50 protein-coding genes, 1 tRNA gene and 1 pseudogene (1 of these 52 running past the window's edge) are annotated in these 56,054 nt (G+C 65.4%); 30 read left to right on the top strand and 22 right to left on the bottom strand.

Features of this window, described 5'->3' with window-relative positions:
• Window positions 1-1,776 carry the 5' portion of an AsmA family protein gene (locus tag EV665_RS24190; RefSeq protein WP_133036010.1) on the bottom strand. The gene continues 66 nt to the left of window position 1, outside the view, so the window shows 1,776 of its 1,842 coding nt (coding positions 1-1,776); it begins with the start codon at window positions 1,774-1,776; its stop codon lies off the left edge, out of view.
• Window positions 1,777-1,958: 182 nt separating this feature from the next.
• On the opposite strand from EV665_RS24190, the gene EV665_RS24185 reads away from it, so the two are divergent.
• A complete protein-coding gene (locus tag EV665_RS24185; RefSeq protein WP_133036009.1) occupies window positions 1,959-3,911 on the top strand; it encodes an acetoacetate--CoA ligase in 1,953 nt (650 codons plus the stop codon).
• Window positions 3,912-4,157: 246 nt separating this feature from the next.
• On the opposite strand, the gene EV665_RS24180 is transcribed toward EV665_RS24185, so the two are convergent.
• A complete protein-coding gene (locus EV665_RS24180; protein ID WP_133036008.1) occupies window positions 4,158-5,795 on the bottom strand; it encodes an ABC transporter permease in 1,638 nt (545 codons plus the stop codon).
• Between the two features lie 214 nt (window positions 5,796-6,009).
• Window positions 6,010-9,699, bottom strand: a complete 3,690-nt coding sequence (locus tag EV665_RS24175) for a PAS domain-containing sensor histidine kinase (protein WP_133036007.1) — start codon at window positions 9,697-9,699, stop codon at window positions 6,010-6,012.
• A 241-nt stretch (window positions 9,700-9,940) separates the two neighbouring features.
• On the opposite strand from EV665_RS24175, the gene EV665_RS24170 reads away from it, so the two are divergent.
• The 8 genes from EV665_RS24170 (at window position 9,941) to bcsN (ending at window position 19,925) form a co-directional block, all read left to right on the top strand.
• Window positions 9,941-10,390, top strand: a complete 450-nt coding sequence (locus EV665_RS24170) for a phasin (RefSeq protein ID WP_064328932.1) — start codon at window positions 9,941-9,943, stop codon at window positions 10,388-10,390.
• Window positions 10,391-10,534: 144 nt separating this feature from the next.
• Window positions 10,535-10,611 (top strand) — tRNA-His (locus tag EV665_RS24165).
• Window positions 10,612-10,744: 133 nt separating this feature from the next.
• Complete coding sequence (locus EV665_RS24160) at window positions 10,745-11,320, top strand: TetR/AcrR family transcriptional regulator (RefSeq protein ID WP_133036006.1); 576 nt, start codon at window positions 10,745-10,747, stop codon at window positions 11,318-11,320.
• Window positions 11,317-12,246 (top strand): DMT family transporter, encoded by a 930-nt coding sequence (locus EV665_RS24155; protein ID WP_133036005.1) that lies wholly within the window; start codon window positions 11,317-11,319, stop codon window positions 12,244-12,246. Before EV665_RS24160 ends, EV665_RS24155 begins: the two co-directional genes overlap by 4 nt.
• A gap of 156 nt (window positions 12,247-12,402) precedes the next feature.
• Window positions 12,403-14,664 (top strand): UDP-forming cellulose synthase catalytic subunit, encoded by a 2,262-nt coding sequence (gene bcsA / locus EV665_RS24150; RefSeq protein WP_245507812.1) that lies wholly within the window; start codon window positions 12,403-12,405, stop codon window positions 14,662-14,664.
• A complete protein-coding gene (locus EV665_RS24145) occupies window positions 14,657-17,011 on the top strand; it encodes a cellulose biosynthesis cyclic di-GMP-binding regulatory protein BcsB (protein ID WP_162853149.1) in 2,355 nt (784 codons plus the stop codon). Before bcsA ends, EV665_RS24145 begins: the two co-directional genes overlap by 8 nt.
• Window positions 17,008-18,966: a hypothetical protein gene (locus EV665_RS24140; RefSeq protein WP_133036003.1), complete on the top strand. Its 1,959-nt coding sequence runs from the start codon at window positions 17,008-17,010 to the stop codon at window positions 18,964-18,966. The genes EV665_RS24145 and EV665_RS24140 overlap by 4 nt, the downstream gene beginning before the upstream one ends.
• Window positions 18,967-18,974: 8 nt before the next feature.
• A complete protein-coding gene (bcsN, locus tag EV665_RS24135) occupies window positions 18,975-19,925 on the top strand; it encodes a cellulose biosynthesis protein BcsN (protein WP_133036002.1) in 951 nt (316 codons plus the stop codon).
• A gap of 3 nt (window positions 19,926-19,928) precedes the next feature.
• On the opposite strand, the gene EV665_RS24130 is transcribed toward bcsN, so the two are convergent.
• Window positions 19,929-20,810 carry a LysR family transcriptional regulator gene (locus EV665_RS24130; RefSeq protein WP_133036001.1) on the bottom strand — a complete coding sequence of 294 codons (882 nt, stop codon included), beginning with the start codon at window positions 20,808-20,810 and terminating at the stop codon, window positions 19,929-19,931.
• Between the two features lie 105 nt (window positions 20,811-20,915).
• Here EV665_RS24130 and EV665_RS24125 point away from each other — a divergent pair, with 105 nt between their 5' ends.
• The 3 genes from EV665_RS24125 (at window position 20,916) to EV665_RS24115 (ending at window position 24,710) form a co-directional block, all read left to right on the top strand.
• Window positions 20,916-22,412: a CoA-acylating methylmalonate-semialdehyde dehydrogenase gene (locus tag EV665_RS24125; protein WP_133036000.1), complete on the top strand. Its 1,497-nt coding sequence runs from the start codon at window positions 20,916-20,918 to the stop codon at window positions 22,410-22,412.
• Between the two features lie 140 nt (window positions 22,413-22,552).
• Window positions 22,553-23,644, top strand: a complete 1,092-nt coding sequence (locus EV665_RS24120; protein WP_064328940.1) for a YjgN family protein — start codon at window positions 22,553-22,555, stop codon at window positions 23,642-23,644.
• A complete protein-coding gene (locus tag EV665_RS24115) occupies window positions 23,634-24,710 on the top strand; it encodes a M48 family metallopeptidase (protein ID WP_064328941.1) in 1,077 nt (358 codons plus the stop codon). The genes EV665_RS24120 and EV665_RS24115 overlap by 11 nt, the downstream gene beginning before the upstream one ends.
• A gap of 55 nt (window positions 24,711-24,765) precedes the next feature.
• Here EV665_RS24115 and EV665_RS24110 read toward each other — a convergent pair whose 3' ends face one another.
• On the bottom strand, window positions 24,766-25,809 hold the full coding sequence (locus EV665_RS24110; protein ID WP_064328942.1) for a Fe(3+) ABC transporter substrate-binding protein: 1,044 nt from the start codon (window positions 25,807-25,809) through the stop codon (window positions 24,766-24,768).
• 180 nt (window positions 25,810-25,989) lie between these two features.
• Here EV665_RS24110 and rirA point away from each other — a divergent pair, with 180 nt between their 5' ends.
• Entirely contained in the window at window positions 25,990-26,451 is a 462-nt protein-coding gene (gene rirA, locus EV665_RS24105; protein WP_064328943.1) for an iron-responsive transcriptional regulator RirA, read from the top strand.
• Window positions 26,452-26,567: 116 nt separating this feature from the next.
• On the opposite strand, the gene EV665_RS24100 is transcribed toward rirA, so the two are convergent.
• Window positions 26,568-26,975 (bottom strand): response regulator, encoded by a 408-nt coding sequence (locus EV665_RS24100; protein WP_064328944.1) that lies wholly within the window; start codon window positions 26,973-26,975, stop codon window positions 26,568-26,570.
• A 125-nt stretch (window positions 26,976-27,100) separates the two neighbouring features.
• Window positions 27,101-27,820, bottom strand: coding sequence for a helix-turn-helix transcriptional regulator (locus EV665_RS24095; protein WP_064328945.1), 720 nt, complete (start codon window positions 27,818-27,820; stop codon window positions 27,101-27,103).
• Window positions 27,821-28,310: 490 nt separating this feature from the next.
• Between EV665_RS24095 and EV665_RS24090 the strand changes: the two genes are divergently transcribed.
• The 7 genes and pseudogenes from EV665_RS24090 to EV665_RS24060 all read left to right on the top strand — a co-directional run bounded on the left by EV665_RS24090 (window position 28,311) and on the right by EV665_RS24060 (window position 34,244).
• Window positions 28,311-29,906, top strand: coding sequence for an ABC transporter substrate-binding protein (locus EV665_RS24090; protein ID WP_064328946.1), 1,596 nt, complete (start codon window positions 28,311-28,313; stop codon window positions 29,904-29,906).
• 102 nt (window positions 29,907-30,008) lie between these two features.
• Entirely contained in the window at window positions 30,009-31,013 is a 1,005-nt protein-coding gene (locus tag EV665_RS24085; RefSeq protein ID WP_133035999.1) for an ABC transporter permease subunit, read from the top strand.
• Between the two features lie 10 nt (window positions 31,014-31,023).
• Entirely contained in the window at window positions 31,024-31,932 is a 909-nt protein-coding gene (locus tag EV665_RS24080) for an ABC transporter permease subunit (protein WP_133035998.1), read from the top strand.
• Complete coding sequence (locus EV665_RS24075; RefSeq protein WP_133035997.1) at window positions 31,932-32,786, top strand: ABC transporter ATP-binding protein; 855 nt, start codon at window positions 31,932-31,934, stop codon at window positions 32,784-32,786. Before EV665_RS24080 ends, EV665_RS24075 begins: the two co-directional genes overlap by 1 nt.
• Complete coding sequence (locus EV665_RS24070) at window positions 32,783-33,613, top strand: dipeptide ABC transporter ATP-binding protein (RefSeq protein ID WP_064328949.1); 831 nt, start codon at window positions 32,783-32,785, stop codon at window positions 33,611-33,613. The genes EV665_RS24075 and EV665_RS24070 overlap by 4 nt, the downstream gene beginning before the upstream one ends.
• 13 nt (window positions 33,614-33,626) lie before the next feature.
• Window positions 33,627-33,740, top strand: a pseudogene (locus EV665_RS24065) (gluconokinase); the annotation flags it as partial.
• Between the two features lie 159 nt (window positions 33,741-33,899).
• On the top strand, window positions 33,900-34,244 hold the full coding sequence (locus EV665_RS24060; RefSeq protein WP_133035996.1) for a RidA family protein: 345 nt from the start codon (window positions 33,900-33,902) through the stop codon (window positions 34,242-34,244).
• Window positions 34,245-34,310: 66 nt separating this feature from the next.
• Here EV665_RS24060 and EV665_RS24055 read toward each other — a convergent pair whose 3' ends face one another.
• From EV665_RS24055 to EV665_RS24010, 10 genes are all read right to left on the bottom strand, one after another.
• Window positions 34,311-35,021 carry a ParA family protein gene (locus tag EV665_RS24055; protein ID WP_133035995.1) on the bottom strand — a complete coding sequence of 237 codons (711 nt, stop codon included), beginning with the start codon at window positions 35,019-35,021 and terminating at the stop codon, window positions 34,311-34,313.
• A gap of 120 nt (window positions 35,022-35,141) precedes the next feature.
• Window positions 35,142-36,230 (bottom strand): protein-glutamate methylesterase/protein-glutamine glutaminase, encoded by a 1,089-nt coding sequence (locus EV665_RS24050; RefSeq protein WP_064328952.1) that lies wholly within the window; start codon window positions 36,228-36,230, stop codon window positions 35,142-35,144.
• Window positions 36,230-37,063, bottom strand: coding sequence for a CheR family methyltransferase (locus EV665_RS24045; RefSeq protein ID WP_133036041.1), 834 nt, complete (start codon window positions 37,061-37,063; stop codon window positions 36,230-36,232). The genes EV665_RS24050 and EV665_RS24045 overlap by 1 nt, the downstream gene beginning before the upstream one ends.
• A gap of 34 nt (window positions 37,064-37,097) precedes the next feature.
• Entirely contained in the window at window positions 37,098-37,592 is a 495-nt protein-coding gene (locus EV665_RS24040) for a chemotaxis protein CheW (RefSeq protein ID WP_064328954.1), read from the bottom strand.
• Window positions 37,593-37,594: 2 nt separating this feature from the next.
• Complete coding sequence (locus EV665_RS24035; protein ID WP_133035994.1) at window positions 37,595-39,400, bottom strand: methyl-accepting chemotaxis protein; 1,806 nt, start codon at window positions 39,398-39,400, stop codon at window positions 37,595-37,597.
• Between the two features lie 180 nt (window positions 39,401-39,580).
• Window positions 39,581-41,284: a methyl-accepting chemotaxis protein gene (locus tag EV665_RS24030; RefSeq protein WP_133035993.1), complete on the bottom strand. Its 1,704-nt coding sequence runs from the start codon at window positions 41,282-41,284 to the stop codon at window positions 39,581-39,583.
• Window positions 41,285-41,301: 17 nt separating this feature from the next.
• Window positions 41,302-41,814: a chemotaxis protein CheW gene (locus EV665_RS24025; protein WP_133035992.1), complete on the bottom strand. Its 513-nt coding sequence runs from the start codon at window positions 41,812-41,814 to the stop codon at window positions 41,302-41,304.
• Window positions 41,811-43,811: a chemotaxis protein CheA gene (locus EV665_RS24020; protein WP_133035991.1), complete on the bottom strand. Its 2,001-nt coding sequence runs from the start codon at window positions 43,809-43,811 to the stop codon at window positions 41,811-41,813. The genes EV665_RS24025 and EV665_RS24020 overlap by 4 nt, the downstream gene beginning before the upstream one ends.
• Window positions 43,808-44,176 carry a response regulator gene (locus EV665_RS24015; RefSeq protein ID WP_064328959.1) on the bottom strand — a complete coding sequence of 123 codons (369 nt, stop codon included), beginning with the start codon at window positions 44,174-44,176 and terminating at the stop codon, window positions 43,808-43,810. Before EV665_RS24015 ends, EV665_RS24020 begins: the two co-directional genes overlap by 4 nt.
• Window positions 44,176-44,502, bottom strand: a complete 327-nt coding sequence (locus tag EV665_RS24010; protein ID WP_133035990.1) for an STAS domain-containing protein — start codon at window positions 44,500-44,502, stop codon at window positions 44,176-44,178. Before EV665_RS24010 ends, EV665_RS24015 begins: the two co-directional genes overlap by 1 nt.
• 386 nt (window positions 44,503-44,888) lie before the next feature.
• Between EV665_RS24010 and EV665_RS24005 the strand changes: the two genes are divergently transcribed.
• The 4 genes from EV665_RS24005 to modC all read left to right on the top strand — a co-directional run bounded on the left by EV665_RS24005 (window position 44,889) and on the right by modC (window position 49,682).
• Entirely contained in the window at window positions 44,889-46,592 is a 1,704-nt protein-coding gene (locus tag EV665_RS24005) for a type VII secretion target (protein ID WP_162853148.1), read from the top strand.
• A gap of 269 nt (window positions 46,593-46,861) precedes the next feature.
• Window positions 46,862-47,635 (top strand): molybdate ABC transporter substrate-binding protein, encoded by a 774-nt coding sequence (gene modA / locus EV665_RS24000; protein ID WP_133035988.1) that lies wholly within the window; start codon window positions 46,862-46,864, stop codon window positions 47,633-47,635.
• A gap of 275 nt (window positions 47,636-47,910) precedes the next feature.
• Window positions 47,911-48,612 carry a molybdate ABC transporter permease subunit gene (gene modB, locus EV665_RS23995; protein WP_064328963.1) on the top strand — a complete coding sequence of 234 codons (702 nt, stop codon included), beginning with the start codon at window positions 47,911-47,913 and terminating at the stop codon, window positions 48,610-48,612.
• A complete protein-coding gene (gene modC, locus EV665_RS23990; protein WP_133035987.1) occupies window positions 48,609-49,682 on the top strand; it encodes a molybdenum ABC transporter ATP-binding protein in 1,074 nt (357 codons plus the stop codon). The genes modB and modC overlap by 4 nt, the downstream gene beginning before the upstream one ends.
• A gap of 3 nt (window positions 49,683-49,685) precedes the next feature.
• Here the strand turns inward: modC and EV665_RS23985 are convergent, their stop codons facing one another.
• Both EV665_RS23985 and aptA read right to left on the bottom strand, forming a co-directional pair.
• The gene (locus EV665_RS23985; RefSeq protein WP_064328965.1) at window positions 49,686-50,045 is read right to left on the bottom strand and encodes a winged helix-turn-helix domain-containing protein; all 360 of its coding nucleotides are present in this window, start codon (window positions 50,043-50,045) and stop codon (window positions 49,686-49,688) included.
• 86 nt (window positions 50,046-50,131) lie between these two features.
• Entirely contained in the window at window positions 50,132-51,469 is a 1,338-nt protein-coding gene (aptA, locus tag EV665_RS23980; RefSeq protein ID WP_133035986.1) for an omega-aminotransferase AptA, read from the bottom strand.
• Window positions 51,470-51,614: 145 nt separating this feature from the next.
• Between aptA and EV665_RS23975 the strand changes: the two genes are divergently transcribed.
• Complete coding sequence (locus EV665_RS23975; RefSeq protein WP_064328967.1) at window positions 51,615-52,163, top strand: cupin domain-containing protein; 549 nt, start codon at window positions 51,615-51,617, stop codon at window positions 52,161-52,163.
• A gap of 60 nt (window positions 52,164-52,223) precedes the next feature.
• Here EV665_RS23975 and EV665_RS23970 read toward each other — a convergent pair whose 3' ends face one another.
• Window positions 52,224-53,024, bottom strand: a complete 801-nt coding sequence (locus EV665_RS23970; protein ID WP_064328968.1) for a response regulator — start codon at window positions 53,022-53,024, stop codon at window positions 52,224-52,226.
• A 125-nt stretch (window positions 53,025-53,149) separates the two neighbouring features.
• Between EV665_RS23970 and EV665_RS23965 the strand changes: the two genes are divergently transcribed.
• Window positions 53,150-53,371 (top strand): NepR family anti-sigma factor, encoded by a 222-nt coding sequence (locus EV665_RS23965; RefSeq protein WP_245337351.1) that lies wholly within the window; start codon window positions 53,150-53,152, stop codon window positions 53,369-53,371.
• A gap of 78 nt (window positions 53,372-53,449) precedes the next feature.
• On the opposite strand, the gene EV665_RS23960 is transcribed toward EV665_RS23965, so the two are convergent.
• Together EV665_RS23960 and EV665_RS23955 are read right to left on the bottom strand one after the other, a co-directional pair.
• A complete protein-coding gene (locus tag EV665_RS23960) occupies window positions 53,450-53,710 on the bottom strand; it encodes a YMGG-like glycine zipper-containing protein (protein WP_064328969.1) in 261 nt (86 codons plus the stop codon).
• Between the two features lie 27 nt (window positions 53,711-53,737).
• Window positions 53,738-53,893, bottom strand: a complete 156-nt coding sequence (locus EV665_RS23955; RefSeq protein WP_023514830.1) for a DUF3309 family protein — start codon at window positions 53,891-53,893, stop codon at window positions 53,738-53,740.
• Window positions 53,894-54,057: 164 nt separating this feature from the next.
• On the opposite strand from EV665_RS23955, the gene EV665_RS23950 reads away from it, so the two are divergent.
• The 4 genes from EV665_RS23950 to EV665_RS23935 all read left to right on the top strand — a co-directional run bounded on the left by EV665_RS23950 (window position 54,058) and on the right by EV665_RS23935 (window position 55,636).
• Window positions 54,058-54,396 (top strand): hypothetical protein, encoded by a 339-nt coding sequence (locus EV665_RS23950; protein WP_064328970.1) that lies wholly within the window; start codon window positions 54,058-54,060, stop codon window positions 54,394-54,396.
• A 79-nt stretch (window positions 54,397-54,475) separates the two neighbouring features.
• Complete coding sequence (locus EV665_RS23945; RefSeq protein ID WP_064332396.1) at window positions 54,476-54,673, top strand: CsbD family protein; 198 nt, start codon at window positions 54,476-54,478, stop codon at window positions 54,671-54,673.
• 167 nt (window positions 54,674-54,840) lie between these two features.
• Window positions 54,841-55,005, top strand: coding sequence for a DUF1328 domain-containing protein (locus EV665_RS23940; protein ID WP_023514833.1), 165 nt, complete (start codon window positions 54,841-54,843; stop codon window positions 55,003-55,005).
• Between the two features lie 130 nt (window positions 55,006-55,135).
• Window positions 55,136-55,636 carry a TIGR00645 family protein gene (locus tag EV665_RS23935; protein ID WP_064328971.1) on the top strand — a complete coding sequence of 167 codons (501 nt, stop codon included), beginning with the start codon at window positions 55,136-55,138 and terminating at the stop codon, window positions 55,634-55,636.
• The last annotated feature ends 418 nt before the right edge of the window (window positions 55,637-56,054 follow it).

Raw genomic sequence — 56,054 nt, 5'->3', positions numbered from 1 at the left:
GCCGACGAAGAAGCTGATCGCCGGCGTGACGACAGCGGCGGCATCGGCCTGCGGCCGGTCGGCGAGCGTGCCGGCCAGCGCCACGCTGCCGCTGCGGTAGGGGATCATGCCCGACAGCGTCAGCAGCTTCTCGTTGCCCTCGACCTGCGCCTTCGTCAGTTCGGCAAGGCCCCGGTCGAGCTTGGCCTCCACATCGGCCCGCACGAAATCGAACGATCCGTCCGACGCCTCGGAAAAGTTGAAGAAGGCGTTTTTCCCCGCCCGCTCCTCGAAGGCCTGGCGGTTGAAATGGGTGAGCGTGCCCGGCCCCATGGCCAGCCGGAACTGGCCGGACATGTCCGAGGCCGTGGTCGCCCAGAGCGGCCGGTCCGTCGACAGCTCGAAATCCGCCGAGCCGCGCCCCGCCGGCAGCGGCCCGGGCAGGGCGAGCGTGTTGACGATCGCGCCGATATCCACATTGCTCAGCGACATCTGCAGCCGCCCGCCGCCGCGAAAGCCCTGTTCGGTGAGTGCGATGCGCCCTGTCATGCGGCCATCCATAAACTGGCTGTCGCCGATGTCGAAGGACGCGCGGCCGTTCTCGATGCGTATGCCGGCGGCAAGGTCCTGCAGGGAAAAGGGCGCAAAATCCGCGCTCTTGGCAGAAAGCCTGAGGTCCATGCCGAACTGGTGGATGAAGGCGGTGTCGATTCCGCCCGCCGCCTGGTCGGCGCCGGGAAGCGGCGAGAAGGCGGACAGGAAGGCGCGAAGGTCGATCCGGTCGAAGGCTAGCGTGCCGCCCACCTGCGGCAGACCGTCCGGCGGCATGTTGACATCGAGCACGCCGGTCGCCTGCGCATTGTCGAGGGTCAGCTTCAGGTTTTCCAGCTTGGCCGTATAGCCGGCCGTCGTCACCTTCGCCTCGGCATTGATGTGGCCGAGATTGCCGACGGAGGGGATGTCCTTGCCCTGCCAGGCGAGGAGATGGCCGAGCGAGGGCGTCGACAGCGTCATGTTGCCGGCGACGAAGGCGTTGGCCGAAAGATTGGCGATGCCCTCGAAGTTCACCGTCGTCGGATCGGCGGCAAGGTTGGTGCGCACGGTGGCATTGTGCCCGGCCAGGAGGGCGAGCGGCTGGTTGCAGTCGAAGGTCCAGCGGCTCATTTCGCCATTGACGATGCCGGAGAGCGTGAGGTCGAGCGGCCGCCGCAGGGCGGGCCAGTCGATGTTGCCGTTGATGTCCGAAATGCGGAAGGGCGCCGCCCCGTCGTCCTGTGCGACCTCGATGACGCCGTCGACCATGTTGATCGTGCCGATGCGCTCCTCCGGCAGTTCCGGTATCGCCTGGCCCTCGGGGGCCGACTTGGTTGCGTCGATCGCCTGCATGAGCCAGCCGCTGTGGCGCCAGTTGAAGACGCCGTCGGCATCCCAGCCGACGCGGATCGTCGGCCGCATGAGATCGAAATCGCTGAAGACCGGCTTGCCGCGCACCGCGCCGAAGAGGTCGAAGCTGGCCGAGATGGCCTCGATATGCGCAAGCTCGCTCCTGTCGGTCAGTGTGACGATCCGGACATTGCCGAGCGTCACCTGCGGATAGGGCCAGAAGGCGAACTCCGCCGCCTGGCCGATCTCGACATCAGCGCCGGTCCAGGCCTCGAGCGTCCTTTCGATTTCCCGGCCCACCGTCTCGGTCTGGATGAGGAAGGGAAAGCCGATGCGCACGGCGGCAAACAGCACCAGAACGACAAGGATTCCCCGCACGAGATGCCGCGACTGGATGAAACGGGAAAGGGTCATTCGGGTGCGGGTCCTCTACCGGCAGCGTGCACATCATTTCAAGCGAACGGGGATAGGCGCTTGGGCAGAAGAAATCAAATGTCGCCATGGCGGAATTGCGTTCGGCGACGGCGCGAACGGGCATTCGCCACTTTATACTGCGGCGCAACATGCTATACGAAGGCCATGGAGTGGAGGAAAGCATGACGTCAGAAATGCCCTTGTGGAAACCTTCGGCGGATATCCTGGCAAACAGCCCGATGGCCCTGTTCATGAAGGCCGGCAGCCGCATCGCCGGGCGTGACCTGAAATCCTACGATGATCTGCATGCCTGGTCGGTGGAAGACCGCGCGGCGTTCTGGACCGCGGTCTGGGACGATGGCGAGGTCATCGGCGAAAAGGGCGGCGTGGCGCTCGAAAACGGCGAGCGCATGCTGGAAGCCCGCTTCTTCCCCGAGGGCCGGCTGAACTTTGCGGAAAACCTCCTGAAGAAGACCGGCCCGGACGATGCCATCGTCTTCCGCGGCGAGGACAAGGTATCCTACCGCTGGTCCTGGGATGCGCTTGGCGACCGCGTCTCGAAGCTCCAGCAGGCCTTTGCCGCCATGGGCATCGGCGAGGGCGACCGCGTCGCCGCCATGATGCCGAACATGCCGGAAACCGTCGCCTGCATGCTCGCCGCCGCCTCGCTCGGCGCCATCTGGTCCTCCTGTTCGCCCGATTTCGGTGAACAGGGCGTGCTCGACCGCTTCGGCCAGATCGAGCCGAAACTGTTCATCGCCTGCGATGCCTACTGGTATGCGGGCAAGCTGCAGGACGTCTCCGCCAAGGTGAAGGCCGTCGCCGAAAAGCTGGGTGCCCCCGTCGTGGTGGTGCATTATGCCGGCGATGCCGAGGCGCTCGCCAGCGCCCTGCCGGATGGCCGCACGCTCGATGCGCTGATGGCATCTTATGCGGTCAAGCCCCTCACCTTCGCGCAACTGCCGTTCCGCCATCCCCTCTATATCCTCTTTTCGTCGGGCACGACGGGGGTGCCGAAGTGCATCGTGCATTCGGCCGGCGGCACGCTGCTGCAGCACCTGAAAGAGCATCGCCTGCATTGCGGCCTCGTCGAAGGCGAGCGGCTGTTCTACTTCACCACCTGCGGCTGGATGATGTGGAATTGGCTGGTCTCCGGCCTTGCGGTCGGCACGACGCTCTGCCTGTTCGACGGCTCGCCCTTCCATCCCGACGGCAACGTGCTGTTCGACTATGCGCAAGCCGAGAAATTCGCCGTCTTCGGCACGTCGGCCAAATATATCGACGCCGTGCGCAAGGGCGGCTTCACACCGCGGACGACGCATGATCTCTCCAGCCTCCGCCTCCTGACCTCCACCGGCTCGCCGCTCTCGCCCGAAGGTTTCTCCTTCGTCTATGAGGGCATCAAGCCGGACGTGCAGCTTGCCTCCATTTCCGGCGGCACGGATATCGTCTCCTGCTTCGTGCTCGGCATTCCGCTGCGACCCGTCTGGCGCGGCGAGATCCAGGGCCCGGGCCTCGGCCTTGCCATGGACGTCTGGGACGAGGACGGCCATCCGGTGCGCGGCGAAAAGGGCGAGCTGGTCTGTACCAGGGCCTTCCCCTCCATGCCGGTCATGTTCTGGAACGACCCGGACGGCGCAAAGTATCGCGCCGCCTATTTCGAGCGCTTCGACAACATCTGGTGCCATGGCGACTTTGCCGAGTGGACCAGCCATGACGGCATCATCATCCACGGCCGCTCGGATGCGACGCTGAACCCCGGCGGCGTGCGCATCGGCACGGCGGAGATCTACAACCAGGTCGAGCAGCTGGAAGAGGTCGTCGAGGCTCTCTGCATCGGTCAGGACTGGGACGACGACGTGCGTGTCGTGCTCTTCGTGCGCCTCGCCCCTGGCAAGGTGCTGGACGAGGCGCTGGAAAAGACGATCCGCACGAAGATCCGCACCGGCGCTTCGCCGCGCCATGTGCCGGCGAAGATCATCGAGGTCGCCGACATCCCGCGCACCAAGTCGGGCAAGATCGTCGAGCTTGCCGTGCGTGAGGTGGTGCACGGACGACCCGTCAAGAACAAGGAAGCACTCGCCAATCCGGAAGCGTTGGAGCTCTTCGCCGGCCTGGAGGCGCTGAAATCGTAAGCGCTGCCGGCGTTAACGATCCCCGACGTCGGCATTAACCAAGTTTTCGAAGTTGTGAACGAAAGGTTTGTGCCGGAACCGGTCAGGTAAGGATTTGTTAAGCCGGAATGGCGCAAGGTCGTGCCAACTTGAGCGCGCCCGATGACGGGCGTTCCGGTCGCACCCGACCCCGATGGCATGAAGCCGTTCACCACGCTTTTGTTGGACAGCATTCAACTATCGGGGCGGCTTATGCCGCCCTCTTTTTTATTGTCCGCCCTTCCGGTCGAGCGATCGCGAAACGAGGAAGACGGGAATGAGCCCGACCGCGACGATGATGATGGCGGGCACACCGGCATCCTCCACCTTCGCCCGTGACGCATCCTCGTAGACCAGGGTCGCCAGCGTGTTGAAGTTGAACGGGCGCAGCATGATCGTCGCCGACAGTTCCTTCATGGTCTCGATGAAGACGAGCAGCGCCGCCGTCAGCGTCGCCGGCCGCATCATGGGCAGGAGCACGCTCCAGAGCGTCTGGCTGCTGGTGCGCCCCAGCGTGCGCGCCGCCATGTCGAGATGCGGCGAAAGCTTGTGGAAGCCGGCATCGATCGTGCCTTCCGCCATGGTAAGGAAGCGCACCGTGCAGGCATAGATGATGGCAAAGCCGGTGCCGGAGAGCAGCAGCCCGGTCGAGATGCCGAACTGCGCGCGCAGGAACGCATCGACCGCATTGTCGAAATTGGCGAGCGGGATCAGAACGCCCATGGCAAGCACGGTGCCCGGCACGCCATAGCCGAAGGAGGCGAAGCGGCCGGCGGCAGCATTCAGCCGCGAGCGCGTGGTGCGCGCGGCATAGGCGAGCAGGAAGGCGAGCAGCACCGCGACGAACGCCGTCGAGCCAGAGACGAGAACGCTGTGCCAGAGCGCGGAGAGAAGGCGGGTGGAGGCGAACTGCTCCAGCCGGCGGGCGGCATAGCCGCCGAGCACGAAGACCGGAATGGCAAAACCGATGACCGGCGGCAGGAGGCAGGCAAGGCTTGCGGCCCATTTTCTCCAGCCAGCGAGTTTCAGGCGCACGGAATCGTGCACGGCCGCCGTCGTCTTCTGGCTGGAAAAGCGCTGCCGGCGGCGCGCGGCGCGCTCCACCATCATTAGGCAGATGACGAAGACCAGCATGACGCAGGCGATCTGCGCCGCGCCCGCCAGGCTGCCGCGGTTGAGCCAGGTATCGAAGATCGAGAAGGTGAGCGTCTGCACGCCGAGATATTCCACCGCGCCGATATCGTTCAGCGTCTCCATGGCGACCAGCGTCAGCCCTACCATGATCGCCGGCCGCGCCATGGGGATCTGGATCCTCGCGAAGACCTTCAGCGGCCCCGCACCGAGCGTGCGCGCCACATCGGCCGCCGCCCGGCCCTGCATCAGGAACATCGAGCGGGCTGAGAGGTAGATATAGGGGTAGAGCACGCTGGACAGCACCAGCATCGCCCCGCCCGTGGTGCGCACCTCGGGAAACCAGTAGTCGCGGCTCGTCTGGAAGCCGAAGAGTGCGCGATAGGCCGTCTGCACCGGGCCGGTGAAGGAGAAGAATTCCGCGAACGCATAGGCGCCGAGATAGGCGGGAATGGCGAGCGGCAGCACCAGCAGGCCGGAGAGCAGGCGGCGTCCGGGAAACTCGCAGCTCGCCACCAGCCAGGCTGTGACGACACCGACGATTGCCGTGATCGTGGCGACGCCGGAAAGCAGGATCAGCGTGCGCAGCGTGGCGCGCGGAATGACATTGCTGACAAGGTGCGGCCAATTGTCGGTGCCGCCCGTCGCGGCGATGACGACGATGGCGATCGCCGGCATCAGCACGATCGCGGCTGCCAGCACGGCGGCGGCCGACAGAAGTGGATGGCGTCGCATGCCGGACCTGCGGACGAGCACCTGCCCGGGTAGGCTTTCGGAAGATACCTGCAAGGCGTTCACCTCGGGAAAAGGGGTCCTTCGGCAGGCAGGCACCCCGAGCGGTTGCCCGTCACCCGCTTCACGCGGGGACCTCGCTGGGGAGGCGGCGGGAGCCGGGTGAGGGGGCCGTCAATGCGCCTTGCCCTCGTCCTCCCGCTCTAATCCAATCGGCTCAATCTGCCAACACGCGCGGCGAGGGAAAGATCACTTCGACCAGCGTGCCCTCGTTCGGCGTAGAGCTGATGGCGAAGTTCGCCCGGTTGGCATCGACCATCGCCTTGGTCAGCGGCAGGCCGAGGCCGGTGCCGTCGCCACGCTTGCGCGCGCCCGTCGTCACCTGCCGGAACGGTTTCATCGCCTGTTCCAGTTCGCTGCGCGTCATGCCGACGCCGGTGTCGCGGATGCGCAGCACGACGCTGCCGTTCGCCTCATAGGCCGTCGACACGACGATCTGCCCGCCCGACGGGGTGAAGCGGATGGCGTTCGACAGGATGTTGAGCGCGATCTGCTTGATCGAGCGCATGTCGGCGACGATCTGCGGCACATTGGCTGAAAGCGAGGTGCGGATGATGACGCGCTGGGCATTCGCCTGCGGCTGCACCAGCGAGACCGCCTCGGCGATCGTCTCGTTGAGGCCGACGGCGGTGAATTCCAGCTCCATCTCGCCTGCCTCGATCTTCGAAATGTCGAGCAGGTCGTTGACGATATCGAGCACATGGCGGCCGGAGCGGCCGATGTCGTTGGCATATTCGATGTAGCGCGGATGGCCGATCGGTCCGAAGCGCTCCGTCGCCATCATGTCGGAAAAGCCGATGATAGCATTGAGCGGCGTGCGGATCTCGTGGCTGACGCGGGCGAGGAAATCGCTCTTGTGGGCATTCGCCGTCTCGGCGGCCCGCTTGGCGTTGCGCAGCTCCTCTTCCGTGCGTTTCCACTGGGTGATGTCGCGGATGACCGCGCAGTAGCCGGCGGAGGAGGAAAGGCGACCCATGGTCATGAAGAGCGGGATGAAGCCGCCAGCCGCCTCGCGGCCGATGACCTCGCGCCCGTCATTGAGCACGCTCGCGACGCCGTGGCCGGCAAGGCCGGCGAGATAGTCGAGCACCGCCTTCTGGCTTTCATGGGCGAACAGCATGGCGAAGGGCCGGCCGCGCGTCTCGTCCTCGTCGTAGTTGAAGAGGGCGCTGGCCGAGCGGTTCATCGAGCGGATGTCGCCATCCTGTCCGACGACGACGACGCCGTCGGTCGCCGTTTCGAGGATCGAGCGCAACTCGCTGACCTCGATGCGCAGCGCGGCGGCCGCCGTCTGGTCGGCATTGCGTTCCTCGGCCTCCGCCGCCGGGGCAGGCGCCGTCTCGACCAGCGAGAGCGCCGGCTTGGTGTGCAGCGGCGTCAGCGCCAGCATCAGCGCCGTGCCATCCTCCCAGCGGATCGACTGCAGGCGGGCGTGCACGGCGCTCGTGCTCTCGCCATCGGCATGGCGCAGCGCCATGGTGCCGTCGCCGTCCTCGGCATCCTCGTCGGGGCCGGCCAGGAGGATATCGAGCCCGCCAGAGGCCTCGAGGTCCTCGATACTGGCATAGCCCGTCAGGCGGAAGAATTCCGGATTGGCATGGATGAGCCGGTCGCCGACATGCACCAGCAGCGCGACGGGCAGCACGTCGACGACGGCGGCGGTCAGGCCGTAATCCATCTGCCGGCGCGGCGGGGCGATGGCGGTGCGCGCCTCGGCCTGTGCCTCGCTCAGGAGATCGTCGGCATGCGGGCCGATTTCGAGGCCGGGCACTTCCGCGTCGGTTTCCTCGGCGACAGGCGTGGCGCCGGTAGCCTCGTCGCCCTCCGACGTTTCCGGCCGGGCGTCGTGGATCGTTTCGTCCGGCTGTTCGCCGCCCGCCGCCGTTTCCATGACCTCGGCCGACGGCTGGTCCTCCGGTTTGCGCTTGCCGAAGGTCTCGCCGAGCTGGCGGGCGATCTCGCGGAAGGCGGCCTGCTCGCCGGTCGAAAGGCCGTCGAAAAGACCGCCGCGATTGCGCCGGGTTTCGAGCTGCACGATCTTGTCGGATTGCCGGCGGGCCGGGGTCTCGACGAGGCGCAGCGCCGGGCGCTCGCCGCGGAAGGCATCCTGCTCGTCGTCGGGCGCCGCCTGCGTGTTCTCGCCATCGGCGGCGGCGGCTCCTGCCTCCTCCGTTTCGGTGGGCTCTTGCGTTACCGGGGCCGGCTCTTCCGCACGAGCCGCCTCGTACGGCATGCCGGAGGCAGCATCTGCCGTGTCCGCGGCGTCTGCTAGAGCGTCCTCCGCCATGTCGGGCGTATCGCCCAGCTCCTCCGCCGCGCTCTCCAGGAGCGTGCCGGCTTCTTCGGCGAAGACCTCCTCCATCTCCACGGACGGATCTTCAGCAGCGCTGGCGAGCGCCAGGCCGCGGGCGTGCGGATCGGGGGCAGCATCGGCGATGCGCACGATGCCGAAGCCGCGGAACCCGTCGAATTCCCGGTTGCGCGAATAGGTCGGCAGGGCCGCGAGATCGACGGGCACGACGAGGTTGGTGCCTTCGGCCGGCCACAGGATCGTCTTGCCGGACCAGGTGTCGCGGCGGCGCAGGAGGTCGCCGATCTTGCCCTCGGGGTCGAGGTCGAAGCGTGCGGCGACGTCGGAGAAGCGCTCGCCGGCGATCCCGGCGGCGTGTGGGCCTACGGCGGCGGCGAATTCGTCCGAAATCTCGCTGAACCGGCCCTCCGCATCGATCTTCCAGACGAAGCGGATCGGTCGGCCCTGCGGATTGAAGAGGAAGCCGGCCTTCGTGTTGCCCGTCCCGCCATTGTCCGCGACAGGCGTTTCCCGGTCGGCACCAGCCTCACCCGCATGCGCCGCAACGTGCTCCTCGACGATGGCATCAGACAGGCTTTCGGCTGGTTCACCGGCCTGCGGAAGATCGCCGGAGGCCAGCGCCTCGATGGCGTCGTCGTCGGAAGCGGCGATGGGCTCCACGGGGGAGGCCGAGGGCACGGCGCCGTCGATTGCCGCCTCGTCCTCGGCACGGCTGGCTTCGGGATCGGAAACCCGCTCCGCCGCCTCGACGATCTGCTCGTCCCGAACCTGTGTCTCCTCGGCAGGCGCCGGGATTTCGGTGTCCGCCGTCGCTGCCGCCGGCGTCTCGGCAACGGGTTCCGCCGCGCCCCCATCGGGGTCGAGATGGCCGAGGATCGTTTCGACGGCGAAGAGCAGGTGGAGCGGCGGATCGGCGGCGATGCGGCCGATGGCGGCGGGAAGGTGGCCGCGGCCGGTGGCGATCGGGCGCTTGACGAGCCGCTCGGCGCTGCGCCCGGCGGCCTCGACGAGGGCGCGGCGCGTTTCCGGGCTGATGGAGAGCCCGTCGAACCCGTCCGATGCGGCGACGATCGCGCCGGCACCGTCGAGCACGGCCATGTGCGTGTCCGGGTCGTCGAAGCCGGTGAGCATGGCGGCGGCGGCCTCCTGCGGGCTCTGCCGCCCGGTGTCGACGGGCGCACTGAACAGCATCGCGTCGTCGCCGGGACGGATGGTGACGCTCTCGACGGCGGCCGTCACCGGCACGCTGCGAAAGCCGCTGCCGATGCGCATGAGGAAGGTGCGTCGATCGCCCGGCACCTGCACCTGCCGGGCGGTCGCGACCAACTGGCGGAAGGCGACGTCGGCGCGGTCCGGCCCGGCATCGAGGAAGTCATAGATATTGTCATGGCCGAAGAGGGCCGCGCCGCGGCCGTTGGCCCAGAGCACGCGGGCCATGTCCGTGGAAAACAGCACGACCGCCTCGCCCCGGGCGAAGGGCAGGCGCACCCGTTCATGGACGGCGACGTCGATAAAGGGATACTGCTTTGCGGACATGTTCAGGCCTGTCTCAATCCGGCGTCCCGGCTTTCGATTAACACTTTATTAATAGCGGCGCACCGGCGGAGGGTCCAGCGCCCGGCCCGCAAAGCCCCGGGCTTTCGGGCAGAAGGGTTAACGGCCTCGCGACTTATTGTGCGATGCACAATTTTGTTGCAATGCGAAAGAGGATCGATTATATAGAGGCCATCCAAGAACACGGCGCCTCTAGAGAGGGCCAAACCAAGGAGCGCAGACAATGGCTACCAAGAAGACCGACGACGTATTCTCCATCGCATCCATCGACCCGAGCAAGTTTTCCGAGAGCTTCCGCGAATTCGCCGAAAAGGGCGCCTCGCAGACCAAGGAAGCCTATGCCAAGATGAAGGAAGCTGCCGAAGACGCCACCAAGACCGTCGAAGCGACGCTCGAAAGCGCCCAGGCCGGCTCCGTCGAACTCGGCCTCAAGGCCATCGAAGCGCTGCGCACCAATGCCGAGAACTCGCTTTCGCACATGGAAGCCCTGCTCGGCGTGAAGTCCGTTTCCGAACTCTTCGAACTGCAGACCGCCTTCCTGCGCAAGCAGGCAGAAGTTGCCGTCGAGCAGGCCAGGACCCTGCAGGAAACCTCCAAGAAGGTTGCCGAGAAGGTCGCCGCTCCCGGCAAGTCTGCCGCCGAGAAGGCCATGAAGTCCTTCAAGACCGTCTGAGCACCGTCTGGTGCGGGGCTGGACCCCATGATAAAATGGCCGGGCAGTCGCTCGGCCATTTTCATTTGAGCGCTTGCAAAAAACGCTTGAAAAATGGTGCGGCTCCCCTTATGTGACGCACCAAGCGCGCAGGACGCGCCGTGTGCGGTTGTAGCTCAGTTGGTTAGAGCGCAGGTTTGTGGCACCTGAGGTCAGTGGTTCAACTCCACTCAACCGTACCACTTCTTCTCCCTTGAAATCCGGATGTCTGCAGTTTTCCCGCGGGACGGCGCCGTTTTGGCGATGCCTTGCCTGTGCCCTCTTGACTTGCGTAGAAAATAGGTAGATCGGTCTACATAATTTGTGGAGAGGCCGATGGGTAAGCGAGTGCCTGCGCGCGAGCGTCTGCTGAAGGCGGCGGCCGAGCTGTTTTACCGGGATGGGGTGGGGGCGACGGGGATCGATGCGATCACGGCGCATGCGGGCGTCGCCAAGATGAGCCTCTACAACAACTTCTCCTCCAAGTCCGATCTCGTGAACGCCTACCTCGAGGCGCGCCTTGCGGAATGGCATGGGGTTTGCGGCGAACGGCTGGCGAAGGCCGGGACGCCGGGGGAGCGGTTGCTGGCGGTCTTCGATTCCTATGTCGACCATGCCGAACGCGCCTATGACTGGGGATTTCGCGGTTGCGGCCTGCTCAATGCCGCCGCCGAACTGCCCGTCGGCGATGCCGGCCGGGCGACGGTGGCACTGCAGAAGGAGGAGGTCGAGCAATTCTTCAGGACCTGTCTGCGCGAAATGAAGCCCGATGGCGGTGCCGCGATCGACACGGTGGCGGAACACCTGTCCTTCGTGCTGGAAGGCGCCATGGCCCGCGCCGGTCTCGACGGGCATGACGGGCGGTTGAAGGCGGCCCGCAGGATCGCCATCTCGATCATGGACCAGCTATGAGCCCCACCGATCTTGCGGCGCCGTCCTCCCTCCGTCCGAACCGGCTCTGGGCGCTCGGCATCCTCGTCCTTCTCGAGGCGGCACTGGTCGTGAGCTGGAGCGCGGGCTTCATCGGCGTGCGCTTTGCCAGCGACCATGCGCCGATCTTCCTCATCCTCTTCTGGCGAAGCCTCGTGTCCGGGCTGGTGCTGCTGCCCTTCGCGCTCGCCCTGGGGCCGAGGATGCGCGGCAGGGACATCGCCTTCCAGATGCTGCTCGGCGCGCTGGCCATGGCTGGCTATCTCTCCGGCTTCGCGCTGGCGATCGGCCTCGGCGTGCCCACCGGCCTCGTCGCGCTCATCACCGACATGCTGCCGCTGGCCGTCGCCTTCCTGTCCTGGCCCATTCTCGGCCAGGCGCTGACGGGTCGCCAGTGGATCGGTTCGTTCATCGGCCTTGCCGGCGTGCTCATCGCCTCCGGCTGGTCGCTGGAGGTCGGCCATGTGCCGCTCTGGGCCTACGGCCTTCCCGTCCTCGGCACCCTGTCCCTGGCGCTGGCGACGCTCCTGCAGAAGCGCAGCCCGGTCAATGCCATGCCGGTCTATCAGAGCCTCTGCATCCAGTGCCTGTCGGCGGCCGCGATCTTCGCCGTGCCGGCCTGGCACGAGGGCGGCGTGCTTCCGGTTCTCGACCGGGGCTTCATCGGTGGCATCCTCTGGCTCGTCTTCGTCGCGACCTTCGGTGCCTGGAGCCTCTATTATCTCGCGCTTCGCAAATCCTCACCCGCCCGGGTGACCGCCGTCCTCTATCTCAGCCCGCCGGTGACGATGGTCTGGGCCTGGCTGATGTTCGGCGAGCCCCTGTCCTGGGCCATGGCCGGCGGGCTGGTCGTGTCCCTCGCCGGCATTCTCATCGTGGCGAAATCGCAGGCACCCGCTCGCCCCTGACACCGCGTAAACCCTTCCTTTACCACGCTTTTGACGCCGTTCCCGATTTGGCACTCCATTAGGAATCCATTGACCAATGAATCCCTAGTGTCATCCCGTTCCTGTGTGGGACCGGTCCGCATGACGCGCTGCCGCGATGCAAATGGGGTTCTTCAAATGCACATGACGTGCGTCAAGTGGCTGGCGGTTCCCGCCGGCATGTTCGGGCTGTTCCTTCTCTGGCTGCCGATCAGTCTTCAGGCACAGCTCATTCTAAGTTTCGCCGTGCTCGGCGTGATGTTCCTGGCGATGACCCGCCCGAAGAACACCACCTTCCGGCTCGTCACCTTCATCTTTGCCGGCATCCTCGCCATGCGCTATGCCTTCTGGCGCACGACAGAGACGCTGCCGAGCATCCACGAACCGCTGAACTTCATTCCCGGCCTGATCCTCTATCTGGCGGAAATGTACTGCCTCGCCATGCTGGCGATCAGCTTCTTCATGCTGGCCGATCCCGTAAAGCGCGAAAGCCCGGAGGCGGGCGATGCGGCGAGCCTGCCGACCGTCGACGTCTTCATCCCGTCCTACAACGAGGAGCCGGAGCTGCTTGCCGGCACGCTCGCGGCGGCGAAGTCGCTGCTCTATCCGAAGGACAAGCTGAACGTCTATCTGCTCGACGACGGCGGCACGGAAGCCAAGCGCAACCACAAGGATCCGCGCATCTCGATCGCGGCGATCCGCCGCCACGAGCAACTGAAGGCGCTCTGCGCCTCGCTCGGCGTGCACTACCACGCCCGCAAGCAGAACGACCACGCCAAGGCCGGCAATCTCAACGAGGGGCTGAAGGTCTCGAACGGCGAACTCGTCGTCGTCTTCGACGCCGACCATGCGCCGGTGCGCGAGTTCCTGCGCGAGACGGTCGGCTACTTCCGGCAGGACAAGAAACTCTTCCTCGTCCAGACGCCGCACTATTTCCTCAACCCGGATCCGCTCGAAAAGAACCTCCAGACCTTCGCGCGCATGCCTTCGGAAAACGAGATGTTCTATTCGATCCTGCAGCGCGGGCTCGACAAGTGGAACGCCTCGTTCTTCTGCGGCTCGGCGGCGGTGCTGCGCCGCTCGGCGCTTGCGGCGGCGAACGGCTTTTCCGGCCAGTCGATCACCGAGGACTGCGAGACGGCGCTGGCGCTGCATTCCAAGGGCTGGCACAGCCTCTATGTCGACAAGCCGCTGATCGCCGGCCTCCAGCCGGAAACCTTCGTGTCCTTCATCGGCCAGCGCGCCCGCTGGTGCCAGGGCATGCTGCAGATCCTCATCCTCAACCGGCCGTTCCTCGCCAGGGGCCTGACGCTCGCCCAGCGCATCTGCTATGCCGGCATCAACCTGTTCTGGCTGTTCCCGCTGTCGCGGCTCGCCTTCGTCTTCTCGCCGCTGCTCTACATCTTCTTCTCGCTGGAGATCTACCAGGCGAACATCCTGGAATTCACCTCCTATGCGGTGACCTACCTCATCGGCTCCTTCGCCATGCAGAGCTATCTCTACGGCCGCGTGCGCTGGCCCTGGGTCTCCGAGCTCTATGAATATGTCCAGTCGGTGCTGCTCTTCGGCTCGATCGTCAGCGTGATCCGCAATCCGAGAAAGCCCACCTTCAACGTCACGGCCAAGGGGCAGACGCTCGACCGCAGCATGCTGTCGCCGCTCGCCCGGCCCTATTTCATCATCTTCTTCCTTCTTCTGGCGGCCGCACTCTATTCCGGCTACCGCTTCCTGACCGAGCCGGTCGCAACCGAACTCCTGATGATCGTGGCGGGCTGGAACCTTATCAATCTCGGCCTTGCCGGGGCCGCCCTCGGCGCCGTCGCCGAGCGCCGCGAGCTGCGTCGCAACCAGCGTCTGCCGGTCAAGCGCCATGCGCTGATGAAGGCCGACGGCAAGCTCTGCAACATCATCATCCAGGATGCCTCCTTCGGCGGCGTCTCGGTGGAATTCGTCGACAAGGCGCCGGAGATCGACCTTGAAAACCCGCTCGAAGCGACGATCGAGCTTCGTCGCGCCGGTCAGGTCATCACCTTCGACGTCGTCTGCCGTTCCAGCCGCGCTGCCGGCGAGGGCGCGGTGCACGGCTTCGCCTACAAGGAGCGCACGCCGGAAACCTTCCTGGCGATCGCCGAGCTGATGTATTCCGACCAGGCTGTGCTGCAGGAGCGCATCGCCCGCCGCCAGGTGCGCCGCAGCTTCTTCTGGGGCACCTCGCGCTTCGCCCTCTGGAGCATCCGCGAGACGCTGCGGGCGTTGCAATATTCCGCCGGCCTCATCCGCGAAAGCGCCGTCCAGTCCTTCGCCGATGCCCCCATCGTGGTGAAGGAAAACAATGCCAAGATCCCCGGCCGCGCAGCCGACCTGCCGCCGGTTCTCACAGGAACCCAGGCCTATGGCTAAGACATTTCTTCTCGGAACGCTGGGGCTTGCGCTCCTCGTCGCCTCCGCCGCCCCCGGCCGGGCCGGGGACCTGGTGGCCGACGCCGTCATGCCGCTTCTCGACGGTACGGCGCTTGCCGGCGGCCTGCTGCCCCAGCCGGTAGAGGCCGAGAAGGCCACGACGGCGCAGGATACCGCCGCCACCATGCTCGTGCCCTTCGAACAGTCGGCGGGCGCCTTCACGCTCTCCGGCGAGGATGCCGTCGCAACCTTCACCTTCAGGCTCGACGGCCCGCAGGTCTCCGCCGGCGGCGTGCTGAACCTTGCCTATATCAATGCCGTCTCGGTGCTTCCCGACACGGCGAAGGTGGATGTCGAGGTGAATGGTCGGGAGATCGGCAGCTTCGCCATCGCCGCGCCGAACGGCACGCTGACGCAGACGATCGCCGTCGCCCCGGAATATCTCCGGGCCGGCCGCAATGTCGTGCAGGTCCGCGCCCGGCAGCATCACCGGGTCGATTGCTCGCTCGATGCGACCTATGAACTCTGGACGAAGCTCGACCCGGCGCTGAGCGGCTTTGCCACCGGTGTTGCGGCGCCCTTCACCGATTTCGACAGCCTGCTCGCCGTTCGCCGCAACGCGGCGCAGCGCACGGAGGTCCGCGTCGTCGTGCCCGGCGCGTCCGGTGCCGAGGCGCTGAACGAGGTCGCACCGGTGCTGCAGGCGCTCGTGCTGTTCCTGAACCGCGACGACGTGACCGTATCGGTCGCGGACAGGCCGGGCACGGGTCCCGGTATCGATCTCGTCATGGCCATGGACCGCAGCGGTGCCGGCGTGCTTTCCGGGCTCGGCCTCTCGGCCGCCCCGCGCGGGCTTTCCGTGCAGGCCGGCGCCTCGCCCGATCGCGCCGCGGTCGTGATGCGCGCCGCCGGCCTCGGCGATGTCAACGCGGCCGTGCTTGCCGCCGTGAAGGGGCCGATGGCCGACGGGCTTAAGTCCGGCATCTTCGAGAAGGGCAGGGGCGTGATCACGGTCGATGCCGGCGAGCGCCGCACGCTCCGGGAGGCGGGCTACCAGACCCGCGTCTTCTCCGGCCGCCTCTCGCGCACCGAATTTGCCGTGGAGATGCCGGCGGATTTCTATCCGGCGGAATATGCGACGCTCGATCTGCGACTCTCCGCCGCCACCTCGCCGGGCCTCGATCAGACCGCCCAGCTTCTCGTGCGCGTCAACGACAAGGTCGTGAAGAGCTATCCGTTCCGCAACCGCGCGGGCGAGCAGTTCGACGGCAAGCGCATCGAACTGCCGCTGCGCGCCTTCCGCCCCGGCGCCAACCGTGTGGAATTGCTGGCCGAGCTGCCGATCGCGGCGGATGCCGCCTGCCGGCCGGAAGAACGCGACGACGGCAAGCCGCGCTTCATCCTGCTCGACACCACGGCCATCGAGGTTCCCGCGCTCGCCCGGGTCGGCCGGCTGCCCGATCTCGCCGCGCTTGCCGGCAAGGCCTATCCCTATGGCGGCGGCAAGGCCTTCGATCTCGTCATCGACCGGGCGGATCACCAGTCGGTCGGCGCCGGGCTGACCATGCTGTCGCGCCTCGCCCTTTCCGCCCGTGCGCCGCTCAACGCGCGGATCGCCATCGGCGCGCCCGCCGAGGGCACCGGCCGGGATGCGCTGGTCGTCGCCTCGCAGAACGATTTCGCCGAGCTCGGCACGGCGGACAAGGCGGCTTTCCCGACTACGGACGACATCGGCGCCTCCGTCGCCGATCTCCTGAAGCCCGATACGCTCGTCACCGCCTCGGTATCCGGCGCTGCGACGGGCAACGAGACCGCGGATCTCCTGCAGGCCTTCCACGATTCGACGGCGGGCGGAGAGGATGCGCTTTCCTTCGGCGACCGGGCGCAGCGCTGGCTCGCCGCCGCGACGAACAGTTTCGGCCGCTGGCTGAACTATGAGGGCGAGGATGCCACGCGGCTTTCGCCCCACGATAAAGGTTCGCTCGTGACGCTCTCCCAGATGCGCTCGCCTGATGGGCTGGCCACCTGGACCGTCATCAAGGCCGATGCGCCGCGGGATGTGGAGGCGGGCGTCAACCGGCTCGTCGAACCCGCCGTCTGGCGCGACCTCCAGGGTGGCACCGCGGCGATCGAGACGGCGGGCCTTGCGCTCGTCAGCCTGCCGGCCGCCGATCGCTACATCGCCGACCTGTCGGACCGCAGCCCCGGCAACCTGCGCCGGGTCGCGGCCGCCTGGTTCTCCGACAATTTCCAGATCTATGTGCTGCTCGTGCTCGCCTGCCTCGGCGCCTTCGCCGTCTGGCTCGGGCTGATGGTGCCGAAGAAGGGCGTGAGGTCCGACCGATGAGAGCGCTGTTCCTTGCGACCCTGCTGCTCGGCTCCTCGGCGCTGTCATCGATGGCGCTGGCGGCCGATGCCAAGGCCGGCCCCGACGCGGTGGAACTGGCCGCGCTCTATTATTATGCCGGACAGAAGCAACAGGACCGGCTGGAGGCAGAGACGAACCGGCTGCGGCTGAAATATCCGGATTTCGTGGTGCCTGCCGACGTCTATTCGCCGGCCGCCCGGCAGGTGGATGAAAGCGCGCTCTGGGCGCTCTACGACAAGAACGATTTCACCGGCATCGAGGCCGAGATCGGCCGCCGCCGCTCGGAAAACCCGGAATGGACGCCGAGCGCGGATTTTTCCGGAAAGCTCGCCCGCCGCAAGCAGCGCGTCGAGATGATGGCCGCCACCGCCCGCAAGGACTGGATGGGCGTCATCGAAGCCGGCAAGGCCGTCGATCCTGCAAGGGAGACGGAAGTCGATCTCGTCTGGATGCTGCTCGATGCCTATGCGCAGACCGGGGCGAAGGATGCGCTGTCGGGTGCCTATCGCGGCCTGCTCTTCCGGCAGGGCGACAAGCGCCTGCCGGAAGAGCAGATCCTCACCACCCTGCAGAAGTCGACGCGCGATTTCCCCGCCGGGGACGTGCGCGAGGCGATGCGCCTGCTGGCGACCTCGCCGCTGCTGCAGGCCGGTCTGCAACCCGTCGAGCTCGATCTCACCCGCAAGGACGTCGCAGACTTCAATGCGGACGCGACGCGCCAGGCACCGATTGCCGAAGGCGAGGTCGGCACGCTGCGGGTGGCGGCGGAACGGGGCGAACGTCTCGAAGACCTCTCGCTGCTCGGCTGGTACGACCTGAAGCTCAAGGCGCCTGAAAATGCCGAGCGCTGGTTCAAGGCGGCGCTCGCAAAGCGCCGCGACGCGGAGAACGCCAAGGGCCTTTACCTCTCGCTCGCCGCGCAGAACAAGCAGGACGAGGCCTATGCCGTCGCGGAAGATTATATCGACGATCTCTCCGCCGACCCGGAATTCCTGATGAATGCGCTGTCGCTGCGCTTCTCCAAGCCCGACCAGCCGGATGCGGATGTCAGGACCGTCACCGCCTATAGCAATGCCATCCTCGCGACGTCGAATGCCGACCATGCGGAAATCCTCGCCTGGTATGCCTACAATTCCCGGCAATACGAGGCGGCGAAGGCCTGGTTTGAAAAATCGCTCGACTGGGAAAGTGCGCCGGTGCGCGTCAAGGGCCTCGCCCTCAGCCTGCTGCGCCTCGGCGCCAGGAAGGACTATGCCGCGCTGGAGGCAGAGTACTGCGCGATCTATCCGGAGATCTGGGCCGAGATCAAGGTCGCGACCCCGCCGAGGGGCCGGCGCAGCGTCGCCGTCGAGATGCCCGTCGCCTCCGCCACGAGCGGCGGCACCGGCTACCTCGCGCATTTCAAGGCGAAGCGCTTCAGCGCCTGCATCAAGGACATCTCCGCGCTGGAAGCGCGCGGCGCGATCTCCGCCGATGCCATGCTGATCAAGGGTTGGTGCCATCTCGAACTGAACCGGCTGGCCGAAGCCCGCTACGCTTTCGAGACGGCGCTCGGCAACAGCCGCACGCAGGCGGAAGCCGCCTATGGCGCGGCGCTCACCCTGCTGCGCGGCCGGCTGACGGACGATGCCGAGGCGATGATCGGCCTCTATCCGCTTACGGAAAAGCGCGATCGCGAGGTGCGGGCCGAGATCTACTGGCAGCGTGCCCGCTCGGCCTTCGACCACAAGCAGTACCAGCGCGTGCTCGATGCGCTGAACGCGCGCGCCAGCCTCGTCGCCGAGCCGGCCGATCTCAGCCAGCTGCGCGGCTGGGCCTACTACCATCTCGGCAATCGCGGCCAGGCGCAGGCGGTCTTCGCGCGGCTCAACATGCATCTCTACGACCCGGCGGCCGCCCGCGGCCTCGCCGTCTCCACGGCCCCCATCCGATAGGTTCCTTCATGCGCTGGCTGCTTCTCGCTGCACTTCCGCTCCTTGCCACGGGCTGCACCGCCGTGCACGACCCGTTCCTCGAAACCGGCTCCATCCGGCCGGATGCGCCGCCGATATCGACGGAGGTCTCGCCGGAATTCGCCGCCGCCTACCTGCCGTCGATCTCCGGGCGCATCGAAAGCGTGCGACAGACGGTGCGCGGCGAATTCTTCGAGCAGGCGATCGTCTATTCCAACGCGACGGCCTCCGCCGGCGAGAACGTGCTGACGGTGCGGGTCGGCACGCCCGCCGAGGGCGTCGCCTTCCTGCGCGCGCCGACGCGGCGGGCGATCCTTGCCGAGATGCGGCAGGCCTTGCCTGATGTCGCCATGAAGATCAACGCGGCTGCCGGCCAGAACATGCACGGCGTCTACGGCTATGCGACGGGGCCGCTCGGCACCTCCGGAAGCTGCCTCTATGCCTGGCAGTTCGCCAAGCGGACGGCGCCGCCCAGCGAAACGGCGATGGGCCGCATCGGGGACGGCAATTATTCCGCGCAGGTGCGCCTGCGCTTCTGCCATCCCACCATGCCGGAGGAGCGCATCGCCGCACTGATGGGCGGCATGCGGCTGAAGCCGGTGACACGCCAGACCTTCGACATGCTGCGCTATGCCGGCGGCAGCAGTGTCCTGCGCAGTCAGCCCGTATCAGTGCGCGCCGAGCCCGTGGCGATGATCGACGATGGCGCCGAGCCGCGCCATACGCCGAAGCGCCGGGTTGTCGAGGAGAAGCGGGTGGAGGAGCCGGCCGTCATCCGCAATGCCGTGCGCGTGCCGCTCCCGGGCGAAGCCGGCCAGGAGAAGATTAAGATCGCCGCCGCCGAAAAGCCGGTGGAAAAGGTCGGGGACAGGCAGACGCCTCGGGCCAGAAGCGCATTGGTGCCGCTGCCCGAGACGGCCGCGCTCACCGCGGGCGACTGACGCTCACAGGAAGATGTGGTGCTCCTGCTGCACGATCTCCTGCACGAACTCGGCGACGGTGCGCACGCGCGTCAGGTCCCGCGCGCTTTCGTGCCAGGTCGTCCAGTAGGCACGGCGGATGGCGGTGCCGGGCAGCAGGCGGACGAGCTCGTCATATTGCCGGGCAATGTAATCGTGCAGGATGCCGATGCCGGCGCCGGAACGCACGGCCTCCGTCTGGCCGGTGGCGCTGGAAATCTCGAAGCCCGCATCCCAGCTACGCATGATCTCGCCCGTGAAATTGAGCGAGGCGGTGAAGATCAGGTCCTCCACATAGCCGACCCGCCGATGGGCCTTGAGGTCCTCGACGGTTTGCGGCGTGCCGTTCTCTTCGAGATAGGCGCGCGAAGCATAGAGGCCGAGCGTATAGTCCGTCAGCTTGGAGGAGACGAGGCGCCCCTGTTCCGGGCGTTCCAGCGTGATGGCGATGTCGGCCTCGCGCTGGGAGAGCGAGAAGGAGCGCGGCACCGGCACGAGCTGGATCTTCAGCTCCGGATGGCGCGCCGTCAGCCGGCCGAGGCGCGGCGCGAGGAAGGAGACGCCGAACCCGTCCGGTGCGCCGACCCGCACCGTGCCGGCGACGGCGGTATCGATGCGGCCGATGCTCGCCTGCACCGTCAGCATCTCGGTCTCCATCCGTTCGGCTGCGCGCAAGAAGGCCTCGCCCTCGGCGGTGAGCTCGCAGCCATTGGTGCGGCGGATGAGGAGGCGCGTCTTCAAGGCCTCCTCCAGCGCGCTGACCCGGCGGCTGAGCGTGGCATGGTTCACGCCGAGGCGGCGGGAGGCGGCGAGGATCTGCCCGGTGCGGGCCACCGCCAGGAACATGCGGGCGTCATCCCAGTTCATCTTTGCCTCCGGCTTTAATTTCTGCACAACGGTTCCTTATCCAAGGTGATTGAGTTGTGCAAATTGAAGTGCGATGATCCTCTCACAACAAACGGAGGACTCCCCATGTACGAGATCGGCCATTTCATCAACGGCGAGAAGGTCGCCGGCACCAGCGGTCGCACCGCAAACGTCTACAACCCGGCGACGGGCGAGGTTCAGGCGACGGTCGCGCTCGCCAGCGATGCGGATCTCCAGGCCGCCATCGACAGCGCCAAGGCCGCGCAGCCGAAATGGGCCGCCACCAACCCGCAGCGCCGCGCCCGCGTCTTCATGAAGTTCGTCGAGCTTCTGAACCAGAACATGGACGAGCTTGCCCTGCTGATCTCGCGCGAACACGGCAAGACCATCGAGGATTCGAAGGGTGACGTCATCCGCGGCCTCGAAGTCTGCGAATTCGTCATCGGCATTCCGCACCTGTCCAAGAGCGAATTCACCGAAGGCGCCGGCCCGGGCATCGACATGTATTCGATCCGCCAGCCGGTCGGCATCGGCGCGGGCATCACGCCGTTCAACTTCCCGGGCATGATCCCGATGTGGATGTTCGCCCCGGCGATCGCCTGCGGCAACGCCTTCATCCTCAAGCCGTCCGAGCGCGATCCGTCGCTGCCGATCCGCCTTGCCGAACTGATGATCGAAGCCGGCCTGCCGGCGGGCATCCTCAACGTCGTCAACGGCGACAAGGGTGCGGTCGACGGCATCCTGGCGCATCCGGACATCGCCGCCGTCTCCTTCGTCGGCTCCACGCCGATCGCCCGCTACGTCTACGGCACGGCCGCCGCCAACGGCAAGCGCGCCCAGTGCTTCGGCGGCGCGAAGAACCACATGATCATCATGCCCGACGCCGACCTCGACCAGGCCGCCAACGCCCTGATCGGCGCCGGCTACGGCTCGGCGGGCGAGCGCTGCATGGCGATCTCGGTCGCCGTGCCGGTCGGCGAGGAAACCGCCAACCGCCTCATCGAAAAGCTGACGCCGATGATCGAGAGCCTGCGCATCGGCCCCTATACCGACGAGAAGGCCGACATGGGCCCGGTCGTGACCAAGGAGGCCCAGGCGCGCATCCTCGGCCTCATCGACAAGGGCGTTGAGGAAGGTGCAAACCTCGTCGTCGACGGCCGCGGCTTCAAGCTGCAGGGCTATGAGGACGGCTATTTCGTCGGCGGCTGCCTGTTCGACAACGTCACGCCGGACATGGAAATCTACAAGACCGAGATCTTCGGCCCGGTCCTCTCCGTCGTTCGCGCCAAGAACTACGAGGAAGCCCTCGACCTGCCGATGAAGCACGAATACGGCAACGGTGTCGCGATCTACACCCGCGACGGCGACGCTGCCCGCGACTTCGCCAGCCGCATCAACATCGGCATGGTCGGCATCAACGTTCCGATCCCGGTTCCGCTCGCCTACCATTCCTTCGGCGGCTGGAAGTCCTCGGCCTTCGGCGACCTCAACCAGCATGGCACGGACTCGATCAAGTTCTGGACCCGCACCAAGACCGTGACGAGCCGCTGGCCGTCCGGCATCAAGGGCGGTGCGGAATTCTCCATCCCGACGATGAAGTGATCCGTTCGACCGGATAGGATTGAAGGGGCTCCCGCATGGGGGCCCTTTTCATTGCCGGTTTTTTGTGCTCCGCGAAGAATAGCCATACGGCCCGGCCCGTTAAGCCCTCGTGTTCTATGCATTTGGAAGGGGCAAACGACATGGCATTTGCAGCATCCGCTGCGCCCGCGGGACAGGCGGGCGGCTTTCACCGCATCACGTTTACCGGCAAGGCGTCGGAATATTTCGGCATCTGGATCGTCAATGTGCTGCTGACGATCCTGACGCTCGGCATCTATTCGGCCTGGGCGAAGGTCCGGCGCAACCGTTACTTCTACGGCAACACCGTGCTGCTTGGCCGATCCTTCGAATACCATGCCAAGGGATTGCAGATCCTCATCGGGCGCCTCATCGTTCTCGGCGCCTTCGTCGTGCTCAACATCATCGCGACGCTGGTGCCGATCCTCGTCCTGCTGCCGACGCTGGTCGTGCTGATCGCGCTGCCCTGGCTCGTCGCCAAGGGGTTGCGCTTCAGCGCGCGCGTCACGAGCTATCGCAATGTGCGTTTCGATTTCGTCGGCGGCGCGGGCGGGGCCTTCAAGGCCTTCATTCTCGGCAGCCTGCTCGCCGTCATCACCATCGGCATCCTCACGCCGCTCGCCAGCCGCTGGGTGTCGCGCTATATCGGCTCGAACCTGCGCTACGGCGGCAAGGCTTTCGATACGGATCCGAAGCTCGGCCCGCTCTACAAGTCCTGGCTCCTGTCGCTCCTCATCGTCATCCTCGGCCTCGGCATCATCGCCCTGATCGCCTTTCTCAACCTGCCGCTCATCCTGGCGATGATCGAAACGCCCGGTGCGCTGTCGCCGGAACAGCAGATCCCGCTCTTCATCGCCGGTGCGATCGGTTACATCGTGCTCTTCGCCACCTTCGGCATTTCGGGTCTCTTCTACCGCGCGGGCGTGCGCAACATCGCCTGGTCGGCAACGACCTTCGATGGCCAGCACCGCATGCTGAGCGACGTCTCGCGCACCCGCTACACCTGGATCGCCATTTCCAACGTCATCGTCACGCTGCTGACCTTCGGTCTGATGCGGCCCTGGGCAGCGGTGCGCATGGCGCGCTATACATGGGAGCATACCGGCGTGAACTTCACGGGTGACATCGGTGAACTGTTCAGCCGCATCGAGGCGCAGGGCTCGGCCGTCGGCTCGGAGTTCATGGACTTTGAAGGTTTCGACTTTGGCTTCTGACAACGCCACCATCGTCGGCGGAGACTGGCATCCCGCCGGCTCCAGCCGCTCGGTCGAGGCCCGCCTGGTCGAGCGGGCCGGGGAAATCGCGGCCGTGCCGGTCGGCGGAGAAAAACCGCTTGCCGGCGCAGGCCTCTCCTGGGTCGAGATTTCCGGCCGCGTCGGGGCCATCCCGCGCCGGGTGACCTTTCCCGATGGCTCGGTCTTCGAGACCTGGGACAATGACGGCATCGACCGCTACCTCGCCGCGCGCGGCAAGGGCGGTGCCGGCCTCGTGCACTGGCTGGAACAGTTCCGGCTCCGTCTCGTCGTCGTCGTGCTCGCCGCCTTCGTGCTCGGCGGCGCGGTCTATCGCTGGGGCGTGCCGGCGCTTGTCGAGCTCGCCATCCTCACCACGCCGCCGATCGTGCCGCAGCTGATGGCGCAGGGCACGCTGGAGGCGCTCGACCAGACGACCTTCTCGCCGACGAAGCTGACGGACGGCCGCCGCAAGGAGATCGCCGATGGTTTCGCGCGCATCGCCGCCCAGTCGCCGCGCGGGGCAGGCGCCTACAATCTCAACTTTCGCGACGGCGGCGTGATTGGCCCGAACGCCTTCGCGCTGCCGGACGGCACGCTCGTCATCACCGACCAGCTCGTCGAGCTGGCGGGCACCGACACGGAAATGATCGTCGGCGTGCTCGCCCACGAGATCGGCCATGTCGAACTGGAGCACAGCCTGCGCCAGTTCTACCGCGCCGCCGGCATGACCGGCCTCATCATGCTGATCGCCGGCGATGTCGGCTCGGCGGTGGAGGACGTGCTGGTGCAGGGCGGCGGTCTGCTCGCGCTCTCCTATTCGCGCAGCGCGGAAGCGGAAGCCGACCGGCGCTCGGTCGAGCTGATGGCGAAGGCGGGCTTCGATCCCGCAGCGATCGCCCGCTTCTTCGGCCTCCTGGAGGAAAAGCTCGGCGACAAGGGGAACACCAACATCCTCTCCACCCATCCGGGCACGCCGCAGCGCAAGAAGGACATCATCGACTACAGCCGGATCATCACCGGCCAGTCGGATCCGGACCTGCAATAACGAAAACGGCGGCCCGAGGGCCGCCGTTTCCTATCGCCTTGGAAGGCTTGCATGATTACTGCGACGGGCCGTCGTTGAAGCCGACCTTGTCCACCAGTTCCGACGCCTTCTTGCGGTTCGCCGCGATGTCGACGAGCGGCAGGGCATCCGGCTTCAGCGTGCCGAAGGACTTGACGATGTCGGAGGGCTCGGCGCCCGGCAGGACCGGGTATTCGTAGACCTGCTCGGCATAGATCTGCTGCGCGGTGCCGGCCGACAGGAATTCCATCAGCTTCAGCGCATTGTCCTTGTTCGGGGCGTTCTTGGCGAGCGCCATGCCCGAGACGTTGACATGCGAGCCGCGGTCGCCGGCATTCGGGAACAGCACCTTGATGGCGGCCGCCCAGTCCTTCTGCTCCGGCTCCTTCTCGTTGGTCATCATCAGACCGACATAGTAGGAGTTGCCAAGCGCGATGTCGCATTCGCCGGCGAGGATCGCCTTGGCCTGGTCGCGGTCGCCGCCGTCAGGCTTCTTGGCGAGGTTGTTCTTCAGGCCCGTCAGCCATTTTTCGGCTTCGGCTTCGCCGTGGTGGGCGATCATCGAGGCGATCAGGCCGATATTGTAGGAGTGCTGGCCGTCACGGGTGCAGATCTTGCCCTTCCACTTCGGGTCGGCAAGCTCCTCATAGGTGATCTCGTCCTGTGCGACGCGGTCCTTGGACGCGTAGACGACGCGCGAGCGCGTGGTCAGGCCGAACCAGTCGCCGTCCGGATCGCGATACTGGGCCGGGATGTCCTTGTTGATGACGTCGCTCTGGACCTGCTGCGTGACGCCGCCTTCCTTGGCTTCCGTCAGGCGTGCGATGTCGACCGTCAGGATGACGTCGGCCGGCGAGTTCGCACCTTCCGCCTGGATGCGCTCCACCAGGCCCTTGTCGAGGAAGAGCACGTTGGTGGTGATCCCGGTTTCCTTGGTGAATTCGTCGAGCAGCGGCTTGATCAGGTCCGGCTGACGGTAGGAGTAGATGTTGACTTCACCATCTGCAAAGGCGGGTGCGGCAAGCGCCAGACCGGCTGTCGAGAGGGCAAGGGCGGCGAGGGACGTCTTAAGCAGTTGCATCTGGTCCTCCTGGGTGCATTTATTCTTAACTGCTAAAGTCGTGTTTAACGGCTTGCCCCCCGCAGTCAACCGTGCGATCCCTGCCATAACATGAATGTGATTTTCCGCTTTTTGGAATTGTTCTAAACAGTGAAGTATCCTATATGTGTTTGGACTTGAAAACCGGATTCGGAGTTCCCGATGCGTCTGACGAAACAAACCAACTATGCGGTGCGCATGTTGATGTACTGCGCGGCGAATGGTGACAAGCTCAGCCGCGTTCCGGAAATCGCCAGGGCCTACGGTGTCTCCGAGCTGTTCCTGTTCAAGATCCTCCAGCCGCTGACGCGCGCCGGCATCATCGAGACCGTGCGCGGCCGCAATGGCGGCGTGCGCCTGCCGAAGCCCGCGTCGGAGATCACGCTGTTCGACGTCGTGCGCGTGACGGAGGATTCCTTCGCCATGGCCGAATGTTTCGAGGCGGGCGAGATCGAATGCCCGCTGGTCGACAGCTGTGGCCTGAACTCGGCGTTGCGCAAGGCGCTGAACGCCTTCTTCGAGGTGTTGCAGCAATATACGATCGACGATCTCGTCAAGGCCCGCCCGCAGATCGGCATGCTGCTCGGCCTGGAAGACGTGGTCGCGCGCCAGCCCGCCGCCTGAGGCCAATAGGCCTTTCCGCTTTCTTCCATTGTGGAAAAACCCGGCCTTTCCGACATCGCGTGATGTCGGACCGGACCGGTTTCACATTTCTCTGGAATTGCACCAGGCGCCGGCGATCATTCTCCGGCGCTGATGTCGTGCTTGACGTATTCCCTGAGGATGAACTCGATGGCCGTCGGATCGAGCTCGGCCTTGTCGATGCGGAAATCGACGCCGTAGTCGTCGATCTTCTGGAAATAGGCATCGCTGATCGATGAGGAAATGACGCCGACCGGGCCGATATAGCCGTTGCGCCTCAGTTCCGGCACGGTCTCGCGAAAGTCCGCCTGGGGCTGGAGGCGGTTGTCCATCAGGATCATGTCGAGCCGCACGCCGGCCGCGCGGATGAAATCCAGCGCCGCCTCCACCGTCTCTACATAATGCAGGGTGATCGCATAGCTCGTCACCTTGCGCATCAGCGCACTGAGGATGACGTTTTCCGCGGGGTCGTCATCGACGAGCAGGATATGCACGGTTGCGGTCATGGCGGTGAGTGAACCTGATTGCATCGAATGGTTGGCCGGAGGCCGCGGTTACTCTCATCCAGGCCGCGACCATTAACAAGTCCCTAACTCTGCTATCCCCGGCATCGCGGCGATGTTTTGCGACGTTACTGGATGATCTGCTCGCGGATCGCCTTCGCCACCATCTGCGTGCGGTTCACCACGTCGAGTTTTTTCAGGATCGTAGCCGTGTGCGAGTTCACCGTATGCTCGGAAACCGAGACGATGAGAGCGATCTCGCTGGCCGTCTTGCCGTAGGAGATCCAGCGCAGGATTTCCGTCTCGCGCGGCGTCAGGCCCATGCCCGCCTTGTTGGCGAGCACCTTGCGATAGAAGTAGTCGAAGGCGCAGTTCGCCTCGTAGCAGATCTCGTAGTGGGCATTGCGGCCGATATCCTCGCCGTCGCCGAGGAAAAGCACCACATAGCGCGTGCCGGCGATGGAGTGGACCGGAATGGCGAGGGCCATGTCGAAGCCGATCTGCTCGAGGAAATCGCTGCTGCCGGCCGCGCCGTTCTCCGCCGGATCGTCTCCCAGCCAGACGGTGGGGATCGTCGACTTGTAGAAGCTCTTGAAGATGGCGGAATCGTTGAGGCGGTGGCGCTTGTCATAGGCTTCGGCAAGGCCGGCCGGCAGGTCGTGCAGCACGAGGCGGCCCGCAAGGTGACTGGTCTCGTGCTCGTTGGCCAGTTGCAGGATGCCGAAATGCTCGAAACCGTAGCGCAGTGCCAGGGTATGGAAGATGCGAAAGAAATCGACGCGATTGAGAGCCTTCTCAAGATCGCTTTCGAAATCATAGCGCCGGTAATGTTTGTTCAAGACGGGCACGTGGTCTCTATCCCTGGGATTCCACGCGTTCAAATCTAACGCCACAATCTCTGGCGGCAAAGGGTTTTGCCGGACAATTTCGTGGGGGCGGGCCACTTTTTTGCGGCCGTTCAGTCAAGCTTTTGAAAATAAAGGAAAAATAAAAGAAGGGCTGCCCTCCGCTCTCTTCGTCCCGCCCTGCCGCCACAGGGAAGGACAGCGAAGGGCAGCCCCTCTTGCCTCGTTGTCCCGTTATGGCACGCCGCCTGTACCGCCGCTATCCATTCAGGTCGGGATTGACAGAGCCGGGGGTAGGTGATTCGGAATGCTTTTGAAGCCGTTTCTAATGCTGTGGAGAATAATCTTCCGCGGTTTTTTCCGGTTGGACAAATTTGTTCGCGGACTTATTGCAATCCTGCGGCAAATGTCGTTCCATCCCCGGCAAGGTCGGGGCCGGAAGTGCACCCGAGCCTGCACAAGAGAACAAAAAAGCAAACCTGGGAAGCTCACTATGAAAAAGCTGACTACTCTCCTCGCAGCGACGGCGCTTGCCTCGTTGATGGGTACGGCCGCCTGGTCGAAGACCTTCGTCTACTGCTCGGAAGCGTCGCCGGAAGGCTTCGATCCCGGTCTTTATACCGGCGGTCAGACCTTCGATGCCGCAGCGCACACGGTTTACAACCGGCTGGTGGAGTTCAAGCGCGGCACGACCGAGATCGAGCCTGCACTGGCCGAGAGCTGGGACATTTCCGCTGACGGCAAGGAATACACCTTCAAGCTCCGCAAGGGCGTGAAATTCCAGACGACCGAGTACTTCACCCCGTCGCGTGAGCTGAACGCCGACGACGTGATCTTCTCCTTCGAGCGCCAGTACAAGGAAGACAACGCCTGGAACAAGTACGTGCCGGGCGCGTCCTGGGAATACTTCTCCGGCATGGGCCTGCCCGATGTCATCGAGAAGATCGAGAAGGTCGACGACCTGACGGTCAAGATCACGCTGAAGCGCCCGGAAGCGCCGCTGCTCGCCAACCTCGGCATGCCTTTCATCTCGATCGTCTCCAAGGAATATGCCGACAAGCTGCAGGCTGACGGCAAGATGGAGCTGATGAACCAGCAGCCGCTCGGCACCGGTCCGTTCACCTTCGTCGCCTATCAGCCGGATGCCGCCATCCGCTACAAGGCCAACCCGGATTACTGGGGCGGCAAGCAGCCGATCGACGATCTCGTCTTCGCGATCACCACGGATGCCGCCGTTCGCGCGCAGAAGCTGAAGGCCGGCGAATGCCACCTGATGTCCTACCCGAACGCCGCTGACGTCGCCGAGCTGAAGGCCGATCCGAACCTGCATATCTCCGAGCAGGCCGGCCTCAACGTCGCCTACCTCGCCTACAACACGCTCGTCGCGCCGTTCGACAAGGTCGAGGTCCGCAAGGCCCTCAACATGGCGGTCAACAAGCAGGCCATCGTCGACGCCGTCTTCCAGGGCGCGGCAACGGTCGCCAAGAACCCGATCCCGCCGACCATGTGGTCGTACAACGATGCCGTCGAAGACGACAAGTACGATCCGGAAGCGGCCAAGAAGATGCTCGAAGACGCCGGCGTCTCCGGCCTCAAGATGAAGATCTGGGCGATGCCCGTCGCCCGTCCCTACATGCTGAACGCCCGCCGTGCAGCGGAACTGATGCAGGCCGACCTTGCCAAGATCGGCGTCGAGGTCGAGATCGTCTCCTATGAATGGGCCGAATACCTGAAGCTCTCCTCCGACAAGGACCGCGACGGTGCGGTCATGCTCGGCTGGACGGGCGACAACGGCGACCCGGACAACTTCCTCGACACCCTGCTCGGCTGCGATGCCGTCGGCGGCAACAACCGCGCGCAGTGGTGCCACAAGGAATTCGACGACCTGATGACGAAGGCGAAGGAAACCGCCGATGTCGCAGAGCGCACGAAGCTCTATGAGGAAGCCCAGGTGATCTTCAAGCGCGAAGCGCCGTGGAACACCATCGACCATTCGCTCGCCGTCGTTCCGATGAGCAAGAAGGTTTCGGGCTTCGTCCAGTCTCCGCTCGGCGACTTCGTCTTCGAAGGCGTGGACATCGCCGAGTAATATCGGCTACGAGAAAGCGCACGCCGCAAAGAGCGTGCAGTGGCCGGCGGCTCGAAGACATTCGGGCCGCCGGTTTTTCAAAATAAGAAGGGATTGGCTCCCATGTTGCGCTTTATCTTCGGACGGCTTGCCGTCCTGATACCCACGTTCCTCGGGGTATCGCTCATCGCGTTCTCCTTCATCCGCCTTCTGCCGGGCGACCCGGTCATGCTGATGTCGGGCGAGCGCGTGATGTCGCCGGAACGGCACGCCGAGCTCATGAACCAGCTCGGTCTCGACCGGCCCATGTACATCCAGTACTTCGACTATCTCGCCGGCCTGCTGACGGGCGACTTCGGTTCGTCCATCGTCACCAAGCGGCCGGTGCTCGACGACTTCCTGCAGCTCTTCCCCGCGACGCTGGAGCTCTCGCTCTGCGCGATCATCGTCGCCGTCGCGCTCGGCATTCCGGCCGGCGTGTTCGCCGCGGTGAAACGCGGGACCTGGTTCGACCAGTCGATCATGGGCGTCGCCCTTGTCGGCTATTCGATGCCGATCTTCTGGTGGGGCCTGCTGCTCATCATCTTCTTCTCCGGCTATCTCGGCTGGACGCCGGTCTCGGGACGCATCTCGCTGATGTACTTCTTCCCGCAGGTCACCGGCTTCATGCTGATCGACAGCCTGATCTCGGGCCAGGCAGGGGCGTTCAAATCGGCGCTGACCTACCTGATCCTGCCGACGATCGTGCTTGCGACGATCCCGCTCGCCGTCATCGCGCGCCAGACCCGCTCGGCCATGCTCGAAGTGCTCGGCGAGGACTATGTCCGCACCGCCCGCGCCAAGGGCCTGTCGCCCTTCCGGGTCGTCGGCGTGCATGCGCTGCGCAACGCGATGATCCCCGTCATCACCACGATCGGCCTGCAGGTCGGCGTGCTGCTCGCGGGCGCCATCCTCACCGAGACGATCTTCTCCTGGCCGGGCATCGGCAAGTGGATGGTCGACAGCGTCTTCAAGCGCGACTATGCCGTGGTGCAGGGTGGCCTGATGCTGATCGCCGCCGTCATCATGATCGTCAACCTCGTGGTCGACCTGCTGTATGGCTGGGTCAACCCGCGTATCCGGCACTAGGAGGCGATCCATGAGCACGGTTCAAAACACGGCCGACACCAAGACGGGTGGCACGCCGCCCTCGGGCCTTTCCGAATTCTGGTTCTATTTCTCGCGCAACAAGGGCGCCGTCATCGGCCTCTTCGTCTTTATGGTCATCCTGTTCGTGGCGGTCTTTGCGCCCTTCGTCGCGCCGCACAGCCCGAGCAGCCAGAACCGCGAGCTGCTTCTCCTGCCGCCGGTCTTCCAGCAGGGCGGCATGTGGGGGCATATTCTCGGCACCGACGCCGTCGGCCGCGACATCCTCTCGCGCCTCATCTACGGCGCGCGTTTCTCGCTCTTCATCGGTCTCGTCGTCGTGACGCTGTCGGTGGTCTCGGGCGTGCTGATCGGTCTCGTCGCCGGCTATTTCCGCGGCAAGGTCGATACCTTCATCATGCGCATCATGGACATCATCCTGGCGTTTCCCTCGCTGCTGCTCGCCCTCGTGCTGGTAGCGGTCCTGGGCCCGGGCCTCTTGAACGCCATGATCGCCATCTCGCTCGTCAACCAGCCGCATTTCGTGCGCCTGACGCGCGCGGCGGTCATGACCGAGAAGTCGAAGGACTATGTCGTCGGCTCGAAGGTCGCGGGCGCCGGCACGCTGCGCCTGATGTTCCTGACGATCCTGCCGAACTGCCTCGCCCCGCTCATCGTCCAGGCGACGCTCGCCTTCTCGGCAGCGATCCTCGACGCGGCGGCGCTTGGCTTCCTCGGCATGGGCGCCCAGCCGCCGACGCCGGAATGGGGCACGATGCTCGCCGAAGCGCGTGAATTCATCCAGCGCGCCTGGTGGGTCGTCACCTTCCCCGGCCTTGCCATCCTCATCACCGTGCTTGCCATCAACCTCATGGGTGACGGCCTGCGCGACGCCCTCGATCCCAAGCTGAAGAGGTCGTGATGTCGCTTCTCGAAGTCAAAAACCTCACCGTCGAATTCCAGACGGCTTCCGGTCCCTTCCGCGCCGTGGACGGCGTCTCGCTCAAGGTCGACGAGGGCGAAGTGCTCGCCATCGTCGGCGAATCCGGCTCGGGCAAGTCGGTCTCCATGCTCGCCGCCATGGGGCTCCTGCCCTGGACGGCGAAGGTGACGGCCGACGTGCTCACCTTCAACGGCCGCGACATGCAGGCCATGTCGGACAGCGACCGTCGCAAGATCATCGGCAAGGACATCGCCATGATCTTCCAGGAGCCGATCGCCAGCCTCAACCCGTGCTTCACGGTCGGCTACCAGATCGAGGAAGTGCTGCGCATCCACACGGATCTTTCCCGCAAGGCGCGGCGCGACCGGGCGATCGAACTGTTCCAGTCGGTCGGCATTCCGAACCCGGAAGAACGCCTCGGCCACTTCCCGCACCAGATGTCGGGCGGCCAGTGCCAGCGCGTGATGATCGCGACCGCGCTCGCCTGCAATCCGAAGCTGCTCATCGCCGACGAGCCGACCACCGCGCTCGACGTGACGATCCAGAAGCAGATCCTCGACCTCCTGATGAAGCTGCAGGCCGAACACGGCATGGGCCTCATCATCATCACCCATGACATGGGCGTCGTCGCCGAAACCGCCGACCGCGTCATCGTGCAGTACAAGGGCCGCCAGATCGAGGAGGCCGACGTGCTGTCGCTCTTCTCGGCCCCGAAGAGCGTCTACACCAAGGCGCTGCTTTCGGCCCTGCCGGAAAATGCCACCGGCGAGCGCCTGCCGACGATCACGGAAAAGCTGACCGACGCCGAGATTTTTGCAGGAGCAGTCCGATGACCCCTGTTCTCGAAGCAAAGAACCTGAAGCGCGACTACCATATCCCCGGAAGCCTGTTCAAACCGGCCAAGACCGTTCACGCCGTCAAGGGCGTGAGCTTCAAGGTGGAGCAGGGCAAGACGCTCGCCATCGTCGGCGAAAGCGGCTGCGGCAAGTCCACACTTGCCCGCATGGTCACGATGATCGATCCGATCACCGAGGGCGACATGCTGATCGACGGCCGCAAGGTCGACATCGCGCAGGAGCCGCTGACGGCGGAAATGCGCAGCAAGGTGCAGATTGTCTTCCAGAACCCCTATGGTTCGCTCAACCCGCGCAAGAAGATCGGCGACATCCTGACGGAACCGCTGATCATCAACACCAAGGTGCCGGCGGACGAGCGGCGCGACCGCGCCATGGCCATGCTGAAGAAGGTGGGCCTGGAGGAGAAGCATTACGGGCGCTACCCGCACATGTTCTCCGGCGGCCAGCGCCAGCGCGTGGCGATCGCCCGCGCGCTGATGCTCAATCCGCGCCTGCTCGTGCTCGACGAGCCGGTCTCGGCGCTCGACCTTTCGGTCCAGGCGCAGGTGCTGAACCTTCTCGCCGACCTGCAGGACGAGTTCAAGCTCACCTATGTCTTCATCAGCCACGATCTTTCGGTCGTGCGCCACATCGCGGACGACGTGATGGTGATGTATTTCGGCGAGGCGGTGGAATATGGCAGCCGCGACCAGGTGTTCGGGAACCCGCAGCACAGCTACACGAAGACCCTCTTCGCCGCGACGCCCCGCGTTGACGTGGACGCCATCCGCGCCCGCATCGAACGCCGCAAGCGCGTGGCGTAAGGATAACAGGCCCATGACGACGGTCCGCGCGATCGTCGTCATGGGCGTTTCCGGCTCCGGCAAGGCCTCGATCGCCGAGCGTCTTGCCAGAGCCCTCGGCGTCGCCTTCGTCGAAGGCGATAGCCTGTCGATGGATTGAATGCGCCCGGCCGACCCGTGTGTGCATGCGAATTTCCCGCCCTGCCACTGGCGCCCGTGCGCCGGGCCTCGTATAGACGGCCCACCGTGGGCCTTTGTGCGCCCGCGGCCTCCCGCCCAGAATTCCAAGATCTGACAGGAACGAGACATGGACATCAAACGCTTTGAAACCGGCCCGCGCATGAGCCAGGCCGTCGTGCACAACGGGACCGTCTACCTGGCCGGCCAGGTCGGCAAGGCGGGCTCGGACGTCACCGAACAGACGAAGCAGGCGCTGGCCGAAGTCGACCGCCTGCTGGCGCTCGCCGGCACGGACAAGACCCGCATCCTCTCCGCCCAGATCTGGCTTGCCGACATGGCCGATTTCTCCAAGATGAACGCCGTCTGGGATGCCTGGGCGCCGCAGGGCCACACCCCGGCCCGCGCCACCGGCGAATCCAAGCTGGCAACGCCGGACTATCTCGTCGAAGTCATCGTCGTCGCCGCGCTCTGAGTTGCGCTGCGGCTGAAACGGAAAGAGGCCGCGCAAACCGCGGCCTCTGCCATGAAAGCGTGCGCTTCAGGCGACGCTTCGAAGCCTCTCCGCCCCGGTCGGGCGCAGCGCGGCGGGAATCTGCTGGAGCACCTCCAGCGCCAGCGCCCTTGCATTCTCCTGCGCCTTGTCGAGATTGCTGACACGCCGGGCGTCCATCGTATAGAGCGTGCCGCCGCAGCCGAAGATATCGCGGAAGGCGGAGCGTTCGATGATTGGCGTCTGCAAAAGGTGGACGCGGCGGGCGGCGAGCAGGTCCTTGACTGCATGCATGGCGCGCGTCGTCACCATGGAGTTGACGCGGGTGAGCACGACGGAATGGCGGATGCGGATATCGGCCTTGTCCTCCAGATATTGCAGGAGCTCGATGACATTGGCGCCGCCCTGCGCGTCCATGGCGGAACCCTGCACGGGGATGAGCACGTAGTCGGAATGGCCGACAGCCTTGGCGAGCAGGGAACTGCGCGAACCAGGAAGGTCGATCAGCACGAAATCGGCGCGCGCCTTCTCGTCGGCCAACTGCCGGTCGATCGTGCCCATGGTGACATAGGGCACCACGGAAAGGCGGTTGCCGAACACGCCTTGGGAATTCTCGTGCCAGCGGGTGATCCAGTGCTGCGGGTCGGCGTCGAGCACCGAGACGCGGAAGCCGAGGCGGGCAAGCTCGGTCGCAAGCAGCAAGACGGCCGTGGTCTTGCCGGCGCCGCCCTTGGTGTTGGCGAAGGTGATGACGGGCATGGGGCTCCCCGGAACGGTTCTTGAGCCGGTCATCGCTCGCAAAGCACCTCGCATGGTGCACCGCCATCCTCGCCAATCATGGTTAACGGCCGGTGAAAACACCCGTAAACCGTGGCGCTTTCATCTCCGCCGGTCGGCGGCCAGGATCTCGCGGGCGATCTGGTCGAGCGGCAGTATCCTGTCGACGCCGCCATGGGCGATCGCCTCCTTCGGCATGCCGAAGACGACGGAGCTCGCCTCGTCTTGCGCCACCGTATAGGCGCCGGCCTGGTGCATCTCATTCATGCCGCGGGCGCCGTCGTCGCCCATGCCCGTCAGGATGACGCCCATGGCATTCGCCCCGGCCGAACGGGCGGCGGAGCGGAAGAGCACGTCGACGGACGGCCGGTGGCGCGAGACGAGGGGGCCTTCGCGCACGGCGACATGGTAGCGTGCACCCTGCCGCTCCAGCATCATGTGGCGGTCGCCGGGCGCGATCAGCACATGGCCGCGCAGGACCGGATCACCATGCACGGCTTCCTTCACCGCCACCTCGCACAGGCTGTCGAGGCGCCTGGCGAAGGCCGCGGTGAACTTTTCCGGCATGTGCTGCACGATGACGATGCCGGGCGAATTGGCCGGCAGTTGTTCCAGCAGCACGCGCAGCGCCTCCGTGCCGCCGGTCGAGGCGCCGATGCAAGCGACCATTTCGGTCGTCTTGGCCATGGCGCGGCCGGAGGGCGGGGGCAGCACGGCATCGGCGGTGAGCTTTGCGCTCGGCCCGCTTGCAGCGGCCGTGCGCCGGTTCTGGCCGAGGCGGGCGACGGCGGCGCCCTTGACGGCCTCGCGGATGCGCGTGCCGGATTCGGCGAGATGGTCGGCCGCGCCGATCTTCGGCTTCAGGATGATATCGACGGCGCCGGCCTCCAGCGCCTGCATCAGCGTCTCCGAGCCCTCCTCGGTCAACGAGGAGCACATGACGACGGGGATCGGCTTCTGCGCCATGATCTTGCGCAGGAAGGTGATGCCGTCCATGCGCGGCATCTCCACGTCGAGCGTGATGACGTCGGGGATTTCCTCCTGGATCTTCCGGGCCGCCATGAAGGGATCGGAGGCCGCGCCCATCACCTCGATCTCCGGGTCCTGCTCCAGGACATGGGTCAGTGCCTGGCGCACGCTCGCCGAGTCATCGATGATGAGCACGCGGATCTTCTTGCCGGGAGGGACCATCAGATCTTCTTGAAAACCGTGTTGGCGACCTGGCGCACCGGCAGGGAAATGCCGGTCACCGTTTCGGAATGGCCCACATAGAGGAAGCCGCCGGGCACGAGGCAGTCGCAGAGCCGCGCCAGCACCTTGGCCTGCGTCGGTTTGTCGAAATAGATCAGCACGTTGCGGCAGAAGATCATGTGCATCGGCTCGCCCACCCTGTAGGCGCTGTCCATGAGGTTCATGCGGGCAAAGCCGATCGTCGAGCGCAGGCGCGGATGGATGCGCACCTCGCCGCGTCCGGCATCGCGTGAGACCATGACGTACCGGCGCTGCATTTCCGGCGGCACGGGCTGGATCATGTCGCGCGGATAGACGCCGCGCCGTGCGGCGGCAAGCACGTCGGTCGAAAGGTCGGTGGCGAGGATGCGGTAGTCGAGGCCGGGGCTCGCATCGACGAAATCCTGCATCACCATCGCCATCGTATAGGGCTCGGCGCCGATGGAGCAGGCGGCGCTCCACAGCCGCAGCCGCTTGTGGCCGGCCGCGACGAGTTCCGGCAGTCCGGTCCGCTCCATGAACTCGAAATGCTTCGGCTCGCGGAAGAAGTCGGTCTTGTTCGTCGTCACGGCATCGATGAGGAAGATCGCCTCCTTCTCGATGCCGCCATGCTTGAAGAGATAGTCGCAATAGTCGTTGAAGCTGGGAATACCGGTCGCCCGCAGGCGCCGGCGCAGCCGGCCCTCCAGCATCGTCAGCTTCGTGATCGGCATCTTGATGCCGCTGTAGTCGTAGATGTAGCGCGACAGGGCCTCGAAGTTCCGGCTGCTCAGCCCGTCCTCCGCCCCTTGCATCCGCAATGCTGCTCCCACGCCGGTCCTCCTGAAACTATGCCGTCGCGGCGAGGCGACCCGCCGAACCCATCATCGCCATCTCGGCACCGGAGAACAGGCGCGCGAGGTCGACGATGACGACGAAACCGCCGTTGCGGCGCACGACGCCGGCAATGTAGTCGGACGGCCAGCGCACGCCGATGTCGGGCGCCCCCTCGATCTCGTCGGTGCGGAAGGGGATGACCTCGAAGACCCGGTCGGCGACGAGGCCGAGGGTGAGGGTCTTCTCGCCGATCGGCACGTCGAGCACCAAAGCGCGCGTGTGCGGCGTCTTCTCGGTCTTCGTCATGCCGAGGCGAAGCCGCAGGTCGATGACCGGCACACCCTGGCCGCGCACGTCCCTGAGACCGAGCAGGTATTCCGGCCCGTGCGGGATCTTGAAGGCATCCTCGTGGTCGAGGATTTCCCGGACGACCGAGACGGGCACCGCAAAGACCTCGTTGTCGAGACTGAAGGTGACGAACTGGGATTCGGAGGACGGAGCGGCCATGATCAAGCGCTTTCCCTGAAATCTGCGTCGTCGGCATCCGGGCCGCCCATCGACATGTCGAGGGCAAAGCCGCGGGCGCGGGCCTGCTGGCCGTTGACGCTGTTGTCGGACTTGCGAAGCGGCGCGGCGGCCGCCTTGGCGACCGGGCGCGAGACCGGTGCCGCGCGACGCTGCTGAGCGGCCGGGGCGCCGGAAACGCGATCGACGCGGAAGAAGGCGATCGAGGTCTGCAGTTCCTCGGCCTGGGCGGCAAGCTCTTCCGAGGTGCCGGACATTTCCTCCGAGGCGCCGGCATTCTGCTGAGTCACCTTGTCGAGCTGCTGGATCGCCTCGTTGATCTGCGAGGCGCCGATATCCTGCTCGCGGCAGGCGGCGGAGATTTCCGATACCAGTTCTGCGGTCTTGCGGATATCGGGCACCAGCCGGTTCAGCATCTCGCCGGCCTCGGTGGCGACGGAGACCGTCTGGCCGGACAGCGTGCTGATCTCGGCCGCGGCCGCCTGGCTGCGCTCGGCGAGCTTGCGCACTTCCGAGGCGACGACGGCAAAGCCCTTGCCGTGCTCGCCGGCGCGGGCCGCCTCGACGGCGGCGTTGAGGGCGAGAAGGTCGGTCTGGCGGGCGATTTCCTGCACGATGGAGATCTTCTCCGCGATGGTGCGCATCGCGCCGACCGCGCGGCCCACGGCCTCGCCCGACGCCTCGGCGTCCTTGGCGGACTGGCGGGCGATCTTCTCGGTCTGGGCGGCGTTATCGGCGTTCTGCTTGATGTTGGCGGCCATCTCCTCCATCGAGGCGGAAGCCTCTTCGGCGGAGGAGGCCTGTTCCGTCGCGCCCTGCGACAGCTGTTCCGAGCTTGCCGAAAGCTCCTGGCTACCGGAGGAGACGTTGTCGGCGGCCGAAAGCGCATCGGCGACGACGCCGCGCAGGCGCTCCACCATGCTTTCGAGCGACAGGCCGAGCGTGTCCTTGCCGGACAGCGGTTTCGGCGTCACCGTCAGGTCGCCATTGGCGATCTGGTCGGCGATGACGGCCGTTTTGCGCAGGTTGCCGGTCATCACGTTGATCGTGTCGACCAGGTCCTTGATCTCGTCGTTCGTTTTGATCTCGACCGTCTGGTCGAGATCGCCGATTGCGACGGCTTCGGCGGCAGTCTTGATCTTCTTCAGCCCGCTGTTGATGCCGAACGCGAGCCAGACGGCGGCGCCGATGGCGAGCAGCAGCGCGGCGCCGGCAATCGTCACGATCAGGTTGCGCGTATGGGCATATTGCGCGTCGGCGTCCTCTTCCGCCTTCACCAGCAGCGCCTTGTTGTTTTCGATGCGGGCGTCGATCGTCTCTTCGATCTCGTCCATCAGGCGACGGCTCTCGGTCGTCGCAAGGCGGAGCGCCTCGGCCGAATTGCCTGCACCGGCGAGCGCGCGGACCTGGTCGTCGATGCGGATGAGCTGCTTTTCCCTTTCGCCGATGGTCTGCCATTGCTGGAGGGCGGCCGGATCGGTCGACAGCCCGACCAGCGTGTCGAGGGTTTCCTCGAAGCCCTTGCGATAGCGGTCGCCGGCCTCGACGGCGGCGGCGATGTCGCGGGGAGTGGTGGCGGTCGCGAGGTTCATCTGCGCCCGCGCCAGGCGGAGCTGGTAACTGGCAAGGTTCTGTGCGGCCTCGAGGCGTGCGGCGGGACCGGCGATCAGGTCTGAGATCGCCTGGTTCAGCGAGGACAGGCTCAGAATGGCGTAAACGGACGTGCCGGCCATCATCAGGATGATGACACCGAAGGCGGCCGCCAGCTTCAGTTTGATGGTTGCGCGCATCTTGGGGCTCCTTTGGTAGCAGATGCCGTTTGGGCGGGGCGCCGGAAGCCGGGGCCCGTCATGCGAGAAGACCGATACACTCACCCTTTCGCGGGCCGCAGGCGACCCTTTCGCCGGCGCCTACACGCGCCGGGCCGATTGAGCGGCGCATCCGTTGCCGGATGCACCGCGATCCTTCGTTCAGGCGCTTTCGCGGAAGTCCGCGTCGTCGGCATCCGGACCGCCCATCGACATGTCGAGGGCAAAGCCGTTGCCGTTGCGAGTCGCCTTGGTTGCCGTCGGGGCCGGGCGGTAGGCCGGGGAAGCGGCCGGACGCTTGGCGGCGACGGGAGCGGCCATCTTCGCCGCGGTCGCGCGCAGCTTCTCGGCATGGTTCGGTTCCTTGCGGGCCGAATTCTCGACGCGGAAGAAGGCGATGGAGGCCTGGAGCTCTTCCGCCTGGGCGGCCAGCTCTTCCGAGGTCGCCGACATTTCCTCCGAGGCGCCGGCATTCTGCTGGGTCACCTTGTCGAGCTGCTGGATCGCCTCGTTGATCTGCGAGGCGCCGATATCCTGCTCGCGGCAGGCGGCCGAGATTTCCGAAACCAGTTCGGCGGTCTTGCGGATATCAGGCACCAGCCGGTTCAGCATCTCGCCGGCCTCGGTGGCGACGGAAACCGTTTCGCCCGAGAGCGCGCTGATTTCGGCAGCGGCCGCCTGGCTGCGCTCGGCGAGCTTGCGCACTTCCGAGGCGACTACGGCAAAGCCCTTGCCGTGTTCGCCGGCACGCGCAGCCTCGACGGCGGCGTTGAGGGCGAGAAGGTCGGTCTGGCGGGCGATTTCCTGCACGATGGAGATCTTCTCCGCGATGGTGCGCATCGCGGTGACGGCGCGGCCGACGGCCTGGCCGGAGGCTTCCGCATCCTTGGAAGACTGGCGAGCGATCTTTTCCGTCTGGGCGGCGTTGTCGGCGTTCTGCTTGATGTTGGAGGCCATCTCCTCCATCGAGGCGGAGGCCTCCTCGGCGGAGGACGCCTGTTCCGTCGCGCCCTGCGAGAGGGTCTCGGAGCTGGCAGACAGTTCCTGGCTGCCGGAGGAAACATTGTCGGAGGCCGAAAGCGCATCCGCGACGACGCCGCGCAGCCGCTCGATCATCGTGTTGACGTGGCCGAGCAGGTCGCCGATCTCGTCCCTGGTGGTGATGTCGGCAAAGCGGGTGAGGTCGCCGTCGGCAACATTCTGCACCACGCCGACGGCGCGGGAAATGCCGCGGTTGATCGACAGGACGATCCAGACGGCGGCGAGGCCGGCGATCAGGAAGGCAATGGAGGCGGCGGCGATCATGATCGTGCGCGTGTCGGCATATTGTGCTTCGGCATTGTCGTCCGCTTCCTGAAGGCGGGTCTGTTCGAGCGTGACCACCTCATCGAGCAGGGCGTCGATCTCGTTCGTCACCGTGCGGGCATCCGCCGTGGAAACGCGCAGCGCCCCGGCGCTGTCGCCGGCGAGCATCAGGCTGCGGACCCGGTCGTCCTCGCGGCGGAATTCGGTGGAGAGGCCCTGGAGCTTGGACCAGAGGACCTTGCCCTGTTCCGTGGCTTTCGCCAGCACCTGCTCGAAGGCCGCGTCGAAATCCGCGCGGGCCTTGTCGCTCAGCGCGATATATTTGTTGGTCTCGGCATTGCTGGTCGCCGAGAGCATGTTTTTCTGCTGGCGGATCTGCTGGAGCTGCAGGACGTTCAGTTCCTGGGCAAGGCGTAGCCGCGTGGCCGGCCCTGTGAGCACGTCGCCGAGCGTCGCATTGAGGCCGCCCAGACTGACGATGCCATAGCCGGCGGTGCCCGCCAGCATGGCCATGATGAAGCCGAAGGCCAGGAACAGTTTCAGTTTGATGGTAAAGCGCATGGGTCTCTCCAGATGGCCTAATTCGGCGCTTGCGCCGCGCGCTCTTTCCGGGAGGAAAAGATCGCGGTGAGGTTCGGAACGATGATGAATTCGCCGCCTCGCTTGACGAGGCAGTTGATGTAGTCGGCGCGCCAGCGCATGCCGACGCTCGGCGGCGGTTCGCTGGCGACCTTGGGAAGCGTGGTGACTTCGTTGACCTTGTCTGTGCGGATGCCGATCAGCGTCGCCTCGTCGTCGAGGTCGAGCTCGATGACGACGATGCGGCTGTCGATGGTCGTTTCCGTCGCGTCCATGCCGAAGGCGAGGCGGATATCGGCAAGCGGGATCACCTTGCCGCGGAAATTGATGACGCTGGAAACGAAGGGCTTGCTGCCGGGAACATGGGTTTCCGGCAGAAGATCGAGGATCTCCTGCACGACGATCGCCTCTATGGCGAAGGTCTCGCCGTTGAGGTTGAAGGTAAGCACCGAGAGGTCTTCCTCCGCGCCCCAGATCGCGTCGTAGTCGCGTTTTCTTGCCGCTTCGCTCATCCTGCCGCCCGCAATTGCGCCTCCTGCTGCTGTCCTGCCGCGACCAGATGGGTGACGTCGAGGATCAGCGCCACGCTGCCATCGCCGAGGATGGTCGCGCCGGAGAAGGTGTCGACGTCATGGTGCAGCTTGGACATGGATTTGATGACTGTCTGGTGGTCGCCGATGATCTGGTCGACGACGAGGCCGACGCGCTCCGAGCCCGTCGAGATGACGACGACCTTCTGGTGCGGATCCGGCTGCGTGCCGGTGCGAAACAGTTCGCGAAGGCGCAGGAACGGCACGAGGCTGTCGCGCAGCGAGATGAAGCTGCGCCCGCGCGAGCGCAGATCGTCTTCGAGCGAGAGTTCCAGGCACTCCTCCACCGCCGAGAGCGGGATGACGTAGCAGCCCTGGCCGACGCGCACGAGCAGGCCCTCGATGATGGCGAGGGTCAGCGGGATGCGCAGCGACACTTCCGAGCCTTCGCCCGGCTTGCTGGCGATGTCGATCGTGCCGCGCAGCGCCTCCACCGTCTTCTTGACGACGTCCATGCCGACGCCGCGGCCGGACAGGTTCGTCACCGCCTGGGCGGTCGAGAAACCCGGCTGGAAGATGAGCTGGAGCAGGTCCTGGTCGGTCAGCGTCGCGCCCGGCTGGATGATGCCCGACGATTCCGCCTTGGCGCGCACCCGTTCGCGGTTGATGCCGCGCCCGTCGTCCTTGATGGTGATGATCACCTCGCCGCCCGTCTGGTGCGCCGAGAGGATGACCTGGCCCTTTGCCTCCTTGCCGGCGGCGATGCGCTCCTCCGGCTTTTCGAGGCCATGGTCGATGGAATTGCGCACGAGATGCACGAGCGGATCGGCGAGCCGGTCGATGACCGTCTTGTCGACCTCCGTGCTCTCGCCCTCGGTGATGAGCTCGATCTCCTTGCCGGTCTCGCGCGACAGGTCGTGCACGAGGCGGCGGAAACGGCTGAAGAGGCTGGCGACCGGCATCATGCGCAGCACCATCATCGTGTCGCGCAGCTCGCCCGAAAGACGTTCGATTTCTTCGGAGACGGAGCGCAGGCCGAGATCGGCCGCCGTGCCGGCGAGCTGGGTGAGGCGCGACTGGGCGATGACGAGCTCGCCGACGCGGTCCATCATCTCGTCGAGCCGTTCGGCCGGCACGCGCACGTTCTCCGCGGATTTCGCCTGTTTGGAATCATTGGCGGCCTGCACCGCCGGGGCGTCCCGCTCGGCAACGACCACGGCCTTGGCGATCGGTGTCTCGGCGGGCTTCGCTTCGGCGGTGGCTCGTTCGACGGCGACCTCGGTGATTTCGAGTTCCATGTCGTCCATGACGAAGATGAAGACGTCCTCGATATCGGCACGCGGCCGCTCGGTCTTCAGCGTCACGTCCCAGCCGATATGGATGTCGCGCGGCTCCAGCGCGGAAAGCTCCGGCACCTTCGCCGTATCGGCGACGATCCGGCATTCGCCGAGGTCGCGCATCTCGTCGAGCAGGCCGAGCGGATTGGTGCCGTTCGCCATGGCATTGACCGGCAGGCTGAAGCGGATGCGCCATTCGCTGAGACCGCCAGCCGCCTCGGCAACGGGCGCAGCCGTAGCCGCAACGGCCGCCGGGGCAGGGGAGCCCGCGCCGTTGACCGCCCGGTGCAGGCCGTCGAGCAGCGCGGCGCTCATCGCGTCGTGGTCGCCGTTCGGCGTTTCGAGCAGCGCGCGCATATGGTCCTGCGCCGAAAGAACCGCCGAGACCAGCTCGTGCGTGGCGGGCACGTCGCCCTTGCGCACACGGTCGAAGGCGGTCTCGCAATGGTGGGTGAAGGCGGCGAGCGCGTCGAAGCCGAACATCGCGCCCGACCCCTTCAATGTGTGCAGGCCCCGGAAGACCGCGTCGATCTGGTCGCGGTCATCGAGGCTGCGGGTGAGGTCGAGGAGGCCGGACTCGATCTGTTCCAGCAGTTCGGCCGCTTCTGTCCGGAAGACGGAGATCGGGTCCGGGTTCGTCATCTTCCGAGGACCTTCCTGGCGATCTTGACGAGGCTTTCCGGATCGAACGGCTTGGTCAGCCAGCCGGTGGCGCCGGCAGCTTTTGCCTGCGCCTTCAGTTCGCCGTCGGATTCGGTGGTGAGGAAGATGACCGGCACGCCCGTATGGGCGGGCAGCTTGCGCAGCTCGCGGATCATCGTCAGGCCGTCCATGTTCGGCATGTTGAGGTCGGTGACGACGAGGTCGTATTCGCCGCCCTTCAGCTTGTTGAGGCCATCGAGGCCGTCGACCGCCTCGGTCACGCTGTAGCCGGCATTGCTGAGGGTGACGCGCGTCGTCAGCCGGATGCTGGCGGAATCGTCGACGGTCAAGATCTTCGCGGTCATCAGTTCTTCTCCTGGTGCAGCCAGAAATGCGCGGCGTCGGGTGTCATCCCGTCGAGAAAGCCGCCGCGTTTCAGCACGTCGTAAAGGTCGCCGGAGGCGGGCCGGGCAAGTAGAACGCGCCCGGCCCTGGCCTCGGCCTGTTTGCGGGCCGCCATGACAAGCTGGACAAAGCTGAGGTCAACCTGCGCCGCCTCGTCGATATCCAGTACGGCGGCGGGATTCTTGTTCAGGAAATCCAAGATCAACTCTTGAACGGACACTATAGTCTTGATGGTGAGCGTCGTGGGTAAGGTTAACGGCGCGTCACCGGGCAGGGTTGACGACATGGAGGCCTCGATAATCGTTTCGAGAGAGAGTATTTCCCGCGCCAGAATCCCCAGTCACGCTTAATGAAGAGTAAAGCGCGGTTGCTAATTTCATCCATTGGTAGTTCGATTGTCGTCGATACACTGCCTCACCCTACGGCAGGAAATTGCATCAAGTGTTTGTATATAAAGAGTAATATTTAAAATTAGATATGAGTGATATTATTTATAAATCCCTAATTCTAGGGATGCCTGCATCCACGGGTGGTGGCGCCGGAATCGCCCTGGTTTTGCGGAATTTCATTACATGAGGAAAGGCGAATTTACTGCGCGTTACATTGTTGGCCCTAGGGTTCGCTCACGGGTTCTTGCAGATGGGGTATGGCGTGTCAGGAATAGCGAGCGCAATGCGCGTGGAGCGGCAGACGGCGGAAACTGAGCTTGTTTCCCGTCTCGAAGGGGCCCGTTCCCGCATCGAGCAGCGGTTCCTCGATGGCGGCGTCGTGCTGCTTTCGGTTCTGGACGTGCTCAACCGGCTGGTCGCCTCGCTGGAGAACCTTTCCGGCTCGCTCGGCGATGAGGCGGCGGAGGCGACGATCGGCCGGCTCATCGCCACCGTCGACCAGTTGACCGCGCTGCCCGGCATCGAGGAACAGCGCCAGCAGCGCCTCGCCAATGTCGCCGTCACGGAAAAGTCGCTCGGCACCCACATCGCCGACATGCAGGAGACGCTGCGCTACCTGCGCACCTTCGCCACGACCGCCAAGATCACCGGCGCCGCCATTCCTGATTTCGCCGGCTTTGCGGAAGAAATCCTCGAGCGCATCCAGTTCGGCACCGGCGAGGTCAATGCGCTCGGCGCGAAGATCGGCACGCTCGGTGCCGTCATCGAGACCGCCTCGGCCGGGGGCGGGGAGGCGCTGGAGCGCTTCCGCCGTTCCGTTCCCGATATTGCCGGCAACCTCTCGCGCAATGCCGGGGACCTGACGGTACAGCGCCGCCACCTCTCGCAGCTTGCCGCCAAGGTGGGTGCGGCGGCGCGCGGGGTGCAGGGCAAGGTCGCCACCACGCTGTCGGCCATGCAGATCGGCGACATCACCCGCCAGCGCATCGAGCATTGCCAGTCCGCCTTCACCTTCCTGGACGAATATCTTGCAGCGGGAGCGCTCGACGCGGAAGCCGCCAGCCGCCTCACGGGGCTGATCCGCCACCTCGTGTACGAACAGCTCGTCGAGATCGCCAGCGATTTCGCGCGAGAATGCAGGACTGTGGTCGGCACGATCCGCAGCTTCGGGGCCGATATCGACGGCCTGATGGCGCTCTACGGCGACATGGATGCCGCCGACGGCCGCTCCGCCGATCGCGCCATGCGAACCCTGGAAGCCGACATCGCCGCCGCCCGCGCCGTCGTGCGCGATATCGAGCAGGCGGCCGACAAGGCCAACGTCCTGGGTGCAAGCACCGTCGAGACCGTGCAGGGCCTCCTGAAGGGCGTGAAGACGATCCAGCTCGTGCGCACCGACATCCAATACATGGCGCTCAACACCAACCTGCGCTGCAGCAAGCTCGGCGAAGAGGGGCGGGCGATCAATGTGGTGACGGCGGAGCTGCGCCTGTTCTCCAGCCAGCTCGACGAGACGGCGGAGCGGATCCTCGTCGCCTTGCAGTCGCTCGAAGGGGATGCCGGCAAGCTGCGCGAGGCGGGCACGGCCGCCGGCGGCTCGCTCGATGCGCATCTGGACGAGGCGCTGGAGCATATCCGCCGGGCGGGTGACCGCATGGAAGAGGATATGACGGCCCTGCGCGCCTGCGGCGCGGACGTTTCCGCGAAGGCGGGCCGGACGGTCGCCGATCTCGATTTCAACGCCGAGCTCGGCGACGTGCTGGCCGATTGCTCCGCCCGCGCGGGCGAACTCATCGGCCACGACCTGCCGGACACGTCAGGCCTCGAAGAGGCGATGGCCGATCTCGGCAGCCGGATCGCGCGCACCTATACGATGGTCTCCGAGCGCGAGGTGCATGCCCGCGTCTTCGGCACCGCCCTGGACGTGCCTGCAGCGCCCGCCGCTGCGCAGAGCGATGAAGACCTCTTCGACGACGCGCTGTTCTAGAATCGTCGATCGCCGCCGCTGCCGGCTTGCACATGACGGTTCCGTGCGATGCGCAAGGCTCCGGCGCCGTCATTTTCCGCCTCATCTGGGCTCAATGCCGCCTGGTTCGGAGCCCCTCGCTCTGCCCGCTTGGCTGCTTTCGCCATTCCACCGAATGGCCGTGGTCTGTTTCCCTGTATTTTTGAAAATATAGCGCTGGCAAAGCCGCAAGTGCCGATATATTCAAGGAGATATCACGCTGCCTTCAGGCAGGAAAAGGGAGAACAGGAATGAACCGTCGTCTGCTTCTGAAACTCGTCGTCGCCGCCTTCGCCTCGCTGCCGCTTGCCCTGCCGGCGGCCGCCGCCGAGAAGGTCACCGTCTTTGCCGCCGCAAGCCTGAAGAACGCGCTGGATGCGGCGAATGCCGCCTGGTCGAAGGAAACCGGCAACGAGACGACGGTCTCCTATGCCGCAAGCTCGGCGCTCGCCAAGCAGATCGAGGCGGCCGCCCCCGCCGATCTCTTCATCTCGGCCGACCTTGCCTGGATGGACTATGTCGCCGAGAAGAAGCTGATCAAGGACGACACCCGCTCCAACCTTCTCGGCAACCGCATCGTTCTGGTCGCGTCGAAGGACAAGGCCTCGGACGTCGAGATCAAGGACGGTTTCGACCTCGCCGGCCTCGTCGGTGACGGCAAGCTCGCCATGGGTGCGGTCGACAGCGTGCCGGCCGGCAAGTACGGCAAGGCGGCGCTCGAAAAGCTCGGCGTCTGGTCCTCGGTCGAAGGCAAGGTCGCCGGCGCCGAGAGCGTGCGCGCCGCGCTCGCCCTCGTCTCGCGCGGCGAGGCGCCCTACGGCATCGTCTACCAGACGGATGCCGCGGCCGATCCGGAGGTCGCCATCGTCGGCACCTTCCCGGAAGACAGCCACCCGCCGATCATCTACCCCGTTGCCATCCTCACGGAATCGCAGAGCGCCGCGGCTGCCGCCTATCTCGACTTCCTGAAGTCCGACAAGGCTGCGCCCTTCTTCACCGAGCAGGGCTTCACCATCCTGAAGTAAAACGAGCCTCGCGACAGGTCCCGGCGCTAGACCGGGACATCGCGGAATTTGCTTGCCCCTCATCCCGCTGCCGCGACCTTCTCCCCGCACGCGGGGAGAAGGAGTTTGTGGCAATGTCGCACCAGGACGAGCCTCGGGATTGATTCCTGGGAAAACGGTGCGGCATCCCCTCTCCCCGCGTGCGGGGAGAAGGTGCCGGCAGCGGGATGAGGGGCTTGCCGGCAAACGAGGCTTGGGGCGAACCTCTCGCGCCATGTGTTTTACGAGGAATCGACGTGGACTGGCTTGCCTTGAGCAACGAGGAATGGACGGCGATCCGGCTCAGCCTTCGGGTCTCGGCGGTCGCGGTCCTCGTCAGCCTGCCGCTCGGCATTCTCGTCGCGCTGGCGCTGGCGCGCGGTCGCTTCTGGGGCAAGTCGCTGCTGAACGGCCTCGTGCACCTGCCGCTGATCCTGCCGCCCGTGGTCACCGGCTTCCTGCTGCTCATCCTGTTCGGCCGGCGCGGTCCCATCGGCTCCGTGCTGGACGAATGGTTCGGCATCGTGCTCTCCTTCCGCTGGACCGGCGCGGCGCTCGCCTGCGGCGTCATGGGCTTTCCGCTGATGGTGCGTTCGATCCGGCTTTCCATCGAGGCCGTCGACCGCAAGCTGGAGGAGGCGGCCGGCACGCTCGGCGCTAGCCCCCCCTGGGTCTTCCTCACCGTCACCCTGCCGCTCATATTGCCCGGCGTGCTCGCCGGCATGATCCTCGCCTTCGCCAAGGCGATGGGCGAGTTCGGCGCCACCATCACCTTCGTCTCCAACATTCCCGGCGAGACGCAAACGCTGTCGGCCGCCATCTACACCTTCACCCAGGTGCCCGGCGGCGATACCGGCGCCATGCGCCTCACCCTCGTCGCCATCGCCATCTCCATGGTCGCGCTCATCGCCTCCGAGGCGCTCGCCCAGCGCCTCGGCCGCAAGGTGCACCTCGAATGAGCCTTGTCGTCGAAGCCCGCCACCGGCTCGGCGATTTTTCGCTGGAGGCCGCCTTCACCTCCGACGGGGGCGTCACCGCCCTGTTCGGCCGCTCCGGCTCGGGAAAGACCTCGCTGGTCCGCATCATCGCCGGCCTGACGCGCCCGGCGGAAGGCCGCGTCCTGCTTGACGACGAGGTGCTGGTCGATACCGCCCGCCGCATCTTCGTACCCGCCCACCGCCGGCGTTTCGGCTATGTCTTCCAGGAGGCACGCCTCTTCCCGCACCTCACCGTGCGCCAGAACCTCAACTATGGCCGCTGGTTCTCGCCGAAGGGCGCGCGCACGGAAAATCCGGACCGCGTGGTCGACCTGCTCGGCATTGCCGGCCTGCTCGATCGCCAGCCGGCCAACCTTTCCGGCGGCGAAAAGCAGCGTGTCGCCATCGGCCGCGCGCTGCTCGCCTCGCCGCGCCTGCTGCTGATGGATGAGCCGCTCGCCGCGCTCGACGAGGAGCGCAAGGCGGAGATCCTGCCTTATCTGGAGCGCCTGCGCGACGAGGTCGGCATTCCCATCGTCTATGTCAGCCATTCGGTGGCCGAGGTCGCGCGCCTTGCCGACCGGGTCGTGCTGATGGCGGACGGGCGCATCGAGGCGATCGGCGCGGCATCGGACGTGCTGAGCGGCCCGCGCCTTTCCTCTGCCGCCGAACGCCGCGAGGCCGGCAGCGTCCTTGCCGGCCGCGTCGAGGCGCGCGATGCCGCGCACGGCCTCGCCACCATCCGCCTTGATGGCGGCGCGACGATCCTCGTGCCGGGCGCCGCGGTCTCGCCGGGCGAAACGGTGCGGCTGCGCATTCCCGCCCGCGACGTCATGATCGCGACGGTGCGCCCGGAAGGCCTCAGCGCGCTCAACATCCTGGAAGGCGCCGTCGAGGCGATCGAGCCGGACGGCGAGGGCATGGCGAGCCTGCGCATCGCCTGCGGCGGCGATGTCGTGCGCGCCCGCATCACCGCATTCTCCGTCGAGCGCCTCGGCCTTGCGCCGGGCCTGCCGGTGCACGCCGTCATCAAGACGGTGGCGCTGGAATAGGTGTCAGTCGGCAAGGTTTTCGACGATCCAGCCGATGTCCTCGGCCAGCGCCGCGCGCGCCTTCTCCTCCATGGTGTGGTAATGCGCGATCAGCGCCTCGCCGAAGGGGGTCACGACGGCGCCGCCGCCCTGTTTTCCGCCGCGCTGCGATTCCACCACGGGCGTGCGGAACAGCCGGTTCATCTCGTCGACCAGCAGCCAGGCCCGGCGATAGGACATGTCCATCGCCCGTCCGCCGGCCGAGATCGAGCCGGTCTCCCGGATATGCGCGAGAAGCTGGATCTTGCCGCGCCCGATCCGCCCGTCCGGCTCGAACTGGAGGCGGAAGATGAGTTTCGGTTCGGTCTTGGCGGATGCTGACATGAAACTGGGCCCGTATGGATACGGGCCCAGATATAACAGCGTTTTCCGCGATGTGCAGTGCCAAGCCGCTTCCGGCGGGGCCGGAATCAGGCTGCGCGCTTCAGGGCGTCGCCGAGGATCGAGACGATGTCCTCGAAATGCTTCTTCTCGGCGATCAGCGGCGGCGAGAAGGCGATGATGTCGCCGGTAACGCGGATCAGGAGGCCCTTCTCAAAGCAATCGACGAAGACGTCATAGGCCCGCGCGCCCGGTGCGCCGTCGCGCGGGGCAAGCTCGATGCCGGCGATGAGGCCGATGGTGCGGATGTCGATGATGTGCGGCAGGCCCTTCAGCGAATGCATCGCGGCATGCCAGTCGTCCTGCAGCGCCGCGCCGCGGGTGAAGAGGCCTTCGTCGCGGTAGATGTCGAGCGTCGCGATGCCGGCGGCGCAGGCCACCGGATGGCCGGAATAGGTGTAGCCGTGGAAGAGCTCGATGGCGTTTTCCGGCCCGTGCATCAGCGCGTCGTGCACCTTGCGGCTGGCGAAGACCGCCCCCATCGGGATGGCGCCGTTGGTGAGGCCCTTGGCGGTGGTCACGATGTCGGGCGTCACGCCGAAATAGTCGGTGGCGAAGGCGGCGCCGAGGCGCCCGAAGCCGGTGATGACTTCGTCGAAGATCAGGAGGATGCCGTGCCTGTCGCAGGTCGCGCGCAGCTTTTCGAGATAGCCCTTCGGCGGGATCAGCACGCCGGTGGAGCCGGCGACCGGCTCGACGATGCAGGCCGCGATGGTTTCCGCGCCGTGCAGTGCCACCAGCCGCTCCAGGTCGTCGGCAAGCTCGGCGCCGTGCTCCGGCTGGCCCTTCACATAGGCGTTCTTCGCAAGGTCATGGGTGTGCCGAAGGTGGTCGGAGCCGGGAAGCTGCGGGAAGACGCGGCGGTTGTTGAGAATGCCGCCGACCGAAATGCCGCCGAAGCCGACGCCGTGATAGCCGCGCTCGCGGCCGATGAGGCGCGTGCGCGTGCCCTGGCCGATGGCGCGCTGGTAGGCGATGGCGATCTTCAGCGCGGTATCGACCGATTCCGAGCCGGAGCCGGTGTAGAAGACGCGATCGAGCTTGGCGCCGTCGGGGCCGGGGGCGATCTCGGCCAGCCGTTCGGCGAAATCGAAGGCGACCGCATGGCCCATCTGGAAGGAGGGCGCGAAATCCATCTCGGTGAGCTGGCGCTCGACCGCCGCGGCGATCTGCCGGCGGCCGTGGCCGGCATTGACGCACCACAGGCCCGCGGTGCCGTCGAGCACCTGGCGGCCGTCGGCGCTGGTGTAATACATGCCTTCGGCGGCGGCGAGCAGGCGCGGCGCGGCCTTGAACTGGCGGTTGGCGGTAAAGGGCATCCAGTAGCTGTCGAGCACCGGTGCATTGGGCTTGTTGTGAACGTTCATGGCAAATCTCCTCTGGCTGGCGGGATTGACGCCATGATTTGCGATGCCGAACAAGTCCTTTTCTTCTTGACGTCAACTAATTGAAAATAAAGGATACGAAAAAGCCGATTTTCGATATTTCGAACATCTAGAACAGGGAATGGCCATGTCGGTCGATATCGGGGGGAGGCTGCGCCACCTGCGCATGGCCCACAATCTCTCCCAGCGGGAACTTGCCAAGCGTGCCGGCGTCACCAATTCGACGATCTCGCTGATCGAATCGAATGCCTCCAACCCGTCGGTCGGCGCGCTGAAGCGCATCCTCGACGGCATCCCGATCGGCCTTGCGGAATTCTTCGCCTTCGAGCCGGAGCGCCCGAAAAAGGCCTTCTACCGGGCGGACGAGCTTGTGGAGATCGGCAAGGGCCCGATTTCCTTCCGCCAGATCGGCGAGAACACCTTCGGCCGCAGCCTGCAGATCCTGAAGGAGTGCTACCAGCCGGGCGCCGATACCGGCAAGGTGCTGCTGGTGCACGACGGCGAGGAGGGCGGCATCGTGCTCTCCGGCCGGCTGGAGGTGACCGTCGACGACGAGCGGCGGATCCTCGGCCCGGGGGATGCCTATTATTTCGAAAGCCGCCGTCCGCACCGCTTCCGCTGCGTCGGCCCGGTGCCCTGCGAGGTCATCAGCGCCTGCACCCCGCCGACCTTCTGACAGATGGAGGCAACGGCGCCTGATCGTGCGCGCCGTTGCGTTTTCGGTCCGGCCCGGCGCTCAGGCCGATTTTGCCAGCCGCGCCTGCTCGTCGAAGAACAGCGCCTGGCTGATCAGCGCCTTCACCATGTCCGGATTGAACGGCTTGGTGACGAGGAAGGCCGGCTCGGGCTTCTCGCCGGTCAGCAGCCGCTCCGGGAAGGCGGTGATGAAGATGACCGGGATCGTGCTGTTCTTCAGGATGTCGTTGACGGCGTCGATGCCGGAACTGCCGTCGGCCAGCTGGATGTCGGCCAGCACCATGCGCGGCGACGTGCGGTGGTAGAGCTCGACCGCCTCCGCATGGGTGCGCGCGATGCCCGTCACATTGTGGCCGAGGCCCTTCACCATGTCCTCGATGTCCATGGCGATCAGCGGCTCATCCTCGATGATCATGATGTCGGTCGCCACCTGCCGCGAGATGTCGCGCGAGGCTTCGTCGAGCAGGGCGGCGAAGCGTTCTTCCGGCACGTCGAGAATATCGGCGCCTTCGGCAAGGTCGAAACCCTCGACGGCGACCAGCAGGAAGGCCTTGCGCTCGGCCGGCGGCAGGTTGGCAAGGTTGGCGGCCGCCTGGCGCTCCCAACCGAAGGGGGAGGTGTTGTCTGGCAGCGTCACGTCGAGATTTTCGAAGAGCGTGCAATAGAGCCGGTAGAGCGCGATCCGGTCGCTCCTGCCCTCCGGGTAGAGCGTGATATCGGCAACGAGCGCTTCAAGCATGGCCGCGACATAGGCGTCGCCCGAGGTCTGGGAGCCCGTCACGGCACGGGAAAACCGCCTCAGATAGGCGAGATGCGGTGCGATACGGGTGGAAAGTGACATTTAGTTCTCCCTGAATATGTTCCGCATCGGAACCGTTTCCGCTAGAGTTCACCATGCGGAAACCTATTGGTAGCATTCTAAGTCTGACTTGCTATTGGGAATCTTGGGCAAAAGGAAGATAGCGAGTGGCATCGGATGGAAACAAGACCATGATCGAGCCCGGTAAAGACAAGAAGCGCGCGGGGCGGGATGCCCCCGTCAAGGCTGCGTTCGACCCCAACGGGCCGATCGGCCGCAAGCTCAAGTCCTTCTACGACGTCATCGAGACGGAGCCCGTGCCCGACCGTCTTCTCGATCTTCTGGAAAAGCTCGACGAGGCCGAGCGCAGGGCCAAGAGCGGTTCCTGAAAACATTCTTCCTTCCAGTTCCAGACATCAAGAAACGGGCCTGAGGGCCCGTTTCCCGTTTGTTGGTCTTCGATCGCTTCAGCGGCAGCGTGCTTCGTAGCGGCGGCCATACCGGTCGCGGTAGATGCAGTAGCCGCTGCGGTCGGAGCGGGCGATGAGATAGCCCGCAGCACCGCCGATGGCCGCGCCCGCGAGCGCGCCGCCGGCACGTCCCGTGACCACGCCGCCGATGACGGCGCCCGTGCCCGCCCCGATCGCCGTTCCGCGTTCAGTCTGGGTGCAGGCGGTGAGTGTCACCGTGGAGGCGACGACGGCAAGCGCGATGATGATGTTCTTCATGGTTCCGGCTCCTGGCTTGGTTGGGGATCAGATACGTCCCATGAGGACGAGGATGAGAAGGATGAGCACGATCAGCCCGAGGCCGCCGGAGGGCCCGTAGCCCCAGCTTCGGCTGTATCCCCAGTTCGGCAGGGCGCCGATCAGAAGCAGGATGAGAATGACGAGGAGAATGGTGCTGAGCATCGGGTGCTTCCTTTCGCGTCCGGTTCGCTTTCGAGCGATGGGCCGACAACGGGCCGCAATGGATTTTGTTCCCGAAAATGTGAGAGCGCCGTCACCGCGCTGTGCCGGAACTTTCGTTGCTTCCCTCCGTTTCCCGGTCAATCCGATGGGTGATGGAGAGTGAAATGGAACACATAGCCGCAATCATGCTTCTGGTCGGCTGCAGCCATGGCGGCCTCACCTGCGAAGAACTGCAAGCGCCCCAGGTGGCGTTCGAGTCCATGGAAGACTGTGTCGGCGCCCTGCCGGCCGCGCTTGGCGGGGCAGGGGCGGAAAAGCGCATCGTGCACGGCCGCTGCGCGGCCGTCGATCCGGCCTGGGTCGAGGAGGATGTCGAGATCAGTTGGCGCCTCAGCCGCCAGAACGGTCTTGAGGTCCATGTCCGGCAGGCCAGCCCGCCGGCGCAGGACGTCATCGTCGCCGACAACGCCTATCCGGCCGAAGCGGCGGCGTGGATGCACTGACGTGCCGGGAACCTTTCCGGCGCCTGCCGGTTTCTCCTTCGTCAACGCCATGCGTTCAACGGAACAGAAAGGACACGACATGAACTGGGACATCATCGAAGGCAAGTGGAACGAGTACAAGGGCAAGGCGCAGGCCCAGTGGGGCAAGCTTACCGATGACGATCTCGATGTCATCAATGGCCGCCGCGTCGAGCTTTCGGGCAAGATCCAGCAGCGCTATGGCCTCGCCAAGGAGGAGGCCGAGCGGCAGATCGACGACTGGACGCGCCGTCACTAGAACGGACGCTGACCGTTTCGGTCACCGCTCATGCCGCCGCAGCCGAAAGGCCGCGGCGGCATTGTTTTTGGATGAGGCACCGTCATGAGCCATTTATTCGATCGCGGTTCGCGGAACCTTTTCCAGCACGCCTCGTTTCTCCAACGATACAAAGAAGGAGTTCGAAAATGCTCTATTATGCTGTGGTCTTTCTCGTGATCGCCCTTGTTGCCGGCCTGCTCGGCTTCGGCGGCATTGCCGGTGCGTCGGCCGGCATCGCGCAGATTCTGTTCTTCGTCTTCCTGGCCCTTCTGGTCCTCTCGCTGATCGCGGGCCTGTTCCGAAGGGCATGAGGATGAAGCATACCGGAAAGGGGCGGCGTCGCGGACGCCGCCCTTTTTGCTGCCGTGAACGACCCTTGCGGGGCTCCGAGCCATTGGTTAACAACGGGTGATCTTGCCGAATCCCCTTGGAGCCTGACCGATGAAATCCCTCGAGCTGCTGGTCGAACGCATCATCCTGTCGAGCCGCTGGATCCTGGTGGTCTTCTATCTCGGTCTCGTCGCCGCGCTTGCCGTCTATGCCGTGTCCTTCCTCTACAAATTCGCCAAGGTGGCGATGAACGTCTTCGTCTTCGATGATGCAGAGATGATCCTTGCCATGCTCGGCCTGATCGATGCGGCGCTGGTCGCCAGCCTCATCCTGATGGTCATGATCGCCGGCTACGAGAATTTCGTCAGCCGCTTCGACGAGGCGGAGAGCGATGTATCCTTCCTCGGAAAGCTCGATTCCGGCAGCCTGAAGATCAAGGTCGCCTCGTCGATCGTGGCGATCTCCTCGATCCATCTGCTGCAGGTCTTCCTCAACGCGCAGCAATATACCGATGCCAAGCTGATGTGGCTGACCCTCATGCACCTCGCCTTCGTCGTCTCCGCCTTGCTGCTCGGTTTCCTTGAGCAGATCATGGGCAAGCTGAAGAGCTGACGCCTTGCCGGAACCGGTGGGGGGGAGGGGGCGCCGCGGATATCCGCCGGCGCCCTTTTTCTTCGGGAGGACGTCAAGCAAAATTTCTCACCTTTCCCCGAAATTCCACCTTTGCACCGGCCGATTTCATGCCGTCACCGGACAAATGGTGGCCGCATCCCCGTTTTGATCGTTTGGACAAGATTTCTGCGGTCGATTTGCAGCTCGGGAGGCCGTTTCGGGGGCTCTGTAAGTGTCATTGTTCAAAAAACATAAACGATTACAGCACCTTATAAGTTTTTTGATTTTTCCTGGAAATGTCTGTTGACGCCGTGGGGAGTGTAGGCCTATAACCCGGCCATCGAACGAGAGCGGCGGCGCTTCTGGCGGCCGACGAACTCGCTCTAGGGTTTCCTGACGGGACTGGTGAGAATTGAGC

It is taken from the genome of Shinella granuli (assembly GCF_004341885.1).
Lineage (GTDB): Bacteria > Pseudomonadota > Alphaproteobacteria > Rhizobiales > Rhizobiaceae > Shinella > Shinella granuli.
Note: the sequence above shows the minus strand (reverse complement) of the source record. Positions and strands in the feature narration are given on the sequence as shown.

What these genes read in the sequence shown, in the direction of transcription:
- EV665_RS24185 (WP_133036009.1), top strand. Translation starts at nt 1,959, where the DNA reads ATGACGTCAGAAATGCCCTTGTGGAAACCTTCGGCGGATATCCTGGCA.
- EV665_RS24180 (WP_133036008.1), bottom strand. Translation starts at nt 5,795, where the DNA reads ATGCGACGCCATCCACTTCTGTCGGCCGCCGCCGTGCTGGCAGCCGCG.
- EV665_RS24175 (WP_133036007.1), bottom strand. Translation starts at nt 9,699, where the DNA reads ATGTCCGCAAAGCAGTATCCCTTTATCGACGTCGCCGTCCATGAACGG.
- EV665_RS24170 (WP_064328932.1), top strand. Translation starts at nt 9,941, where the DNA reads ATGGCTACCAAGAAGACCGACGACGTATTCTCCATCGCATCCATCGAC.
- EV665_RS24160 (WP_133036006.1), top strand. Translation starts at nt 10,745, where the DNA reads ATGGGTAAGCGAGTGCCTGCGCGCGAGCGTCTGCTGAAGGCGGCGGCC.
- EV665_RS24155 (WP_133036005.1), top strand. Translation starts at nt 11,317, where the DNA reads ATGAGCCCCACCGATCTTGCGGCGCCGTCCTCCCTCCGTCCGAACCGG.
- bcsA (WP_245507812.1), top strand. Translation starts at nt 12,403, where the DNA reads ATGCACATGACGTGCGTCAAGTGGCTGGCGGTTCCCGCCGGCATGTTC.
- EV665_RS24145 (WP_162853149.1), top strand. Translation starts at nt 14,657, where the DNA reads ATGGCTAAGACATTTCTTCTCGGAACGCTGGGGCTTGCGCTCCTCGTC.
- EV665_RS24140 (WP_133036003.1), top strand. Translation starts at nt 17,008, where the DNA reads ATGAGAGCGCTGTTCCTTGCGACCCTGCTGCTCGGCTCCTCGGCGCTG.
- bcsN (WP_133036002.1), top strand. Translation starts at nt 18,975, where the DNA reads ATGCGCTGGCTGCTTCTCGCTGCACTTCCGCTCCTTGCCACGGGCTGC.
- EV665_RS24130 (WP_133036001.1), bottom strand. Translation starts at nt 20,810, where the DNA reads ATGAACTGGGATGACGCCCGCATGTTCCTGGCGGTGGCCCGCACCGGG.
- EV665_RS24125 (WP_133036000.1), top strand. Translation starts at nt 20,916, where the DNA reads ATGTACGAGATCGGCCATTTCATCAACGGCGAGAAGGTCGCCGGCACC.
- EV665_RS24120 (WP_064328940.1), top strand. Translation starts at nt 22,553, where the DNA reads ATGGCATTTGCAGCATCCGCTGCGCCCGCGGGACAGGCGGGCGGCTTT.
- EV665_RS24110 (WP_064328942.1), bottom strand. Translation starts at nt 25,809, where the DNA reads ATGCAACTGCTTAAGACGTCCCTCGCCGCCCTTGCCCTCTCGACAGCC.
- rirA (WP_064328943.1), top strand. Translation starts at nt 25,990, where the DNA reads ATGCGTCTGACGAAACAAACCAACTATGCGGTGCGCATGTTGATGTAC.
- EV665_RS24100 (WP_064328944.1), bottom strand. Translation starts at nt 26,975, where the DNA reads ATGACCGCAACCGTGCATATCCTGCTCGTCGATGACGACCCCGCGGAA.
- EV665_RS24090 (WP_064328946.1), top strand. Translation starts at nt 28,311, where the DNA reads ATGAAAAAGCTGACTACTCTCCTCGCAGCGACGGCGCTTGCCTCGTTG.
- EV665_RS24085 (WP_133035999.1), top strand. Translation starts at nt 30,009, where the DNA reads ATGTTGCGCTTTATCTTCGGACGGCTTGCCGTCCTGATACCCACGTTC.
- EV665_RS24080 (WP_133035998.1), top strand. Translation starts at nt 31,024, where the DNA reads ATGAGCACGGTTCAAAACACGGCCGACACCAAGACGGGTGGCACGCCG.
- EV665_RS24075 (WP_133035997.1), top strand. Translation starts at nt 31,932, where the DNA reads ATGTCGCTTCTCGAAGTCAAAAACCTCACCGTCGAATTCCAGACGGCT.
- EV665_RS24070 (WP_064328949.1), top strand. Translation starts at nt 32,783, where the DNA reads ATGACCCCTGTTCTCGAAGCAAAGAACCTGAAGCGCGACTACCATATC.
- EV665_RS24060 (WP_133035996.1), top strand. Translation starts at nt 33,900, where the DNA reads ATGGACATCAAACGCTTTGAAACCGGCCCGCGCATGAGCCAGGCCGTC.
- EV665_RS24055 (WP_133035995.1), bottom strand. Translation starts at nt 35,021, where the DNA reads ATGCCCGTCATCACCTTCGCCAACACCAAGGGCGGCGCCGGCAAGACC.
- EV665_RS24050 (WP_064328952.1), bottom strand. Translation starts at nt 36,230, where the DNA reads ATGGTCCCTCCCGGCAAGAAGATCCGCGTGCTCATCATCGATGACTCG.
- EV665_RS24045 (WP_133036041.1), bottom strand. Translation starts at nt 37,063, where the DNA reads ATGCAAGGGGCGGAGGACGGGCTGAGCAGCCGGAACTTCGAGGCCCTG.
- EV665_RS24040 (WP_064328954.1), bottom strand. Translation starts at nt 37,592, where the DNA reads ATGGCCGCTCCGTCCTCCGAATCCCAGTTCGTCACCTTCAGTCTCGAC.
- EV665_RS24035 (WP_133035994.1), bottom strand. Translation starts at nt 39,400, where the DNA reads ATGCGCGCAACCATCAAACTGAAGCTGGCGGCCGCCTTCGGTGTCATC.
- EV665_RS24030 (WP_133035993.1), bottom strand. Translation starts at nt 41,284, where the DNA reads ATGCGCTTTACCATCAAACTGAAACTGTTCCTGGCCTTCGGCTTCATC.
- EV665_RS24025 (WP_133035992.1), bottom strand. Translation starts at nt 41,814, where the DNA reads ATGAGCGAAGCGGCAAGAAAACGCGACTACGACGCGATCTGGGGCGCG.
- EV665_RS24020 (WP_133035991.1), bottom strand. Translation starts at nt 43,811, where the DNA reads ATGACGAACCCGGACCCGATCTCCGTCTTCCGGACAGAAGCGGCCGAA.
- EV665_RS24015 (WP_064328959.1), bottom strand. Translation starts at nt 44,176, where the DNA reads ATGACCGCGAAGATCTTGACCGTCGACGATTCCGCCAGCATCCGGCTG.
- EV665_RS24010 (WP_133035990.1), bottom strand. Translation starts at nt 44,502, where the DNA reads ATGTCGTCAACCCTGCCCGGTGACGCGCCGTTAACCTTACCCACGACG.
- EV665_RS24005 (WP_162853148.1), top strand. Translation starts at nt 44,889, where the DNA reads ATGCGCGTGGAGCGGCAGACGGCGGAAACTGAGCTTGTTTCCCGTCTC.
- modA (WP_133035988.1), top strand. Translation starts at nt 46,862, where the DNA reads ATGAACCGTCGTCTGCTTCTGAAACTCGTCGTCGCCGCCTTCGCCTCG.
- modC (WP_133035987.1), top strand. Translation starts at nt 48,609, where the DNA reads ATGAGCCTTGTCGTCGAAGCCCGCCACCGGCTCGGCGATTTTTCGCTG.
- EV665_RS23985 (WP_064328965.1), bottom strand. Translation starts at nt 50,045, where the DNA reads ATGTCAGCATCCGCCAAGACCGAACCGAAACTCATCTTCCGCCTCCAG.
- aptA (WP_133035986.1), bottom strand. Translation starts at nt 51,469, where the DNA reads ATGAACGTTCACAACAAGCCCAATGCACCGGTGCTCGACAGCTACTGG.
- EV665_RS23975 (WP_064328967.1), top strand. Translation starts at nt 51,615, where the DNA reads ATGTCGGTCGATATCGGGGGGAGGCTGCGCCACCTGCGCATGGCCCAC.
- EV665_RS23970 (WP_064328968.1), bottom strand. Translation starts at nt 53,024, where the DNA reads ATGTCACTTTCCACCCGTATCGCACCGCATCTCGCCTATCTGAGGCGG.
- EV665_RS23960 (WP_064328969.1), bottom strand. Translation starts at nt 53,710, where the DNA reads ATGAAGAACATCATCATCGCGCTTGCCGTCGTCGCCTCCACGGTGACA.
- EV665_RS23955 (WP_023514830.1), bottom strand. Translation starts at nt 53,893, where the DNA reads ATGCTCAGCACCATTCTCCTCGTCATTCTCATCCTGCTTCTGATCGGC.
- EV665_RS23950 (WP_064328970.1), top strand. Translation starts at nt 54,058, where the DNA reads ATGGAACACATAGCCGCAATCATGCTTCTGGTCGGCTGCAGCCATGGC.
- EV665_RS23945 (WP_064332396.1), top strand. Translation starts at nt 54,476, where the DNA reads ATGAACTGGGACATCATCGAAGGCAAGTGGAACGAGTACAAGGGCAAG.
- EV665_RS23940 (WP_023514833.1), top strand. Translation starts at nt 54,841, where the DNA reads ATGCTCTATTATGCTGTGGTCTTTCTCGTGATCGCCCTTGTTGCCGGC.
- EV665_RS23935 (WP_064328971.1), top strand. Translation starts at nt 55,136, where the DNA reads ATGAAATCCCTCGAGCTGCTGGTCGAACGCATCATCCTGTCGAGCCGC.